The following is a 57671-nucleotide window of genomic DNA, read 5'->3' as shown; positions in this document are numbered from 1 at the left end:
TAAATATATGGCAGCAAACAAGCTGACATATATCTAAAACCATATTTTCTTACCTATTGTTTATGAACTGTCCGATACATGGCTTGTCCGCATAATGGAAAAGCTCCGCTACCGGAAAGTGTATATAATATATATCCTATATTATATACTATATGCACCTATGTTAACATAAAAATGATTCCTAATTATTTGATATTGAGTGTATAACCTAGTGCTGACAAGGTATGAAAGCGTATAAAATATTTTGTTTTAGTTAGAAATGTACATATATATATAGAAAAAAAGGAAAAAACGAACAAATTCATGTTCGTTTTTTCCTTTTTCCTATTATTCACCTTCTGCAATTAGTATCGATGTATTACCTTCTTTTTCAAGATGACATTCGCCCCAAGTACAAAGAGAGTCAAGAATTGATTCTAAAGACCAACCGTAATCAGTAAGGGAGTATTCTACTTTTGGTGGGACTTGGCTGTAGACTTTTCTTTGAATGACCCCGTCGTCTTCTAATTCGCGTAATTGCTGAGTTAACATTTTTTGTGTAATACCAGGCATTAAACGTTTTAGTTCACTCGTTCTTTTTGTGCCTTTCGTTAGATGACAAAGGATAACAACCTTCCATTTTCCACCGATAACCTCTAAAGTCGCCTCTACAGGAATATTGTATTTCTTCATATGAAACCCTCCTTTTATGAGTAAAGTAAGCTTAATAATACAAATGTTACTTTTTAGTACCTATAGCACTTTAAAGTACGTACTTTTTATCATGTTAAATATGTTTCATAATAGCACATGTAAGAAGCAAGTGAGTAGTACGGTACCTAAAAGTGACTATGTTACTTTTTGGTACCTATCGTACTTTAAAGTGCGTTCTTCAAAAAAGGAATGAAACCATTCATAATAGCATTTGTAAGTATAAAATATATTTTTTAGAAGATAAAAGGGCCTTTTTATCACACTATTATGATTGGATTTCTTGTAATAAGGAGGAATTCAATTGAGTTCATATACAGTACCATCTTCAGAAGTTCAGACGAATCGAAGAAGTATGTTTGCTTTATTAGCACTAGCAATTAGTGCATTTGGGATTGGTACGACCGAGTTTATTAGTGTCGGTTTACTACCATCTATTTCGAAAGATTTAAATGTTTCGGTTACAACAGCTGGTTTAACCGTTTCTTTATATGCATTAGGAGTAGCGTTTGGTGCTCCAGTATTGACGTCATTAACAGCTAGTATGTCGCGAAAGACGTTGTTAATGTGGATTATGATTATTTTCATTATTGGCAATGGTATTGCGGCAGTAGCAACAAGTTTTACTGTGTTACTTATCGCGAGGGTTGTATCTGCATTTGCGCATGGGGTTTTTATGTCAATTGGATCTACAATTGCGGCTGCGCTTGTACCTGAGAATAAACGTGCAAGTGCAATAGCATTTATGTTTACTGGTTTAACTGTTGCGACTATTACAGGTGTACCAATTGGAACATTTATCGGTCAACAATTTGGTTGGAGGGCCTCGTTTATTGTTATTGTGGCAATTGGAATAGTTGCTTTAATCGCCAACAGTATGCTAATTCCTTCTAACTTAAAAAAGGGTACGTCTGTATCATTTCACGATCAATTTAAGTTGATTACGAACGGAAGACTATTACTTGTATTTATCATTACTGCATTAGGATACGGGGGAACATTCGTAACATTTACGTATTTATCTCCGTTATTACAAGAAGTAACAGGATTTAAAGCAAGTACCGTTACAATTATTTTGTTAGTGTACGGAATTGCAATTGCGATTGGGAATATGGTCGGCGGAAAATTATCAAATCATAATCCGATTCGAGCGTTATTTTACATGTTCTTTATTCAAGCGATTGTATTATTTGTTTTAACATTTACAGCGCCATTTAAAGTTGCTGGATTCATTACAATTATTTTCATGGGACTATTCGCATTTATGAATGTTCCAGGGCTACAAGTGTATGTCGTTATCTTGGCTGAGAGGTTTGTACCTAGCGCTGTTGATGTAGCATCGGCGATTAACATTGCAGCATTTAACGCAGGAATTGCTCTTGGTGCTTACTTGGGCGGTATTGTAACGAACTCGTTAGGATTAATTCATACGGCTTGGGTAGGCGGAATTATGGTAGTAGGTGCTGTGATTTTAACAGCGTGGAGCATGACATTAGAAAAAAGAGATCAAGTAAAATAAAAGGAGAGAAAATAAAATGAAAAACTTACAAAGTAAAACAGTATTAAATAATGGTGTAGAAATGCCTTGGTTCGGTTTAGGTGTATTTAAAGTAGAAGAAGGACCAGAACTTGTAGAAGCTGTAAAATCAGCTATTAAAGCAGGATACCGTAGCATCGATACAGCTGCAATTTACGGAAATGAAAAAGCTGTAGGTGAAGGAATACGTGCCGGTATTGAAGCGACTGGTATTTCAAGAGAAGAATTATTTATCACTTCAAAAGTATGGAACGCAGATCAAGGATACGAAGAAACAATTGCTGCATACGAAGAGAGCTTAAAGAAATTAGAACTAGATTATTTAGACCTATATCTTGTTCACTGGCCTGTAGAAGGAAAATATAAAGATACGTGGAGAGCGCTAGAAACACTTTATAAAGAAGATCGCGTACGTGCAATTGGCGTAAGTAACTTCCAAATTCACCACTTACAAGATGTAATGAAAGATGCAGAAATTAAGCCAATGATTAACCAAGTAGAATACCACCCTCGTTTAACACAAAAAGAATTACAAGCTTTCTGTAAAGAACAAGGTATTCAAATGGAAGCATGGTCACCACTTATGCAAGGTCAATTATTAGATAACGAAACATTACAAGCAATTGCTGAGAAACACGGTAAAACAACAGCACAAGTGATTTTACGTTGGGATCTTCAAAACGGAGTAATCACAATTCCAAAATCAACGAAAGAACACCGCATTATTGCAAACGCGGATGTATTTAACTTTGAATTAACAAAAGAAGACATGGAAACAATCGATGCGTTAAACGAAAATCATCGCGTTGGTCCAGATCCTGATAACTTCGATTTCTAAGATTAAAGTAAGAAAGAAAAAAGAGTGCTTTTATGCACTCTTTTTTTGTGCATAAAAATATTTTCTAATTAAATACTACTTAGTATTAAGTTTGTTATTAAGGGGCTGTAAATATGAATATAAAGCAATCGTTCAAACTTTTAGCTATGTTTTTAAGTGTCTTATTTGTATTATTCCCACTTCAAAAAGCATTCGCAGAAGTTATGGACCATACAAAGTATGAAATGGATTGGAGTTATAGTAGGTCAAAGAAGAAACCAATTCGAACAGAACTTATTAAAACGGCAGATGGAAAAATTGCATTTTGCTTAAATGTAGACTTAAAATCTCCGAGCGGTCAAGACTTACCAGAAATGGGTAAAGTAGATATTAACGTGTACCGTGTACTGTTGAATGGATATCCACAAAAGAGCCCACAAGAATTAGGGGTATCTGATTGGAGAGAGGCGCATTACGCAACGCAGCTGGCAGTGTGGAATGCGTTAAAACAAATTGATGTTAATGATTTAGATTTCCGCAATAAAAATGTAGAGAAAGTAACGAAAGACATCGTTGCAAAAGCAAATGCTAGTGAAGAGTTACAAGAAATTACGATGAGTGTAACTCCTACAGAAGAACAAGAAGCAGTATTGAAAAATGATTTCTTTGAAACAGGTTTATATACAGTAGAAACAAATGCAAAAAGCGGAACGTATAAAGTGCAAGCAACAGGTGCACCAGCGGGCGTGAAATTTGCAAATGAAAAAGGCGAAACAAAAACAGAATTTAATGTAGGAGAGAAGTTCCGCATTTTAATTCCGAAACAAACACCAGCTGGTGGATTTAGCTTTAAAGTATCAGGAAATTTAACGAGATTACAAGGGATTGCGCATAAAGGTACATCTACTATTCAAAATGCAGTAGTATTACTTGAGCGTAGTGAAGAGAAAACGAGCCCTGAGTTAGCGGTAAGTTGGAAAAAGGCTGAGGCTCCAAATAAACCAAATAAGCCATATACTCCAAATGAACCGCATAAACCGAATCAAATTAAAAGATAGTGAAAAAAGCATTGGCATTTGCCAGTGCTTTTTTCTTGGCCTAAATTTTTGGTATGAAAAATTGCTATAGTATCCTCTTTTATAAGTACGAAAAAATTTTTAAAGGGTTAGAATTAGTCTGTTTTGGCTTCTTTACATCACTATAAATTATCCCGCTATTTGCTGTGCAGTAAGACCCCCACCTCAAAATTTAGCGGAAGCAAAGAAGTTAGGTGGGGGATGAACAAAACCCCCCACTGATTAAAGTTTCACTTTATAATGAAAATGAGAAATTAGAAAGAAAGAGGGAATTATGACTCTTCATATTTGTAAAATAACGAATGAAAATCGAAATGAAATTGCTAATTTAAAGGTAACCGGAGAACAGCATAAGTTTATTGAAAGTACAGTTTTAGATTGTTTAGTCGATGCTGACACAAAATATAAAGGTGATGCTGCTTCAGTAGGGTTTTATGATGGTGACATGACAATCGGATAAGCGATGTACGGTTGGTTTGAAGAAAAAGAGCAGGCTGTATAGTTAAATCAATTCATGATTGATAGTAAATACTAAGGTAAAGGTTATGCAAAAGCATTATTACGTTTGCTAATAGATTATTTGCAAAAAGAGTATGATCGAAAAGCTATATATTTAAGTATATATCCAGAGAATAAACTTTCCCAAAAATTATATGAATCAATTGGATTTCATTTAACTGGTGAAATTGAAGGTGAATGAGTAAATGGAAAAAGATTTATATGAAACGTATACTGAATTAATAAGAACCTGTCACAAAAGAGTAGCATCTTTTAAGACTGTTTTTTATTTTGAAATAATATTAAAGAATTAAAATCTTAACATTACGATTTTTGGATTAAATTCATAAAATTGTAATATTAATCTAATTCAAAAGTCTATCTAATGAGAAAGAAATCGTGTACAATTCGATATGGAAAAACCGTCCATAGATGGATAACTATAAATTAGTTGTTAAAAAAAGAGATATTTATACACATTTTTCATGTATAGACAACAATACTTGATAAAACTACCTTCCATCATTATTTTGACATGAAAAAGAGAACTCATCACAAAATAATAGAGAAAAGTGAAGGGTATCTTTAGTTAAAAATTTTATTATATAAGAAAATGAATATATTTTAGAGTGAACGATGATAAGAGGTATCGGGGCACGAGATTAAGTTGTATATATTAAATGATTGTATAACGATAATTTGATTTTACAGTAAATAAATATATTTAGGATGGTTTGCACTACAAAAGGAATGGGGGACACAGATTATGTCGAAGAAAAAGAGTATTAGGGTATTAGTAGCTGGAATATGCATATCTACATTATTATCGCCATTAGTTTTTGAAGCATCAAAAGGATATGCGGCACCTTTGGAAGAGAATAAAGGTGGGAATTTAGAAGAGAGTAAAGGAAATAAGTTTGAGCAGAGAGTATTTCGGTTACCGGGTAAAGGTAATGTAGAAGAAGAGAAAGAACGCTTAAAACAGAAATGGAATTTATCTGTTAATGAACCAACTGGAATTTATGCAAAAGAAAATGAAGAAATTAACATTGAAATAAAAGGGGATCAATCTATTAAAGCCTTCATAGGGACACGTGCTTATGATAAGGAAACTCCAACAGAATTTGATTTGAAGCCTGGTAAAAATGTAATTTTATCTCCTAATGGAGGTGTTTTATACTTTTATAATTTAAATGATACAGGTGAGGTTACCGCAACTGTTACAAGCGGTGGTAGTCATTTTCCTTTGTTTATATTAGGAAAACATACGAAAAAAGATTGGGATGAAATGCTCAAAAAGTATAAAAACCCTTATGCAGTAGAATTAAAAGGTGAGAGAAGTTTAATTACTGCCAGTTATGAATCAGTACAGAAATACATGAAGGATACGGATCCGAAAGATTTAATGAAGGCACATGATAAAGCAATTCGTATTGAGAATGCATTATCTGGATTATCAGAAGATGGAGTGGGGGTTGCAAAGGCTGGGGAACATTATGTGCAGTTTATTGAAGCTAAATATCCGCTTGCAAGTAATAAGTATGCGTTTGATTATTATACGGGATATCCAGATGAAGAGATTCAAGACGTATTAGATATAGAGACGTTTAAACATGATGGTTGGGGAGCATGGCATGAAGTTGGCCATCTTCATCAACAAGTGCCTTGGAATTGGAAAGGTATGGGGGAGACAACTGTTAACATTTACAGTTTAGCTGTTCAGATAGCCTTTGGAAATAAATCACGAATGGAAGTAGATAAGCGTTATGATGAGGCGTTTGAGTATTTGAATCAACCAGCGGACAAAAAGAATTTTGATAAATCAGATCCGATTATAATGTTCTGGCAATTACATTTAATTTATGGAGATCAATTCTATCCGAAGCTTCATCAAATGTATAGGGTGTTATCGGATGCGGATTATCCCCTATTAGATGTAGGTGGAGTTATTACAGATAGAGAGAAGAAACAGTTATTTATTTACATGGCTTCAAAAGCGGCTGGACAAAATTTAATTTCCTATTTTGCAAAATGGGGATTACATGCAGAAGCGGATACTATAGAAAAGGTGAATAAATTACAATTACCTGAACCAAAGAATAAAATATGGTTATCGCGGGACAATAATCCTATTCGTGAAATGCAAGTTAAGCCATATAAAGTACCTTATGGTGAAGCGGTGAATACAGTACCAGATCTTATGATAGGTACAGATTTTGATGAGAAAAAAGCAAGTGAGCTTGTACAAAATTTAGGTGAGAATGTAAAGGTATCAGGAAAGATACGATGGTCTAAACACGAAAGTGGAAAGCAAACTGTACATGTAGAACTTATAGATAAAAATGAGAATTTAAACTCGATACCTGTTTCCGCTAATGTAGTATACGGAGATAGTATTATGTTCTTCGGTACATGGTATGGTGGAACGAATATTAAATCGATTGTTACATTAAATCATGAAGAAAAGAAATTTAGTACAACAAATTCTGAAGGTCCAATGCATACTTTATTTGCAGATGAGAAGTATATGGAAATGACTGTATATGATAAAACTGGAAAAGAGAAGAAAGCAGTATCTGTAAAAGCATCTGAAAATACAAAAGTATTTGCAGAACAATTCAATGGAATAACTTTTGAGTATGGTGATATAGTAAAAGTATATCAAAGGGAGTTTGATAGATTTAAAGTGTACAAAAAGAACGAACTCGTGGATACGGAGTATGGCGTTCATGAAGTGTTCTTTAAAGTTACAGAGCAAGGTTTTGAAAGAATGGAAACATTGCAAGAAGTAAAAGCTGTGCCACAAAAAGTAGTAATTGGAACAAATAGCGAAACGTTAGACGCGAAGAAGTTTGTTGAAGTGAGCGATGGAGAAGTAGTAGGTTTTGTAGAAAAGATGAATACAACAAAAATCGGCGAACAAAAAGTAAAAGTAGAAACGAAAGATCGTTTTGGAAATAAGAAAGTAACGGAAGTTCCTGTAGAAGTGATTTACGGAGATAGCATTATGTTCTTTGGTACATGGCATGGTGGAACGAATATTAAATCGATTATCACATTAAATCATGAAGATAAAAAGTTAAGTACAGTAGGTTCAGAAGGTCCAGTTCATACCTACTTTAAAGGTGAAAAGTATATGGGATTAACTGTATTTGATAAGGATGGAAAAGAGAAGAAGCAAATGGTATTAGAAGGGATGGAGAATACGAAAGCATTTGCAGAACAAGTTAATGGGATGTCATTCGAGTATGGTGATGTAGTAAAAGTGTATCAAGCAGAGTTTGATCGCTTTAAAGTATATAAAAGCAATATATTAAATGATACAACATATGGTGTGAATGATGTGTTCTTTAAAATAAAGGAACAAGGTTTTGAAAGAACAGAAAGAATACAGGAAAAGACAGTTTAAAAAAGGTATTTAAACCTCATGTAATAGAAAAGCTCGTAAAACATTTTGTTTTATGAGCTTTTTATTATATGGGATTCGTTAAAGAGTAGGTAAGAAGGTAATTCATTATTTTGCAATACCATTAATATAATAAAATTCAAACGTTGCAATTAACGAATTTTATTCACAAAATTGTAATATTATTCGTATTGAAAAGCCTATTAAACAAAGTAGAAAGCATGTAAAATTCAGTTGGAAAAACTACCTATAGATGGTCATATATGAAGAAAATGTAAGATTCTATTGTCAATCATGCTTTTAGATGTATAGATGACAAGACCGAAATGTATCTTTTACTATTCTCTTTTTATGTAGGAAGAGAACTCGTCACAAGTAGAGAGAAGTGAGGAGGATACAATACATAAAAGTTTTACAATGTAAGAAAATGAATACATGGAGAGGAATGCGGTAGTAATAGATACAGGTGCGAGAGGTATTAGTCTGTACATTAAATATTTTTATAAAGATAATAGGATTTTTAATTAAATGGATATATGTAGGATGGTTTGTCTAAAAAAAGGACAGGGGACACAGATTATGTCAAAGCAAAAAAAGAGTAGGGTATTAGTAGCTGGTATTTGTTTAGTTACGTTATTAACATCATATGGCCTTGAAGTGCCTAGGGTGTATGCAGAGATGTCGCTTGAAAATAAGGAGAAACAGCAAGAAGAGCGAGTGTATCAATTGCTGCCAAAAGGTGACGTGAAAGAGATACGTGACTTGCATAAACGTCAATTTAGTTTTTCTCCATATGAACCAACAGGTATTTATGCGAAACCAGGTGAAGAAATAGTTATTCAAGTAGGTGGGGATCAGCAAATTAAAGCTTATATTGGTACATATTCCTATGAAAATGAAAATGTATTAGGAGGACCTATCGAATTTAATTTAAATCCTGGTGAGAACAAAATTTCTTCTCCAAAGGGTGGGTTATTATACTTTTATAATTACAATAATTCAGGTGAAGTAACTGCTAAAGTGGAGCAAGGCGGAAGCACAAATCCTTTATTTATTTTAGGGAAACATACGACAAAAGATTGGCAGCGTATGCTGGCGGAGAACCTGAATCCATATGCGATAGAAATGAAAGGGGAAAATAGTTTATTAACTATGCACCCTGAAACTGTAAAGGAACATTTGAAGCAAGAAGATCCGACTGAGTTACTAAAGAAACATGATGAAATACTTAATATAGAGAGTAAAATATCAGGTTTATCAAAAGATGGTGTAGGTGCTACGAATAGGGGTAAACATTATGTTCATTTCGTTGAAGATTGGTATACAAAAACTCATATGTACGCTATGGAATATAGAACGGCCTATTCAAAAGGGAATTTAAAATCAGTATTAGATGTAGAAGAATTAACTGCTGACGGATGGGGACCTTGGCATGAAGTAGGTCATCAACATCAGCAGGTCCCTTGGTTATGGAGTGAGCTTGGAGAGGTAACTGTGAATATTTATTCTTTAGCAGTTCAAACGACATTTGGACATAAAACAAGGCTAGAAAAAGAAGGACGTTATGAAAAGGCCTTTGCATATTTAGATAAACCGGATGCGCAAGAGAAAATGGATGGATTCGAGAAATTAGTTATGTTTTGGCAACTGTATTTAGCTTATGGAGATCAATTTTATCCGAAATTGCACCAAATGTACCGTATGTTACATGATGTAGAAATGCCTAAATCTGATGACGAGAAGAAGCAGATGTTTATTTACATGACGTCAAAAGCAGCAGGACAAAATTTAATTCCATTCTTTGAAAAGTGGGGACTTACTCCAAATGAAGGAACTGTAGAAAAAATAAATCAATTACAATTACCTGATCTTGAAAAAGAAATATGGTTATCGACAGATAGTAATCCAATTCGAGAAAAACAAACTGAGCCATATGAAGTTCCATATGGTGAGCCAAATGATACAAAAATACAAAATGTAGCAGTTGGTACTACATATGATGAGAAAAAAGCAAACGAACTTGTACAAAATTTAGGAGAAAGTGTAAAAGTAACAGGTGTAATTATACAAGATAAACCTGGAATTGGAGAAAAAACTGTAAAAGTGGAAATTATAGATGAAAAAGGGAATAAAAATTTAATTCCAGTTGTAGTGAATATTGGCTACGAAAATAGTATAGTCTTCCAAGGTAATGGTGATGCGGTACGTTCTATCGTAACGGCGAATCATAATACGAAAAAGCTACAGGCAACATTTACGGATTCTAAAGTTCATTATCGCTTTGAGAATGAAAAATATATGGGAATTACGCTATATGATCAAAATGGAAATGAAAAGAAAGTTATTTCGGTAGAAGGGCAAGAGAATTCGAAAAATTTTGCAGAACAGTTAAATGGTATAGACTTCGCATATGGTGATGTTGTGGAAGTGTATCATGCAGAATCAGAACGATTAAACTGGTATCAAAATAACGAGTTTGTAGGTAAGGGAAAAGGGGAAGTAGAACAAAAGTTATATTTTAAAATAACAGAGCATGGTTTCGAGAGAATGGAAGCTCAACAAGAAGTAACAGCAGTACCACAAAAAGTAGTAATCGGAACAGAAGCTGAAAAATTAGATGTAAAAAACTTTGTTCAAGTGAAAGATGGAGAAGTAGTTGGATTTGTAGAAAAACCGGATACAACAAAAATCGGTGAACAAAAAGTGAAAATAGAAACGAAAGATCGTTTTGGAAATAAGAAAGTGACGGAAGTGCCATTGGAAGTAATTTATGGCGATAGCTTAGTCTTCCAAGGTGATGGTAATAATACGCGTTCTATCGTAACTGCGGATCATAATACGAAAAAGCTACAGGCAACATTTACGGATGCTAAAGTTCATTATCGTTTTGAGAATGAAAAATATATGGGAATCACGCTATACGATCAAAATGGAAATGAAAAGAAAGTTATTTCGGCAGAAGGGCAAGAGAGTTCGAAAAACTTTGCAGAACAGTTAAATGGTGTAGACTTCGCATATGGTGATGTTATTAAGGTATATCATGCAGAATCAGATCGTTTGAAGTGGTATCAAAAGAATGAGTTTGTAAGTAACGGTAAAGGGAAACAAGAGTTGTACTTTAAATTAACGGAAAAAGGTTTCGAGAGAATGGAAGCTGAGCAAGAAGTAACAGCAGTCCCACAAAAAGTAGTAATCGGAACGGACGCTGAAAAATTAGAAGCGAAAAACTTTGTTCAAGTGAAAGATGGGGAAGTACTCGGATTTGTAGAAAAACCGAATACAACAAAAATTGGTGAACAAAAAGTAAAAGTAGAAACGAAAGATCGCTTTGGTAACAAGAAAGTGACGGAAGTTTCATTAGAAGTGACGTATGGAGATAGTATAGTATACCAAGGTGTGGCTGATGTAACACGTTCAATTATTACGTTAAACCACGCTGAAAAGAAATTACATGCAACATTTACAAATGATGAGATTCATTATCGCTTTGTAAATGAACAGTATATAGGCCTTACGATTTATGATCAAAATGGAAATGAGAAAAAGCATGTAACGGCACAAGGACAAGAGACTTCAAAGAATTTTGCTGGGCAAGTAAATGGAACGGCATTTGAGTATGGAGACGTGTTGAAAGTATACCATGCGGAACCGAGTCGTTTGAATTGGTACAAAAAGAATGAGTTAGTTAAAAAAGAGGATGCAATGAAGGGGCAAGAAATATCCTTTAAGATTACTCCGAATGGCTTAGAGCAAGTGCAATAATAAGAAAAAGCTCGTAAAACATTATGTTTTACGAGCTTTTTTATTATTCAGCTTCAGAAACTACTGTGAAGCGTTCGTTTACATGTTTTGGGTTTTCGATTTCATCAAGTGCTGCAACTGCGAAGTCTTCGTAACTTACGTAGCTATCACCTTTTGAGTTAACAAGAAGATTGTCTTTGCCAGCTTTGTAAGAACCAGTGCGTTTTCCTAATGCGAATAGTGCAGAAGGGCTGATGAATGTCCAAGCGATATCATTTGTTTGTTGCAAGATTTCTAAGTTTTTACCTTGGTTTTGAGCTGTTGCAAGGTATTCGCTCGGGAAACCTTGTGTATCAAATACACGTGTTGTTTTTTCTTCGTCTACAAATAAGCTTCCTGCTCCGCCAACTACAAGTAATTTTGTATTTGGTGCACCTTTCACAGCTTCAATAAGTGCGTTTCCTGCATCTACGTGAAGGTGTTCTTGTCCTGCTGGAGCGCCGAATGCATTTACAACTACATCGAATGCTTGCAAGTCGTTAGATGTAAGAGAAAATACATCTTTCTCTAAAACTTTGATGTTTTCTTCTGTAATTTTTGCAGCATTTCTTACGATTGCAGTTACTTCATGTCCGCGATCTAATGCTTCTTTTAAAATACGACTTCCAGCTTTACCAGTTGCTCCGATAATACCGATTTTCATAATAAATCCCTCCAAAGTGTTTTGTTAACGTGTATATCTGAAAATGAATGAATGTATTGTAATTAGGTTTGTTACAACCTGATGTAACCATTATAGTTACAGTTATATATTTTTGTCAATGGTGTTGTTTATGAAATTATTTTTTGTTTAGTATGCACAGTTTGTAAAAGTAAAATCACAAAAGAACAATGCATCTACTGAAAGGTGCCTAATATTTGGAAGTCGCAAGCTGTCGAAAAATGTTGATTTTTGAATATTTTTTGAATATAATTCGATTTATGGAGAAAAGGAGGGGGTTAATTGTATGAATATTTTGGAACAATTCGTTTCGTCGACGAATACGATTCTTTGGTCATATATTCTTATTGCAATGTTAATTGGTTTAGGGCTTTATTTTTCTATTAAATTGAAATTCGTACAAATTACTCATTTAGGGGAAATGATTCGTTTAATGAGTGATGGACTAACTGGCAAGACACGTAAAAAGGGCAGCGTATCATCGTTCCAAGCATTTTGTATGAGTTCTGCAGCTCGTATTGGTATCGGGAACTTAGCTGGTGTAGCGCTAGCTATTTCTATGGGAGGACCTGGAGCGGTATTTTGGATGTGGGTTATTGCGATTATCGGTGCGTCTTCAAGTTTCGTAGAGAGTACGCTTGCGCAAATTTATAAAATAAAAGATGGCAGTGGCTTCCGTGGTGGTCCTGCTTATTATATGGAAAAAGGTTTAAATAAACGTTGGATGGGGATTTGGTTCTCTATTCTGATTACAATTAGTTACGGTTTAATTTTCAACTCAGTACAAGCAAATACAGTAACATTAGCGTTTGAAAATGCATTTGGTTTAGAGCGTTATATTGTTGGGATTGTATTAGCTGCATTAGTTGGGGTTATTATTTTTGGTGGTGTAAAAAGTATTGCACGTATGTCGGAAATGATCGTTCCGCCAATGGCGCTTATTTATATTGCAGTAGCGATTTTTGTTGTCATTAAAAACTTCTATTTAATACCAGATGTGTTTACGGAAATCTTTAAAGGTGCATTCGGTTTAGATTCAGCTGTAGGCGGTGGTATCGGTGCTGCGATGAAATATGGTATTCAGCGCGGATTATTTGCGAACGAAGCAGGTATGGGTAGTGCGCCGAACGCGGCAGCAACAGCTGATGTAACGCATCCAGCAAAACAAGGTTTTATTCAAACAATTGGAGTATTAGTAGATACATTCTTAGTATGTACATCAACAGCATTTATCGTACTATGTTCTGGTGCGTATAAAGCAACGAATTTAGAAGGTATTGAATTAACACAAAATGCATTAAGTTCACAAATTGGCCCATGGGCGAGCAGTTTCTTAGCGATTATTATTTTCTTATTTGCATTTAGTTCACTTCTAGGAAACTACTATTATGGTGAAACAAATATTGAATTCATTAAGCAAAGTAAAACGTGGTTAACAATTTACCGTATTGCGGTAGTTGGAATGGTATTATTCGGTTCTGTTGCGACGCTTCAAGTTGTATGGAATATGGCAGACTTATTTATGGGTCTAATGGTAATCACGAACTTAATTGCGATTACACTTCTTGGCCGATTTGCGTATGCGGCATTGGCAGACTATGTAAGGCAAAAGAAACAAGGGAAAGATCCAGTCTTCAGTGCAGATTCTATTCCTGGTTTAACGAATACAGAGTGCTGGGATAAGTCAGCGGTAACAGATAAAGAAAAAGCAGTGTAATTGAAAAGGTGAGCATCGAGGTAAATTCGATGCTCGCCTTTTTTTGTTGTAGTAAATGATGAAAAGGATGAGAGGTAATTATTAATATAACTTTTTTGTTTATTTCTCTCTCTCTCTCTCGTTATTTGTGGGGAACGTACTGTTTTAAAAGTATGACTGCTCGAATAGGATAAGTGATTGAATATTGGATAAATGCATGTAATGGCTATGTTTTTATGTGAAAAGACACGCGTGTTAAGATAGGTAACACACTCGTGTCATAAAACCTAACATAAACTTCTTGATTACTTAAAGTTTTTAGAATATAATTTTCTTATTGTTAGGAAGAGGGGGCAATGCAAATATGGATTTTTTAACTAAGGTAATTGGGGATGTAAATAATGTCCTTTGGTCATATATCATTATTGCGATGTTAATTGGGTTAGGACTCTATTTTTCATTTCGTGTGAAATTTGTCCAAGTTCGTTACTTCGGTGAAATGATTCGTTTGCTTGGGGATGGGGCAAGCTCGAAAACGAGGAAAGCGCAAAAAGAGAAGAGTGGTGTATCATCATTCCAAGCGTTTTGTATGAGTACAGCTTCTCGTGTAGGTACTGGTAACTTAGCTGGTGTAGCTATTGCGATCTCAGCTGGTGGTCCAGGAGCAGTATTTTGGATGTGGTTAATCGCGGTAATTGGGGGTGCTTCTGCATTTGTAGAGAGCACATTAGCGCAAATTTATAAAGTGAAAGATGGGAATGCGTTCCGTGGAGGTCCAGCGTATTATATGGAAAAGGGATTAAATAAGCGCTGGCTTGGAGCTATTTTCTCTGTTTTAATAACAGTGAGTTTCGGATTGATTTTTAACGCTGTACAGTCTAATACTGTAGCAGCAGCTTTTGATGGGGCATTCAAAACAGATAGTAGATTAGTAGGTCTTGTTATGGCTGGTTTACTTGCAGTTATTATTTTCGGCGGAGTAAAACGAATTGCTCGCGCGGTTGAAATGATTGTTCCAGTAATGGCAATTATTTATGTAGCAGTGGCATTATTTGTTGTTGTAACAAACATTACGGCAATTCCATATGTATTTAAAGAAATTTTCTTACATGCTTTCGGAATTAAAGAAGTAGTAGGTGGAGGATTAGGAGCTGCGATTTTATTAGGAGTAAAACGTGGATTATTCTCAAATGAAGCAGGTATGGGTAGTGCGCCGAACGCAGCAGCGACTGCAAACGTAACGCACCCAGTTAAACAAGGGTTCATTCAAACTTTAGGGGTATTTACAGATACATTATTAATTTGTAGTTGTACAGCATTTATTATTCTTTTATCAGATGTTCATAATGCAGCTGATTTAAATGGAATTCAATTAACGCAGCAGGCGTTAAGTCAACATATCGGTCCATGGGCTTCTATATTTGTAGCAGTTGCAATCTTCTTGTTTGCATTTAGTTCATTAGTAGGTAACTACTACTATGGTGAAACAAATATTGAATTCTTAAATGGAAGTAAAGTGCTATTAAATGCATACCGCATTGCTGTACTTGGTATGGTTATGCTAGGATCTGTAGCGACAATTCAAATCGTTTGGGATTTAGCAGATTTATTTATGGGAATTATGGCTGTTATTAACTTAGTAGCAATTGTATTCCTTTCTAAGTACGCTTTCGCAGCGTTATCAGATTATATTAAGCAAAAGAAACAAGGGAAAGATCCAGTCTTTTATGCGGAGTCTATTCCAGGTTTGAACAATACAGAGTGTTGGGATAAGCCAGCGGTAGCTGATAAAGAAAAAGCAGTATAATGAGGTGAGCATCAAGTGAAACTTGATGCTCATTTTTTGTTGGTTCGGCTATTTGTGTGAAGTGAAACTCCCGTTCATTAAAGTTTCGCTTTATAATGAAAAAGACGAACGTTCATGAATGTTTCATAATAAAATGTATTTTTTTAAGAAAAGTGCGGATATGAATTGTGATTTATGTTAGAATGGAAAATGCCTTTGAAATAAGAGGTTTTATGATCTTTCCTATCCGATTGAAGGTTTTGGAGGAGAAATGGAAAGTTCGGATTATTTCTTGTTTCGAATGGTCAGACGTTCAACGTTAATGAAGAGTTAAATGGAGGATTTTATTAATGAAGTTTGTTATGTTCCTTGTAGGATTACTCGTTGTATTTGTACTCGGTTTTCTTATAAGTGCCGATCGAAAGAAGATTAAGTATAAACCAATCGCAATTATGCTTATTATTCAGCTAGTATTATCTTATTTCTTATTAAATACGCAAGTTGGTTATATTTTAGTAAAAGGAATTTCAGATGGATTTGGCGCACTTCTTGGATATGCGGAAGCTGGAATCGTTTTCGTATTTGGTGGTCTTGTTAATAAAGGAGAGGTTTCATTCTTCTTAACAGCGCTATTACCAATCGTATTCTTTGCGGTTTTAATCGGAATTCTGCAACACTTTAAAATTTTACCGATATTTATTCGTGCTATTGGTACGTTGTTAAGTAAAGTAAATGGTCTAGGAAAACTAGAATCATATAACGCAGTAGCAGCTGCCATTGTTGGACAAGCAGAAGTATTTATTACAGTAAAAGATCAATTAAGTAAAATCCCAAAACATCGTTTATATACATTATGTGCATCTTCTATGTCGACAGTATCGATGTCAATTGTGGGTTCTTATATGAAAATGATTGAGCCAAAATATGTAGTAACAGCACTTGTATTAAATTTATTTAGTGGTTTCATTATTATTCATATTATTAACCCGTACGATATTACAGAAGAAGAAGATACACTGAAATTAGAAAATAAGAAGAAACAATCATTCTTTGAAATGCTAAGCGAATATATTATGCTTGGTTTCACAATCGCGATCACAGTAGCGGCAATGTTACTTGGTTTCGTAGCATTAATTACAGCAATTAATAGCTTGTTTGATTCAATGTTCGGTATTACATTCCAAGCTATTTTAGGATATATTTTCTCACCATTAGCATTCGTAATGGGCATCCCGCAGGCAGAAATGGTAACAGCGGGACAAATTATGGCAACAAAACTAGTATCAAACGAGTTTGTTGCGATGCTTGATCTTGGAAAAGTAGCTGGTGATTTATCGGCTCGTACAGTTGGTATTCTTTCTGTATTCCTTGTATCATTTGCGAACTTCTCATCTATCGGAATTATCGCAGGTGCAACGAAAGGTATCGATGAAAATCAATCAAATGTTGTATCATCATTCGGTCTACGCCTTGTGTACGGTGCGACATTAGTAAGTATTTTATCAGCGATTATCGTTGGTGTTATGTTATAAAGTGAAACTTTAATTAGTGGGGGGAGCTTTATCCCCCGCTGATTATTAGTTGAACCAATCGGGCTTTTATGGGCAGTTAATCACCCATCTAACTTCTTTGTTTTCGCTGAATGTTGAGATGGGGGTCTTACTGCCCGTTAAAGCGGGGTAAAAAAAGGATGGCTCTAGCTCATAGCTAGGGCTATTTTTTTATGGTAAATTTACATGAAAAAACCAATTAATTAGGAATATATTAACATATAAAAATCTTTTAAAATTTATATTGCATTTCGACTAGATAACGCTTACAATTTGATTTGTAGGTGGTATCAATTTCAGACTTTCAAGTATGGTAGGAGAGAAGAAGCTACCTTTTATAAATTGCAATTTATGTAAACGCTTACTGATTTTAGATGGCAGTTGAATAGTTTTTAGGGGTTTTAAATTTTTTTAACAACAATGGTCAGACGTCATTCGTTATACGTTATACGACCAATAACTCGTGGGAGAAGTGGGGGATTCACATATGAAAATAGTAATGTTTCTAGTCGGTTTACTTGTAGTGTTTGTACTAGGTTTCCTTATCAGTTCAGATCGTAAGAAAATTAAATATAAACCAATTGCACTTATGCTTGTCATTCAATTGGTACTTGCGTATTTCTTACTAAATACAAAGGTCGGATTTGTATTAGTAAAAGGGATCGCAGATGGATTTGGTTCTATTTTAAAATTTGCGGAAGCTGGGGTTAACTTCGTATTTGGTGGTCTAGCAAACGATGGACAAGCACCATTCTTCTTAACAGTATTATTACCGATTATTTTCTTAGCAGTATTAATCGGGATCCTGCAACATATTAAAGTTTTACCGATTATCATTCGTGCAGTCGGTTTCCTATTAAGTAAAGTTAACGGTTTAGGAAAACTAGAATCATATAATGCGGTAGCAGCTGCAATCGTTGGTCAAGGGGAAGTGTTCATTACAGTAAAAGATCAACTAAGCAAATTACCGAAAAATCGTTTATACACACTTTGTGCATCTTCGATGTCTACAGTATCGATGTCAATCGTCGGCTCTTATATGAAAATGATTGATCCAAAATATGTAGTAACAGCACTTGTATTAAACTTATTCAGTGGATTCATTATCGTTCATATCATTAATCCATATGAAGTAAAAGAAGAAGACGATATTTTAGAATTACAAGAAGACAAGAAACAAACATTCTTTGAAATGTTAGGCGAATATATTATGCTTGGTTTCTCTATCGCTGTAACAGTAGCGGCGATGTTAATTGGTTTCGTAGCATTAATTACAGCAATTAATGGTGTATTCGATTCAATTTTCGGAATCACATTCCAAAGCATTTTAGGATACATCTTCTCACCATTAGCATTCGTAATGGGTATTCCAACATCAGAGATGTTACAAGCAGGACAAATTATGGCAACAAAATTAGTAACGAACGAATTCGTTGCAATGCTTGACCTTGGAAAAGTGGCTGGCGATTTATCAGCTCGTACAGTAGGTATTTTATCTATCTTCCTTGTATCATTTGCGAATTTCTCATCTATCGGAATTATCGCAGGTGCGACGAAGAGTATCGATGGCAAACAAGCAAACGTTGTATCATCATTCGGTTTAAAACTTGTATACGGTGCAACGTTAGTAAGTATATTATCAGCGATTATCGTTGGTGTTATGCTTTAATAAATTAAGAAAAGCAATGAGCGTAGGCTCATTGCTTTTTTGTTTAACTTGCTTTATCCAAATCTCTTTTAAAACGTGGTTTCTCTAAATAAGTTCCCAGTCTCCACACATATTCCACTGGACCCATCCGGTATTTCTGGAGCCAATAGGTGCTAACGAATAATTGAATCGTATAAATTCCAATGGTTAAAAGAATACCGAAGAAATAACCGATTTTACCGTATAAGCCAAATCCATATGCGTAAAAAATAGTTGTTGCGATAATAGATTGTGCTAAGTAATTACTAACGGACATTTTTCCCATGTTCGCCATGTAGGTTAGTAGACGAGATGCTTTTTTGTAATGGAATAATAAAATAATCGTACTTCCGTAAAAGAAGGTCATAGTTACTGGTGTAAGGCCATCTTGTAACATAATTAAAATCGGATGCTTTACGAACATAGCTAAGATTTTAATTGTAAAAGAGAAGAGACCAGTGACAAACCAGATTTTTTTGACAGCAGGTATATGTTTACTGACCTCAAATAGCCAGCCTTTTTTCCCTACATACATTCCGAGTAGGAACAGTGGAGACATAAAAATTATTGCGAAAACTGATATGAAAAATAATCCGAATGCACCGTCAATTCCCATGTAATCAAAAGGATTTTCAGTCAATCTAAAGTTGACGTGATCCATATAGCTTCCAGTTTGATGGACTTTATGTTCTTTTTCAGTATAAGGTGCGAAATCATTTATATTTGTAGATGGATCAGTTTGATAAGACATAAGTGTAGTAAGTGCGAGTAGAATAATCGCCCAAATAAGCAAAGTTTTCGGTTTTCGATTGATGAATATCATTAAAAAAATCCCGATTATTCCGTATGCAAATAAAATATCTCCCTCCCAAACAAAAGTGCCATGAATGTAGCCGAGTAGTAAAAGAATGATAATACGTCTTATGTATGTGGGGAAGAATTTTTTTCCTTTTACGATAATACTTTTTTGTAACAAAATAATGCTAAGCCCAAATAGAAAAGAAAATAGGGATATAAAGTTATGTGTGCCGAAAAATTGAATAAACCAATTAGCACCTTTATCAAGATCGCCAAATAGATAAGTTGGTTTTTCACTGGTGAAGAACCCAAATTGAATTAATGTCATATTGACTAGTAAAATGCCAAACAAAGCGAAACCACGAATTGCATCAACAGCTTCTACACGTTGATTCATTTTTCCTCTCCTCGTATATTCGTTTTTATATTGAAAATAATACCATTTTATATCTGGCACTATGTCAAATATGAGGAAATTTAAGGTGATTTTAAGATAGAGAGCAAACAAAAAAATCACCTTAATACATGTATTAAGGTGATTGAAATATTACTCAGCTGGAGGCGTAAATGTACGTTTCTCTAATTCAGCATCTAGCATAAACAGTGCGTTTGAATCGCTTGTAATACGTTTTAGTTTTTGGATGATGCTATCGAATGAAGCTTCTTCTTCAACTTGTTCGTCAACGAACCATTTTAAGAATGTAATTGTTGCATGTTCACGCTCATCCCAAGCGATATCAGATAAGTTGTAAATACGTTTCGTTACTTCACGCTCGTGCTCAAGTGCGACTTCAAAAGCGTTTAATACAGATTCGTATTCGTTATTCGGATTATCAAATCCAGTAATAATAGCGCGCTCTCCGCGGTCATTAATATAGTTGTAAAGCTTCATTGCGTGGAAACGTTCTTCTTCAGCTTGTACAAGGAAAAAGTTAGCGAATCCATCATAGCTCTCAGCTGTACAGTAAGCAGCCATTGCCATATAAGCATGGGCAGAGTAAAATTCAAAGTTCATTTGTTCATTTAATGCGTCGTGCAATTTTTTTGATAACATAAAATCCCCCTTAGTATTGTGACAAGAATATTATACCATAATTGATAATATTCTCATTTAGATACTTCGAACCTTTTCGAAAGCTTTGTGACGTGTGCGTCCATAATGTCTTGTAAGTCTAAATCATATTTTTGCGAAAGAATAATAAGGTTAGATAGTACATCGCCAAGTTCTTCTTTTAGTTCTTGTTTTAGCTCTTCTTCTGTTTTCGCATCTTCATCAGGGCGATCGCGGCCGATTTCAATAGCACGAACGACTCGTGAAACTTCCCCAACTTCCTCGTTTAAGAAATTTAAGCGAATAAAGGCATTATACTGTGACCAGCTTCGTTTTTCGTAAAATTCCTCAACCCATCTTTGAAATGCAACGATATCCATTTCTTCCTCATCTCCTCAATATGTTGTACAATGTTCATTGTATCATAACAATATATAGTTTCGGGGTGTAGGAATGAGAAAGATTTGTGTGTTTGCAGGTTCTAATTTAGGGGAGAGACCAGAATTCAAAGAGCAGGCAATTCAGTTAGGTAAAATGTTTGTTGAGAACGAGTATGAGCTCGTATACGGTGGTTCATGCGTTGGATTAATGGGAGAAGTAGCAAACGAAGTTCTTCGTTTAGGTGGACGTGTAACAGGTGTTATGCCACGCGGTCTATTCCGAGGAGAAATTGTGCATACAGGATTAACAGAATTAATTGAAGTAGAGACGATGCATGAACGTAAAGCGAAAATGGCAGAGCTTGCAGATGCTTTTATTGCGCTTCCAGGCGGATACGGAACGTTTGAAGAACTATTTGAAGTTGTATGTTGGTCACAAATTGGTATACACAATAAGCCGGTTGGTTTATTAAACATAAAAGGTTTTTACGGACCAATTCTGCAAATGGTTGAACGTGCAGCAGAAGAAGGATTTATGAATCCATCAAATAAAGAATTGATCGTTTCAGCTGAGAAGGCAGATAAACTAATTCATGCAATCCAAAATTATGAGCGTCCTGTTTTGGGGACGAAGTGGAAGCAACTATCATAGCAAATACGGAAACACATGTCGTTTTAATTTAAGATGGCATGTGTTTTTAATTTGGTTAAATATGTTAATGTTTAGATGTAATGTTTTTGGGAAAGGAGAAATAGATGGAGGAGTTTGTGTATTTAAGGCCGGTTTTCAAATGTATATTAGCGGCATCTATACTTGTTATGCTAATTGTTTTAAGGCAGAAGAAAGAGCTGATTAATGAATTTTCACTTTGGTTTATCTCGGTATTATGTATCGGTGTTACTGCGATAACGTTGTTTATGTCCGGCTTTATCGTTGATGAGTATGATCTAGGTGGAGATCCACAATCGTTTTGTATGTTTATTACGATTGATTGTATTAGTGGTCTGAATTTCATTATTTATTACAGAAGGCAATAAAAGAGGCATTCCATATTACTTTGGAATGCCTTTATCATTTTGATTGCTTTGTTTTTTATATAGGTACCAGCCACCCCAGCCGCCACCAATTGCTACGACAACGAGGAAAGCATAGTCTTTCACCTCGACACGTATATTAAAAATATTAGCTATAAGTAAGAGAATCCCAACTGTTATCAACGCAAAAAATGCTCTAATTAAGTAGTCTTTCAACTGAACCGCTCCCGTCATTTAAGTAGTAAATGATGAATTTGGAAAAGCCTTTTGGATCTATTTTACTAAAGGGTGTTTCCTATATTTTAACATAGATGAGATTGTAATATAGTGATGAAAGTGGAGGAGAGGGGCGCTGATATTGTCTTGATTTGTCGGCAAATTGATATCCTTTGTCGAATCGTTGATATATTGCGGGTAATGATTGATATAATGAAAAAAGCGTTGATATATTTCGAGTAATGATCGATATATTTGAAAAATCGTTGATATAATTTCGTGTACCGTTAAGTGCAACCATTACAGAAAAAAGCGACTCTGAGCGAGCCGCTTCCGCTTTAATTTTATTATCTAGCTCCGGTAGCTAGAATGTTCGGTGGCTTCGCTTTTTCCTGCGAGGCAAAGAGCGCCTCTACGTCAAAAGCTCCATCCCCCTCACATTCTGAGCAAGCTACCTCCGCTTTTAGGTGATATCCAGCTCCAGCGGCTAGAACAGTCGGTTGTTTCACTCCTTCATTCGAGGCAAAAAGCGCCTCGTAATCAGGAGTTCCAACACCCTCCTGTTCTAAACGAGCCGCTTCCGCTTTTAAATCTATTATTGATTCAAGAACGCACGTAGCATCCAAGCGTGTTTTTCTAGTTCTGTGTAGATGCCTAGTAGTAGGTCAGATGTCATTTCGTCGTCAGAGTTTTGAGCAATTTCCATGCCTTTTTTCAGTTCGACTAGCATCATTTCGTAGTCTTTCATGATTGCTTCGACCATCCCTTCTGCAGTTTCTCCGTATGCTGCTTCTTGAATAGAAGATAGTTCTAAGTATTCTTTCATTGTTGCTACTGGTTTGCCTCCAATTGCTAAAATACGTTCTGCAATTTCGTCGATGTGAGTAGCTGATTCTGTGTAAAGTTCTTCGAATTTCTCATGTAATGTGAAGAATTGAGGTCCTTTTACGTACCAATGGAAGTTGTGTAGTTTTGTGAATAAAACGCTCCAGTCTGCTACTTGTTTGTTTAATACTTCGATTACTTGTTTGTTCATTATGATCAATCTCCTTTTGAGTTGTTATGTTATATCAATTACTAATTTATAATCATTATAATCTAGTAATTTCTATAAATCAACCCTTTTGCTGGAATTAATTTGAACAAATTATGAACTGTTGTAAATAAAAGGCCCTATTACGGTGAAGTAATAGGGCCTTTGTTTGTTAAACAGCCTTCTGTTTTTCTTCTACATCCTGTCCATCCCAGCACTCTGTATTCTGTAAACCAGGGATAGAGCTTGCAACGAAAACAGGATCTTTTCCTTGTTTCTTTTGCTTCAAATAGTCTACTAATGCAGCGTAAGCAAATTTGCTAAGGAATGAGATGGCAATTAAGTTTGTGAATACCATTAGTCCCATGAATAAATCAGCTAAACTCCAAACTGTTTTAAGAGCAGCGATTGATCCGAAGAATACCATTCCGACAACTGCAACACGATAAATCATTAACCATGTTTTGCTTTCTTTAATGAATGCAATATTTGTTTCACCATAATAGTAGTTTCCTAGTAGAGAACTGAAAGCGAATAGGAAAATAATAATCGCTAAGAAAGTGCTTGCCCACGGTCCGATTTGTGAACTTAAAGCGTTTTGCGTTAATTCGATACCTTCTAAATTTGATCCTTTGTAAAGTCCAGAACATAATACGATAAATGCTGTTGATGTACATACTAAGAATGTATCTACGAAAACACCTAATGCTTGAACAAGTCCTTGTTTTACAGGGTGAGATACATCTGATGTTGCTGCTGCGTTAGGAGAGCTACCCATACCTGCTTCTGTCGCGAATAAACCGCGCTGAATTCCGAACTTGATTGCTGCTCCAATACCACCAGCGATGGCTTGGTCTAAACCGAATGCACCGTTAAAGATTTCCATGAAAATGCTTGGTAACATATTGAAGTTGTTAATAACGACAAAAATAGCCACGCCGATATAAACGATTGCCATTGGCGGAACAATCATTTCTGTAATACGTGAAATGCTCTTAATACCACCAAAAATAATGACTGCAACTAATAAGGCTAATAGAGCTCCTACGATTGTTCGCTCTAGTCCAAAAGCATTTTCAAACGCTATTGTTACTGTATTCGCTTGTACTGAATTGAAAATTAATCCGTACGCAACTGTAATAAGAAGTGAGAACCAAACACCCATCCAGCGTTTGTTTAATCCTTTTTCCATGTAATATGCCGGCCCACCACGGAACCTGCTACCATCTTTTACTTTATAAATTTGAGCGAGCGTACATTCTACGAAACTAGTAGCTGCTCCGATAATTGCGATAAACCACATCCAAAATATTGCGCCAGGTCCACCCATTGAAATTGCTAGTGCTACACCGGCTAAGTTCCCGATACCGATACGTGCTGCTGCACTTAAGCAAAATGCTTGGAATGGGGAGATGCTATCTTTCTTTTTTTCTTTTCGATTAAACCCTTTACTAATTAAGCTGACCATCTCACTGAAATGAGTAATTTGGACAAATTTTAATTTAAAAGAGAAGTAAAGACCGAAGCCGATTAGCATTGCAATAAGAATATATGACCATAAAATATTATTCGTTACCTCAAGGAATCTGCTAAAGATATCAACCATATAATACACTTCCTTTTTTTCGTAATAAGAAAATTATATGCAAAAAATATACGAGAATCAATTTTTCTAAAAAATTATGTTACTTAAATCATTTTTGTGTTATGATTATGTTACATCGTAATATTTTTAGAATTATTTACATTTTAAAAAACTAAATTTAAAGCGAGAAAGTGGGGATAATTTGAAAGAAGATTCTTTATTGAAAGTAAGCCTTGAGAGTTTGAAAATGAGAAGTAATATGTTTTTTATCATTACATCTTTAAGTATCTTTTTAGGGGCAACTTATTATTACAATAAAAGATTTCCAAATCACAAATATCCTGAGTGGTTAGAATTTCTAAAGTTGATTGGATGAATAAAAGACAGAAAAACAGAAAATTAAAATAAATAAGTTATGGAGGAGCTAAAAATGAATATTAGAGAAAGTGAACTTCCGGGTATTGGTTATAAGTTTCAAATCGTTACGAAAGGTAACGAAAAGATGGTAATTGTCATTCATGATGATGGGCGTAGAGAAATGTATCATTTTGATTCAGACCATGAAGAAAGCATCTCAAGTATTTCACTACGTGACTCAGAGGCAAGGCAAATCGCAGCAATATTAGGTGGAATGGTATATAAGCCTAGGGCGTTAGAAAATGTTGAGATGGTTTTTGAAGGTTTAGCGATTGAGTGGTTCAAAGTGGAGAATACAGCTCCAGCAATCGGAAAAACAATTGGCGATCTTGAAATAAGAAAAACATATAGCGTAACGATAATCGCGGTTATGAAGAAGAACATGAAGAAGCTATTTAATCCAGGACCAGAAACAGTAATTGAAGAAGGAGATATGCTTGTAGTTTCAGGTGAGAGAGAAGAAATTAAAAAAATCATTAATGAATTACTTTCAAATAGGGGGGACTGACTAGATGGATACGTTAATTTTTGAAGTTGGTACAGCTTTAGTTTTAGTGGCAATTGCAGCGGTAATTGCTGGAAAATTTAAATTCTCAGTAATTCCTTTTCTAATTGTTCTTGGAATGTTAGTAGGACCGCATGCACCGACAATAGGTGTTATCGATCTCAAATTTATTGAAAGTGCAAGTGTAATTTCCTTCCTTGGACGGATTGGGGTTCTATTCCTTCTATTCTATCTAGGATTAGAATTTTCAATGAAAAAACTAATTAAATCTGGACGCTCTATTGCGATTGGCGGAACGATTTATATTTTAATTAACTTTTCACTTGGTTTGTTATACGGATTTATAATGGGATTCCCATTACTAGAAATCTTAATTATTGCGGGTATTATTACGATTTCTTCTAGCGCTATCGTTGCTAAAGTGTTAGTGGACTTAAGAAGAACTGGTAATAATGAAACCGAATTAATTTTAGGAATTATTATGTTTGAAGATATATTCCTTGCTGTATATTTATCAGTTGTTTCTGGTTTAGTACTAGGGGATCACGCTTCCTTCTTAGGCGCCCTTACTTCAATTGGAATTGCTTTAGGATATATGCTTCTATTCTTTATAGTAGCTAGAAAGGCTACGCCGTTATTAAATAAATTGCTCAATATTAGCTCAGATGAAATCTTTATTATTGTAGTATTTGCTTCGTTATTCTTCATTGCTGGTTTTTCAGAAACAATTCACGTTGCAGAAGCGATTGGGGCACTTCTTCTAGGATTAGTTTTCTCTGAGACAGAGCATAGTGATCGAATTGAACATCTTGTTGTTCCATTCAGAGATTTTTTCGGAGCTATTTTCTTCTTCAGCTTCGGGTTAAGTATTGATCCGTTCTCATTAGGCGGAGCGATATGGTTAACGTTAGGTGCTGTCCTTCTTACAATAATCGGCAACTTTGTAGCAGGAATGATTGCAGGAAGACAAGCAGGGTTATCTCATAAAGCATCAACAAATATCGGATTAACAATCGTTTCACGAGGAGAGTTCTCCATCATTATGGCTAATATCGGTATCGCCGGTGGTTTAATGTCAGTACTGAAACCCTTCTCAGCACTATACGTGCTTATACTATCCATTTTAGGCCCACTTTTGACAAAAGAGTCGAAGAATGTATATAAATTCTTAAATAAAATCTTTAAGTGGGATACGAAGACTAACTAAATTTAAAAAAATAAAGTACAAGATATTTCCTGCTTGTACTTTTATTTTTGCAATGAAAACAGTAAAGAGAGGTAAATGATGTTAGGAGAGTTGATTCATTCGGTTTTAGTTTTTTTAGAAGGACTTGGTTATTGGGGAATTATGCTTGGATTAATGCTAGAGGTTATTCCAAGTGAAATCGTATTGTCTTATGCAGGTTATTTAGTATCAACAGGAAGCATTACATTTTGGGGCGCTGTCGCGTTTGGTACAATTGGTGGTGTAATTGCACAACTATTCATTTATTGGATCGGTCGATACGGAGGAAGACCTGTTCTTGAGCGATATGGAAAATATATTTTAATTCAGAAGAAACATATTGATTATGCTGAAGATTGGTTTAATCGTTACGGAACTGGCGTTATCTTTACCGCACGTTTTATTCCGGTTGTGCGTCATGCTATTTCGATACCAGCGGGTATTGCGAAAATGTCACATGCTAAGTTTATTACGCTAACTACATTAGCTGTTATTCCGTGGTCAATTGTGTTTGTATATTTAGGTTTTAAATTAGGCACAGAGTGGGAAAGTATTAATAAAGTAGCTGGGCCATATGTGAAATACTTTGCACTTGCTGCTATTGTTTGTGCAATTGGTTACTTTGTATTAAAAAAAATGATGAGAAAAAAATGATTAGGGAAAAGGAATCTATGTCGACATAGATTCCTTTTTTATCACGCTATTTGCCGGGCAGTAAGATCCCCCACCTCAAAATTCAGAAGTTAGGTGGGGGGCGGGCTGCCCGTAAAAGCCCGATTGGTGAGGGCTGATAATCAGTGGGGATGAACAAAATTCCCACTGATTAAAGTTTCACTTTATTGGCATTTTTTCAAGGATGAAAGAATACGTTTAATATTTACCATATTGTGGCATACATATAGAAAAAGGTTGCTTGGAAAGGGGAATAAAGAGAAATGGAACTCCAGTTTCAAAATGTATATCAACAGGTAGAGAATTGGTATGTGTTGGATTCGGAGCTTCATTGGGATGTCAAAAAGCTGAGAGAGGATTTGTTTTCTCTTATTGAAGCATGTAAAACACCCGTTATTTTTTGTGATACGTGTGATGCAAACGATGTGCTTCTATCATTAGGGGAAGAGGAAGAAGAATTTCTATTCCCAGTAGGTGGTTTTTATCATAAAGAAAAACAATTAATCTTCGTTTGTATGTGGGAAGAGTATGAGCAAGTTCTCAAAACGCTACTGCATGAATTTCGCCATGCGATGCAGCATAAGAGAGACATATTGTATGTGGGAAGTGAACGGTACGAAGAGCGGTGGATTGAAAAAGATGCGAGGAAGTTCGCGGAGAGGAAATTGGATGAATATAAGAGTAGAAAGTTAATGTAAAGCATAGTGGAGAAATAGCGCTGTGCTTTCTTTGTGCTTATTAAAAATAAGTATTTGACTTTTATAAAGTTTAGTTCTAAACTAATGGTATAAAACGAGCGAGGTGATGAAATGAAAACAGAAGATAGACTAGGGCTACTATTATGGTTTCGTTTATCACGTTTTTATAATAAGAGTATTCGTGAGACGAATCAGCATTTGAAAAACTGGAATGTATCTGCCGCCCAGTTTGATGTGTTAGCTCAAGTTGGAGGACATGATCGTTTAACGCAGCAAGAACTTGGAAATAAGCTATTTGTTACGAAAGGAAATGTAACGCAGCTTTTAAATAAAATGGAGCAGCTTGAGTGGATTTCGCGTGAACAAGAGGGTACTACGAAATATATTTCTTTAACAGAAAAGGGAAGAGCTTTATATGAGGAAATCGTCCCACCTCAAGAAACGTTCCAAGCGGAGAAGTTTCATAATTTAAATATAGAGGAACAAAAGCAATTATTAACACTACTAAAAAAGTTACAGTAAGAAAAAATTTTAAAATAAATCTCGAATTCGAGATAGTATGAGGTGAAGGATATGTTTAGAAAAGTTGATCATAAAAATATGGGCAGAGCAAATCATGGTTGGTTAAATACACATTTTCATTTTTCTTTTGCCAATTACTATAATCCAAATAACATGAACTTCGGAGCGTTACGTGTTATTAATGATGATCTAGTAGCGGCACAAACTGGTTTTAATATGCATCCGCATCGCGATATGGAAATCATTTCGTACGTTGTAGATGGTGCTTTAACACATGAAGATAGCATGGGGAACCGCGGAACAATTGAGCGAGGACATGTTCAATATATGAGTGCTGGCACAGGTGTATTTCATAGCGAGCATAATTTAGGAAATGAAACACTACGTTTATTACAAATTTGGATTTTACCAGATCGTGCGGATCATAAACCAAACTATGGTGAGTTTAAATTTGATTGGAGCGAGCGTGAAAACGAATGGTTCCATATGGTATCTCCAGTAGAAGGGGAGGCACCAATTCAAATTCACCAAGATGCAAATTTATATTCTTTATCGTTAGATGCCGGAAAAGAAATTCATTTTCCTGTGCGAGAAGGCCGTCAATTGTATCTTGTTCAAATTGAAGGAAGCAGTGTAATAAATGGTGAAACGTTTGTTATGCGTGATGCAGCAGAATCTGTAGAAGAAGATATTCACATTCAAGCGAAAGGGCAATCACACTATTTAGCAATTGAATTGAAAAAACAATAAAAGGTTTATAGAAAAGAGGACATCTGATAGGATGTCCTCTTTTTTGATTGGAATTATCTGAAAAATGTTTCTCAAATTTTCGGTAGAGGTATCGGCTACAAAAATCAGAATTTTATAAAAGTGTCAAAAATCTTTATGGGAATGGGGAATGTTATAGTGAAAAAGCAAGTCATTTCATCAGCATTAGCGTTAACTGTTATCGCCGGGGGATTTGGAGCGTTTGGGGCAACGACAACGAAAGCGGAAGAACAAAAAATCCAATATCATCAAGAATTTAAAACACCTGCATACATAGGTGAAGAATGGAAAGCACCGGAAGGACTAAATAAAAAAGAGACGGTCTTTCAATACTTAGAGAGTAAGAAAGATATGTTTAAATTAGCAGGAAATATTGAAAAGCATTTTAATATCGTTGGAGAAGAAAAAGACGCTGAATCTGACACGACACATGTGAAGCTAGTTGAGAAACATAATAACATTCCTGTGTACGGTTCTGATCAAACTGTTACACTTGATAAAGAGAATAATGTAAAAGCATTCTTCGGACAAGTTATTCCGAATTTAGATGATAAAAATATCCCTGCATCTGCAAGCATTAGTGCGGAACAAGCAGAAACAATTGCAAAGGCAGATATTGAGAAAGAAATTGGTAAAGTAAAGAATTATGACGGTGTTAAAAAAGATTTATTTGTATATGAAAAGGACGGTAATTACTACCTTGCATATTTAGTTAAGGCATCGATTTCAAAACCAGCTCCAGGGTATTGGCATTATTTTGTTGATGCAACAAATGGAAATGTTATTGAGAAATATAATGCTGTAGATCACGTTACAGGGTTTGGCTACGGAGTATTAGGTGCTAGACAATCATTTGAAATTGCCCAAGATGAAAAAACGGGAGTATTCAACTTATTTGACGGTAAACGAGGACAAGGTATTCACACATTTGATGCAGAAAATATGGATGAAAACTTGTTTAATTTATTCTCACAATGGCTTGGATATACAGGCGAAGAAGTTGAAAGTAAATCTAAGTTCTTCGAAGATAAAGCTGCAGTTGATGCGCATGTAAATGCAGGAAAAGTATATGATTACTACAAAAAAACATTTAATCGTAACTCTTTCGATGATAAAGGTGCGAAGCTTATTTCAACTGTTCACGTAGGGGAGAGCTGGAATAACGCAGCTTGGAACGGTGTGCAAATGATGTATGGTGATGGCGATGGAAAAACATTCATTCCATTATCTGCTGGACTTGATGTTATCGGTCACGAATTAACGCATGCTGTAACTGAACATACAGCAAACCTTGTTTATAAAAATGAGTCAGGGGCGTTAAATGAATCGTTATCTGATATTATGGGTGTTATGGTTGAGAAGAAGAGTTGGGATTTAGGTGCTGACATTTATACACCTGGTAAACCAGGCGATGCACTTCGTTCACTAAAAGATCCAGCGTCTATTCCAAACCCATTAAAACCAGGTGAAGGTTACCCAGATCATTATAGTAAACGTTATACTGGAACAGCTGATAATGGCGGTGTTCATATTAACAGTAGTATTAATAATAAAGCTGCTTATTTAGTATCTGAAGGCGGAGATCATTACGGCGTGAAAGTAACTGGAGTGGGCCGTGAAGCGACAGAAAAAATTTACTACCGCGCTCTTACGAAATATTTAACTGCAAATTCTGACTTTAAAATGATGCGTCAAGCTGCTCTTCAGTCAGCTGAGGACTTATATGGTCAAAACTCTAAAGCTGTACAAGCTGTAACGAAAGCTTATGATGCAGTAGGCGTAAAATAATAGGTGAAAAAAACCTGACTAGAATGTCAGGTTTTTTTCTTTATCCCGCTATTTACCGGGCGGTAAGAACCGGAAGCAAAGAAGTTAGGTGGGGGCCTGCTGCCCGTAAAAGCCTGATTGGTGAGGGCTGATAATCAGTGGGGAATGAACAAGACCCCCAATGATTAAAGTTTCACTTTATTCCGCTAGTCGCGAATACCTAATGCGATTTTCGCCATACGTGACATACGTTCTTTCGACCACGGTGGATTCCAAACGACATTTACTTCTATTTCATTAACTTCAGGTACGTTTGTTGATAATACTTTTTTAACGTCTGATACGATTTGCCCAGCCATTGGACAACCGATAGAAGTCATAGTCATCGTAATGACAGCATTATTATTTTCATCTGCTGTAACATCATACACTAATCCAAGATTAACGATATCAACACCTAGTTCAGGGTCAATAACAGCTTCTAAATTAGCCAATAATTTATTTTCAAATGCTTCTTGTGACATAAGCAGCCCCTCCTACATTTTAATGATATCGATTCTCATTATAACGGAAATGAGCATAATGTGCAGGAAATGAGCTCAAAAAAAATATCCCTCTTTCAAACAGGGATATTTTTTGAAAATCTATTCTGTTTTAAAATGAGATACGAGTTGATCTAACTCTTCAACTGTTTGTTTCATTTTTCCAGCAGTTACTGTCATTTCATTCATAACGATAACTTTCTGTTCAGCAGATTGTGCCGTTGCGGCGGTTTCGCTGGATACTTCAGTCGAGATAGAAGCGATGTTATTAAGTGAAGCGTTCATTTCTTCAGCACTTGCAGCCATCTCTTCAGCGGTTGCTGATATGTCTTGCATTTGAGTAGATACTTTATTTACTTGTTCTACAATTGTTGTGAAAGAAGTACCAGCTTCACGAATAACATTAATGCCTTCAAATGCTTCAGAACGGCCTTGAGACATCATAGAGCTAGCAGTTTCTGTATCATTTTGAATTTGATGTAGTAATTGATTAATGTCTGTTGCAGCTGTTTTAGATTGTTCAGCAAGTTTTCGAACTTCGTCAGCTACGACAGCAAATCCTTTTCCTTGCTCGCCAGCACGAGCAGCCTCAATAGAAGCATTTAAAGCAAGTAAGTTTGTTTGCTCAGCGATATTAGAAATAGATTGTACAGCGGTATCGATATATTTCGTATGAGTGATTAGACGTTCAACCACTTCTGACGTAGCATTTACAGCTTCGTGTATCGTTGTCATTTGTGAAACGGATTTTTGGATAACGGTACTTCCATCGCTAGCATGTTCAGATGTGGCAACAGCAAGTTCCGCTACAGATGAAGCAGATTCAGCAATACGTTGAACACTTACTGCCATATCGTCCATTGCAGTTGAACTTTCTTCCATACTAGAAGTTTGTGATTGAATACTTGCGTTTAAGTTAGACATTGAGCTTTGGACTCTTATTGTCGCCTCACGTGATGTATTCGTTTTTTCTAGCATGTTTTCAGAAGCGGTTTGTACTTCCACTGATGTTTTTTGAACACGATTAATGATATGTTGTAGGTTTTCTAACATTTTATTAAATGATGCTGCGATAGCACCAATTTCATCGTTGCTATTTACTTGTAGACGTGCCGTTAAGTCACCTTCTTGAGAAGCTAACTCTTTTAGTTTTGTATCGATTTGTTGAATTGGTTTCACAAGTTTACCAGAGAACCACCATGCAAGAATAATTGCAACGACAATACAAATAACAAGTGATAGAAAGACTGCATATTCAATTCCTACTGAAGATTGATCAATTTTTTCAATAGATTGTTCACGTAATTTAGCTTGCTCATTACTGTAATTTGTGAAATCACCAATTACTTTATAGACAGTGCCATTTTCTGTAGAAGCTACTTGTAAAGCTTCTTCCCATTTTTGTTCTTTTGCAAGAGTGAATACTTTTCCTTCAACGAACTTTCTCCAAGTGGACCCCAATTCCATTGTGCTTTTCACGGACGAAGAAACATTTGGATTAGAAAGAAGTTTATCTTTTGAATCCTCCAGACGTTTACTCATCTCATTAAACTTGTCTAATTCGACTTGATCGTGTTGTAGTAAATAACCTCTTAAAGCAGAGAGTTGTACTTGATAAGCATCTCCACGTTCTTTCAATTCTGTTGCCAGTGGAGAAATTTCTTTTTGTAATGTTTCAGCTTTACGAGATTGGTCAATAGCAAAAAATAAAATAAATGCTAAGGCGATACCAAATAAAGCGCAAATCGTTCCCATCATGAACATAAGTTTTTTTCTGATACTTACAAAATTCATATGATAAAAAGCCTCCTTTGTGAAATCTTAGTATTAGAATTAATTAATTTAAAAAAATGAAAGAAAGCTTTACTCCAGTTGGAATAAAGCTTTCTTATTTCCTTTAGGAATTATAGCAGACGGAATGAGAGATAGAAAGATATATTTTAAAGTGAAAAAAGAGAGACTGTAAAACTTTCTTTCCTATACCTTTGAGCTTGTGTCATTTTCACTTTAAGCGTTTGTTTTGAAATGAGAAACGAGAATTTCAAGTTCTTGTACGATTGTTTTCATTTCAGATGATTTGTTAGCCACGATACTCATTTTGTTTACTTGATCACCAGCTGAATGTGCTGTTTGTGATGTTTCTGCAGCAACTTCGTTTGAAATAGAAGCGATATTATTTAAAGCTGCGTTCATTTCTTCAGAGCTTGCAGCCATCTCTTCAGCAGTTGCAGACATTTCTTGCATTTGAGTAGAGACTTTGTTAATGTGGTTAACAATTTCTGAGAATGAAGATCCGGCGGTACGAATAACCGTAATTCCTTCAGAAGCTTCTGCTTGACCTTGTGTCATCATGTCATTTGCTATTTTTGTATCGGCTTGAATTTGATGCAGTAAATGATTAATGTCAGTTGCGGCTAGTTGAGATTGTTCAGCAAGTTTTCGAACTTCATCGGCAACAACAGCGAATCCTTTGCCATGTTCACCAGCACGCGCTGCTTCAATAGAAGCATTTAAAGCGAGTAAATTTGTTTGCTCGGCGATATTCGAAATAGATTGAAGTGCAGTATCGATATGATTTGTATGTGTAATGAGTCGCTCAACTACTTGTGATGTAGCGTTAACAGCTTCGTTAATTGTATGCATTTGTGTAATAGATTTCTCAATGACTTTATTCCCATCATCTGCTTTTTCTGAGGTTGTGACAGCTAAACTAGTAACAGAAGAGGCGGCCTCAGCGATACGCTGAACACTCGTTGCCATGTCATCCATTGAGGTTGAACTTTCTTCAATGCTAGAAACTTGTGAACGAATATTGTGTTCAAGAGCATTCATAGTTTCTTGTGTCCTTGCGGTATTTTCCATAGAAGCGGTTGTTTCGATAAATACATTTTCGGAAGCTTCTTTTACACTTGTTGATGTTTGTTGAACTTGTTTTATTATATGCTGTAAGTTAGTGAGCATTTGATTAAAGGAATTTGCAATGTCACCAATTTCATCTTTACTCGTTACGTGTAATCTAGCCGTTAAATCTCCATCTTGAGAAGCTAATTCTTTCAACTTCTCATCAATTTGTCGAATTGGCTTAACGAGTTTACCAGAGAACCACCATGCTAATAAAATAGACGTTAATGTACATGTAATGAGTGAGAAGAAAATAATATATTGAATAAGTGATGAAGAAGACTCAACGTCAGCAATTAATGCGTCACGTTTCTCATTCTCTTCATTTGTATATTTATTAAAACGACCTAAAAGATCATTTACATAATCTGTTTGTGCTAAAGCAATTTTAGATGCTTCGTCCCATTTTCCTTCATGCGCAAGAGGTAGTACCTCATTATCTATGACGCTACGCCATTTTCCCCCCATTAAAATGGCTTCTTTCATTCCTTCTGGGAGCTTTTTGTCACTTGTTACTTTCTCTCTAGTATCAGCTAATTTTTTCCCTTCTCGGTTGAACTTATCTAATCCTTTTTGATCATGTGATAGCAAATATTCTTGTAAACCAGCAACTTGTGCCTGGAACCAATCGCCACGTTCTTTTAAAATCGTCGCTCTTTTCGATACATCATTTTTTAACGTTTCGATTTCACTTGCTTGATTCATGGCGAATGAAAGAATAACAATAAGAGCAATGCTAAATAAAGAAGAAATGCTTAAGAGTGTGAACAGTAGTTTTTTTCGAATACTAACATATTTCATCGTTACCCCTACCCTCATTTAAACTGTTTATTATGATTTATAGATATTTGGAGCGAAATTAATAAAAACATTATTATGAAGTTATTAATCTGTTCAATGAAAATTATAGCAGATAATGGAAGGAGTCAGATTGGTATTAGAAAAAGTTCTTAAAATGTATACATTTGCATATCATAAAATCCATAAATAAATATTAGAAATGCTATTGAAATTTGAAATAACATCATGTATACTTCTAATTAGTTGATAACGATTATCAGTATCAACTAAAACATTACTCTTCGTTATGTTGGTCATACCCCTTTTTGACGACGTAAGTCAGAGACGAAATGTTGAAATATCTTGTGTCCTATTCTACAGAATTATGGTAATCTCCAACCTCAACTTATATGCGCGAGCATGCAAAAAGGATCCTATCCGTGAAGGGATCCTTTTTTGCATGCTCGCGCAATTATTGTATATAGACCAGGGATACGTCCTTCGATTCCTTCTGGTGCAGTAGAAGGAAAGACCCATCTTTGATGAGATCCATGTTCTTCAACTAGTTTTTCAATTTTAAAATGTTCTTCCGCGAGCGTTGTAATAATTTCTCCTAACGTCCAGCGACGGATGGTTGTTTTAGGTAGCGATTCTTTCTGTGCTTCTGTAAGAAGGATGCTATAAGCAACATCATCTTCAATTAATTCTTCATCAAAATAATTTCCATTGGCCTGAAATGATGGGTGGTCGACTCCTAATAATTTCGTGTAAACAGGATGATAGTCACGAAGGATAAGCATTCCATCTCCTTTAAGCATGGTAGCAATTTTTTGAAAGAGCGGTTTTAAATCTAGAAAGTAATGGAGTACACCAAGTTCCAGCAATACGATATCAAATGATTCGGAGAGCTGCACATTTAATACATCAGAGACGACATACTGGATAGAGACACCTGCTGCGTCCGCAAGTTCATTTGCATATTTTGCATTACTTGCTGAAATATCAACAACTGTTACGTTAGAGCCTAAAAGGGCGAGTGCGACAGCCTTATTCCCTTTTGACCCGAGTAAATTAATAATACGTTTTCCTTTCGGAGATTGTATGTAAGGTAAATAGTGATCTACTTCGCGCGCGGGGTCTTTCATGAGCTTTTTTGCATAATCAGCTGGCGCTCCATGGCGATTCGTCCAAGCTTCATAAGCAGCTGCATTCCAGCTTTTTTCATTACGTGTGCTTAATTGTTTTTGATTCAATCATATCACTCCTTTTGTGAACGTATAGTTATTCGGCAGGGGGATGGGATTTCCTTTTCTTTCTGGATAAAAGTTTGATTTTTCTGTGATTAAGTCGTACAATACTTGTTATACGTAAAAGCGTTGAAAAGGAAAAGTAGGATGAACACATTCTTTCCAGAGAGCTTCGGTAGCTGAGAAGAAGCAAGAATATTCATTTGAACAATGGCCTTTGAGCTTCGTCCTGAACTTATCAAATGATAATAGTAGGCGGCGACGAGAGTTGGTACTCGTTATCAAAACCACAGTATAAGAGCATATAGCTCCGTACTTGTTAAGGCTAATTATGTGAGTAATTAGCGAAATAAGGTGGTACCGCGACTGTTTATACAGCCCCGCCCTTATCTTTTTTAGATAAGGGCGGGGCTTTTTTATATTTAAAAGGAGGAATGTAAGATGAGTATTTTTATTGGAGGCGCTTGGCCGTATGCAAATGGTTCGTTACACCTTGGACATATTGCAAGTTTATTACCAGGAGATATTTTAGCACGTTATTACCGGGCAAAAGGTGAGGATGTGCTGTATGTTTCAGGGAGTGATTGTAATGGAACACCGATTACAATTAGAGCAAAACAAGAAGGTGTGACAGCAAAAGAAATTGCTAATAAGTACCATGAAGAATTCCAGCGATGTTTTCGTGATCTCGGTTTTACGTATGATTGCTATACACGTACAGATAGCGAACATCATCATGAAACGGTTCAAAATGTTTTTTTACGTTTATTAGAAGAAGGACATATTTATAAAAAAACAGTGGAACAAGCGTACTGTAAAACGTGTACGCAGTTTTTACCGGATCGTTATGTAGAAGGAATATGTCCACATTGCCATGAAGCAGCAAGAGGCGATCAATGCGATGCGTGTTCAGCTATTTTAGATCCACTCGATTTGTTAGAAAAGAAATGTAAGTTATGTGGTAGTACACCATCCGTACAGGAAACAGAGCATTTCTATTTCGCATTGCATACATTTCAGGAGCAAATTAAAAGGGATGTAGAAATTGCCAAACAAACAGGGACATGGCGCGACAATGCGATTCAACTAACAGAGAGATATGTAAAGGAAGGATTACTAGATAGGGCCGTATCACGTGATTTACCAATTGGGGTACCAATTCCAGTAGAAGGGTATGAAGATAAGAAAATTTACGTATGGATTGAAGCAGTGACAGGATATTATTCAGCGAGTAAACATTGGGCTGAAGAAACAGGAAAAGATGATCATGAGTTTTGGAATAGCGATGCGCAAACATATTATGTACACGGCAAGGATAATATTCCATTTCACTCCATCATTTGGCCAGCGGTATTACTTGGAATAGGGGAGGAAGCAATCCCGCGTCATATCGTTTCGAATGAGTATTTAACAGTAGAGAAAAGAAAGTTATCGACAAGTAAAAACTGGGCAGTATGGGTACCAGACATATTGGAACGCTATGATCCAGATTCTATTCGTTATTTTTTAACGATAAATGCACCAGAAAATCGTGATACTGATTTTTCGTGGCGTGAATTCATTTACAGTCATAATAGTGAATTGTTAGGGGCATATGGAAACTTCGTGAACCGGACATTAAAGTTTATTGAAAAGTATTATGATGGCATTGTACCGAAGGGAACTATCAATGTAGAGCTGAAAGATAAAGTAGAAGGACTATATAAAAATGTAGGAGAGGCGATTGAGCAAACTAAATTTAAAGTGGCGTTAGAGACAATATTTGATGCAGTACGTTTTGCAAATAAATATTTTGATGAGAGGCAGCCTTGGAAAGAAAGAGAAGATGATTCAGTTTCATGTGAAGAAACGATTTATAATTGTATTTATCTTATTGCTAATTTTGTAAATCTCCTTGAACCATTTTTACCATTTTCAAGTGAAAGAGTTCGAAACACATTGTCGATTGTTAAACGAAATTGGGAACCGCAAAATACGTTGCCGAATAGAATTGATAGCGTACAGCCATTATTTGAGCGAATCGATGTAAAACAAATTGAGCATGAGATAGAGAAGCTGTATGGAGCGGTAAAATGAGATAGAGAAAAAGACCTTTCAAGTAAATGAAAGGTCTTTTGTTATGTAGTATGATTCTCTTTCTTATCTTTCAAAAAGAAAAGTACAGCAAGGATTACAAGAATAATAGCTGCAATATCATACGTTATTTTAAATGTAGTATTAAAGTTTAAGTACTCTACGAAAGGAGTTTTCACTGCTCCTGCATATATACAAACGGGAATGAGAAGTAAATCGTAAAATTTCTTTTCTTTCATATATCTTATTAGGAAGAAGATACACATAATAGCAAAAAATACGATGCTTAAAATAGTCATTTATACCTCCCGATAAATTTACTTATTTTAATTGCAGTTATATTTTTATCCCGCATTAACGGGCAGTAAGACTCCACCTCAAAATTCAGCGAAAGCGAAGAAGTTAGGTGGGATCAACTGCCCGTAAAAGCCCGATTGGTGAGGGCTGATAATCAGTGGGGGATGAACAAAACCCCCACTGATTAAAGTTTCACTTTATATAAATTCTGTATTTTTTTTCAAGCGCTATGCACGCGATTATGTTTCCTTTCTTTCCTAGCCGTAAGCAGCTGGGGAGTGAAAATTCCAAGCAATATAAAAATAATTCCAATCCACTGCATGAAGGTTACGACTTCATGTACAAGTGTAATAGAAGCGATAATAGCAGTTGGTAATTCAGCTGCACCTAATATCGTGCTAAGTCCTGTTCCAACTTTTGGTACACCTATTGAAAAACAAATGACAGGTACAACAACGCCGAATAATCCGAGGAAGAAAGCATATTTCCATAGACCAGCTTGCAGGGCACCATCTGTTAAAAAGGTCGGCGGGAAGAATAGGCATACGATAAGAGTCGCACTTGTTGTCATAAGAAAGCTTTTCGTATAAGGGGGAACATCTGTAGCAACGCGTCCGCTTGCAAAAACATAGAATGAAAAAGAGACAGCAGCTAATAGTCCAAAGATAATCCCTTTCGTAGAAAAACTTTGTCCGAGGCCTTCAAATATACCACCTGCAAACAATGTACCAGCAAATAAAATAAGGATAGATATGATCTTATCGCGGCTTGGAAATGTTCGATTTGCAATTGCTTCGATAATGACACCAATCCAAGTGAACTGAAAGAGTAGGACGACAGCGATAGATGCGGGTAGCTCTTCTACAGAAATAGCGTAGAAAATTCCAGTCATACTCATTGTTGTTCCGACGGTTAGTAATGAAAAGAATTGTTTTTTTGTTACTTTATGACGTGAAAAGAAAAGAACGAGTAGAAATAGTCCAATCCATCCGAAGACATATTGTCCTCCTAATAGTTGATGTGCTGAAAATCCACTTAGGAATCCGAGTTTGAAAATAGTTGAGAGTATGCCGTAGCTGCAAGCACCGAATAAAACGAGCAATGAATATTTAAACTTATCCATGAAAAATCCTCCTTTTAAGTAATAAAAAACGCCCGCTATCCAAATAAGGATAACGGGCGAACGAAACAGAGTAAGACACTCTACAAAATTCCGCCACTCACACATGAAGTATGAGTTTGGGGTATGTAATTATAGCGAATGTTACATTGCTTTTGGGAATACAATAGAGCATTTTACACCTTGAGCTGTGTTTTGTATCCCGTAAGGAAACTGATGTTTATCTAATATTTGTTTCACGATATATAATCCAAGACCACTACCTTGTACTAAACCGTGTTTATCAGGGTTTGCACGATAGAAAGGCTCAAATAAATGAGCAAGTTTATCTTCATCAATTTGTGAACCTGTATTTAATACTTCTAATGCGTAACCGTTTGGTTTTTCATAAAGCTTTATATATACGTGCTGATGGTCAATTGTATAATGAATTGCATTTGAAATAATGTTAAAAATAGCAGTTTGAATAAATTTAGGATCAGCTAAAATTTGTACGTCGTGTTTAATATTAGATTGTACATTTAATTGTTTTACAGATACAAAGTAATCTACTTTCTTCATAACATCCTCAATAATATTAGATAAAGAAATGACTTCTAAATTCGGTTTAAATTGAGGGTTTTGTATTTTGGATAATTCCGACATTTTTTCCGTTAATATGTTAATGTCTTGCATCATTTCATAGGAACGTTTTAAATATTTATCTCTATCTTTATAAGCTCCAATTCCGTGAATCATGCCATCTAGTTGTCCCATAACCGCTGCGATTGGTGTTTTTAATTCATGGGATACCATAGACATAAATTCTTTACGAGATTGCTCTAATTGTTGTTCCTTTTTGAGCTCATTTCTTAAATCTTGATTGCTTGCATGTAAATTCTTCACAATATTTGGTACTTGTGAAGCGGCTACTTGCAAATTAAAATCTGTTTGATCTGTATTTTTGTTAAGTAGCTTTTTATCTGAGAAATCAAGATTCATAATATCTTTTAAAGCATCGCTCATATATTGAAAAGGTTTGGCAATTAGTTTTGTATAAATTAAAGATCCGAGTAGTGATAATGCAAGCATTGTCGCGCCAATATGTGGAGCTAATTGCTGCAACGCATCTGCTAACTTTGGATTATCATTTGTATCATTTGTTTTACTTGCTGCATTTTGTGTATGTAAGGCATCATTATTAGCGGCTTTCTTTTCTGCTTCTGTAAGCGGATTAGAAGTGCTATTTTTCCCCGAAAGGTTTTGTGTATGTTCTTTTGCTTTTGCAGTTTGGCTAGGCTGCAAAAGGTGATTGATAGCTGTAGAAAGAGATTTATAATCTATAATAGAAGATTGGAAATTGGAAATGCTTCCCTCTGACACAGCTTTATTTTGATTCGTTTTACTTTGATTGTTTTGCTTATCTAAATCCGCCTGTTCTGTAGTCGGCGTTCCATTTTCTTTCGCAAAACGTTCTTTATCGTAGTTTGAAGCTAGAAAGTAAATAATTTGATAAAGACAAAGTGATAAAAGAATACAAAATAATAAGGTTTTGATGAAAATATTTTTGGTGATGTTGTCTTTGCTACGATTCGATTTTGTAGCCAATGCCTTTCACCGTTTTAATATAAGTAATTCCTAATTTTTTTCTTAAGTTTTTAATATGTGTATCTATAACTCTTACATCACCATAATGTTCATAGCCCCATACCTTATTCAACAAATCACTTCTTGATAATACTTTTCCTCGATTTTGCAGTAAAGTATAAATAATTTCAAATTCTTTTGTTGTCAATTCAATTTGATTACCATGAACATAAGCTGCATATGCTGTAGAGTTTAACATCAATTCATGGAATTGTAGTATAGTTGCAGCTTCTGCTTCCTTCGTTGCTGCCCTTCTTAATACAGCCTCTACACGCTTAATAAATACAGTGTAATGGAACGGTTTCGTAATATAGTCATCAATACCTAACTCAAATCCTTTAATTTCACTTTCTTCATTATGTAAGCCTGTTAACATAATGATTGGTACATCAGATTGTCCTCGCATAATTTTACAAATACTATAGCCATCTATATCTGGTAACATTACATCGAGGAGGACAAGATCGTATGAATTTTTTTGGAAAAGAAGAATACCTTCTGTTCCAGCACCAACTACATCAACAGTAAAGTTTTGTGCCATTAGAAATTCACGAATTAGTTCTTGTATATCTGGGTTGTCTTCAATCACCAGTATATGCGTCATAGTAACACCTCCTAAATAACGCTTTTTACTGCAATATTCGAATTCATCATTTTTCGAGTGACTCAGATTGTTTATACATATAATAAGCCCCCGCTATAAAATAATCATGAAGGTAGCAAGGGGAATAGTTTAGTGTTACTGAATAGTTCAGAATTACAGTAGTTCTATTATAGTATGTATTATAAAATTTATAAAACATTATAACTGTATAATTTTAATATCTACGTTTATCAATGTTTAGATATCAGCTAATCAAATCTATTCCTATTATATATGTAAATACAGTTGTTTTGCTACTGTAAATGAATAAATAAAATAAGCCAAGACATAAAATTCTTGGCTACACATAAATCTTGTTTTTGGGCTATTTTACAGTGACAGTAGCTTGCTGCTGAACGCGCTCAAATAACCAGTGTATATCATTGTTATACATACGAATACAACCAAGTGTTGTTGCTTTGCCGATTGCTTGATTATTGTTAGTTCCGTGAATCGCATAAGTTGTTCCGTAAGTTCCTGCCATATTTAATCCGAGCCAACGGTCACCAAGTGGATTACGTGGATCGCCGCCTTTAATTTTGCCTGTATAATAAGGACGGTTTTTAATTTTATTTACGATTTGAAAAGTGCCTTTAGGTGTAGGTGTTGCAGCTTTTCCAGTAGCGACAGTAAAACTTTTTATAAATTTTCCATCCTGATAATAATCCATTTTATTTAACTGAGTGTCTACGATTAATTGATCTTTCGTTGTAGCTGCCTCTGCACTAGCGAATGGAAGAGTTAAAAATCCTAATGATAAAAGTGCGCTTAATAATAATTTTTTCATTGTTATTCTCCTTTTACTATCGTAAGAGTCTTACATACAATGAAGTTGTAATCCTCGTAATGCTTTATTTACATTTTCATCTAATGTTTCAAAGAATGTAGTGATTTTGCTGTTGTGTTTGTTGTTATCAATAAGTAATCTTTCATTTAATAAAAGCTCACCACGTAGTCCAAAACTTTGAACTTGAATATTTAGCTCATCTTCATTTTCAGAGATGATTGGTAAGAAATAATGAAAAGCTTTTGTTGGAATGATGTAGCTTTTGCCAATCATGCTTTCTTGATTTGAATTAATCCATTTTTTCGTGACAATTTTAATATTCTTTTTTGAAACGATAAAAGATAGTGTTGTAGATTTTGTTAAACTTACGTCAAATTCACTTGTTTCACAGATTTGTAAATTAAAAACGGTTTCATTTTGATGAGATTCAACATTTGTATTAATAAAATCGTGCATTTTATATGCTTCCATTTCGTATTCACCCTTTTTTCAATTTCGAAAAACGACTTATATTTATTCAAATTAATGCTTAGTCATATATTGGTTAAATTTTTCAACAAATTCCGATATAATCTTACAATACGTATATGAAGCTAATATGAAGTTAGCATGAGTTTGTGATGGTTTTTTATTGAGAACAAAATAAGAGAGGTTTTTTAGTGCTAAAAAATGGATAAAATCTGCATGTTATTAATGCGCCTTTTCGCTATTTCGACTTGAAAAATGATTTTTACTAATTAATAAAGAACGGAAATCATTAGTGTGACCCTTACAAAAATGTAATAAAAATGTAAGCTATTGTGATAGTTATTTCGACAATTTTTTTATACAATAATAGTAAGAAGTTGTACGTGATTGAAAGGAGAGATGACATGGAATGGATTCATGAATTATTTCAGCAATACGGGTACTATGTTGTACTTGTTGGCTTGCTGTTAGAATATATTGCACTTCCGTTTCCGGGAGAGCCGACATTAGCATATGCGGGATTTTTAGCGCAGAAGGGTGATTTAAGTTTACCGATTTTAATCATTCTATCCTTTATTGGGACAAGTGTAGGAATGACGATTCAATACTTTTTAGGAAATAAATTAGGTATGCCTTTCATTCAAAAGTATGGAAAATACGTATTTTTAACACAAAGAAAAATTGATTTAACGAGAATGTGGTTTGATAAGTATGGGTACTTCCTGATTTTTATTGGTTTCTTTATTCCTGGTGTACGTCATTTCACAGGATACTTTGCAGGAATTATTAATTTACCATTCCGTCGTTTTGCCATTACAATTTATTCAGGCGCTCTATTTTGGGTATCATTCTTCTTAATCGGTGGTTACTGGTTAGGTGGAAACTTACATGATATCTTTGGAGTGTTAGAAGGTCATATCGGTAAAATCATTTTTGGAGTGATTGTGATTGTAGCGGTTACGTTAAGTATTCGTTTCCGTAAGCAGTTAAAACGAGTATTACTACAAAACGCAAGCTAATATGAAATCCATTCTATGTCAGAATTTAGGAAGGCAGTGCAAAAGCACTGCCTTTTTTATTTTATCCCGCTATTTGCCGGGCAGTAAGACCCCCGCCTCAAAATTCAGCGGAGGCAAAGAAGTTAGGTGGGGGCCCTGCTGCCCGTAAAAGCCCGATTGGTGAGGGCTGATTAAAGTTTTACTTTATATTCCAATCTATTTTTAACTTTCCTTTTAGCTGATTTCCGCTAACTATAATGTAATAAGTTCCTGTCTTAATTGCCGCGAAATGATATGTATTAGGGCCAGCTGGAGCTAAGTAATTTTCTTCCTCTTGAAATTCACTAGCCATTTTTACGTCTCCCATGTAGCCATTCGAATTTTCAGCTCGTGATTCAATGGTAAATTCTAATATGTCACCTCGTTTTAGTTCAATTGGGACTTTATGTTCACCACTAAAATGTTGAAAAGATGCTTCGAAAGAGTTATCTGTTTTTGTTTCGACCCATTGTTCTTTTGATGTTCCAAACCTTTCTAAATCTATTAAGTTGATTGTGATAAATATAATAAACATAATGCTTGGTACGAAATATTGTACCCACTTAAATTTTGTTGCTATGACTGTACATAAAAAGAAAGAAAGAGAACATACTGCTCCAATTGATCCGAGTAACAAGAACTGTATTAGACTAGCTTCTTTAAACATTAGGAAGGGAAGAAAAAATAAATAGCCGCAAAAAATATAAAGTAATATTGTCTTCAGTCTTGTATGTGTTTTTAATTTCAATTTATCGATACAAATAGAACAAACAATTGCATATGCAGCAAGAATAGGAACGAAGGGAACAAATAGTAGTTCTCGTAATCCAGCTAAGAAACTATATAATGTTTGTTGACTAGTTGTTAAGAGAAGCGTGCTAATAAGTGATAATAACAAGAAAGTCGCTGTAAGCTTAGTAAGAATATAGGAAAAAGTAGATATTTTATTCATATGTCACTTCCTTTGTTTAATATTTCACATTCATTATATAGGTTATTTCCATCATAATACATCTTTATTTTTGTCAATTATTAACGTCAAAATGACAATTATAATTGACAAAAATAAGGATATTATTTACAATTTTAATTAAATAAATGAAAAAGAGGGAAGACATGAAGCTTCAAAATCGAGTGAGGGAATTGCGAGCAAAGCATCGTTTATCACAAGGGGATTTAGGGAAAGCGATTGGATCATCACGGCAAACGATTAGTTTAATTGAGCGTGGGGATTATGCACCATCTATTGTATTGTCGTTAAAAATCGCACAAATTTTCAATGTATCGGTGGAGGAAATATTCACGTTAGTGGAGGGGGAAGAGGATGATGAAGAGTAAACGAAAAAAACAATTTGATTCTGTGGGGAAAATAGCATTAAGTATGATGGGTGGCTTTTTAACGTCTTATATAGCTTTAAATTTACTCTCGGATGAACCGAGAAAATTATCATCCAATACATTTATAGGTATATGTACTATTTTTGGAATCTTAATGATGTACTACACTTGGAAGAATACGCGTATGTTAGCGGAGGCACGCGATGAAGAAGAGAGCGTACAAGGCAGAAAATTAGGCATTATAAGTATATATTTACGTGTAGGTGATATAGTGACGCAGGCATGGTTTGTATATGCAGTTATTACATGTAGACGTGCACTGTTGCAGGATACTAATGTTTCATTTGCGGTGTGGAATTTAGTAGCTTCTATTGTTTGTTTAACTACTGTAGTGATTATCGGGCTCATAACAAAAAATCGTTATAATAAGCTATATCCTGAACAAGGTGTAACGTATATGGAATCTATGAAAATGTGGACGAAAAACGCAGATGAAGGATTAAAGCACATTGTGCATGAGGCTGGATATAAAGCGTATGAATTTACGAATACAATATTGGCATATGTATGGTGGGCTGCCGTTATATATACAGCTGCTAGTGATATCGATTTTGTGTTAATTGGTTTAATCTCATTTATTTGGATATTGCATCTCGGGAAGTTCATGTACGAAATGCAGAGAAAAATGATTTATTAAGGGGAGAAAAAGGTGGATATTTTAAGAAGGCCAGCTGGCTCAATGACAGTGGCGCTAATTCTGTCCATTTTATACGGAGTAATCCGAACTGGGAAATTAGAAGTAATTTTGAACCTATGGGCAATAGTTGGAATTGCATTGTTAGTGTTAGCCATTCATGAGTTAGGACATGTAGTATTTGGTGTAATAGTTGGTTTGACATTTAAATTTATGACAGTAGGACCCATTACTATTCAAAAAGAAAAAGGAAAATTACGCATTCGAGAAAATAAATTATTGGCGTACTTTGGAGGCGTTGCAACACTAGTACCACCTTCTATAGAGACACCTAACCTTTCGAAAAAATGGGCTTGGCTCACTTTAGGTGGACCCATTACGAGTTTACTATTTGGTATTACTTCCGGTTACATATACATGGTAAGTTATTATCAATATCTTTTATATTTTTCCTTTTTCCATTTTGCAATCTTTGCAGTTACAATTGTGCCGATAAAAGGAACACTTATGAGTGATGGGATGCAATTTCTTATTTTAATTAAAGATGATGAAAGAGCTAGAAATCATTTATATGAGATTCAAATATCGAGTGAGTTATTTAGTTATAAAAGACCGAAAGATTGGGATGAAAGATTAGTAGAACTTAGTGAGGAAAAAATAAAAGAGAATAAAGGCATAAGAGAGATAATGAGTAGACTTATGCTCGTCTTTTTTGCTCGTGCGGATCAAGAGGGAATGGAAAGAGCGATACCGTATATAAAACAAATTGTTCAACTACCTGTAACGAAAGAAAATAAGTTTTTCGTTAGTAGTTTTCATAGTTGGTACCTTTTATATAAAGCCCTTTATCAGATGGACAGTCTTTCTTTGCAAGAAGCAAAGGAACATGCAAAGGCCATTACAAAAATGGACCTAAACGGATATTACCGTACACAAGGAATTATTAAATATTTAGAGGGCAATATGGAAGCGTCCCGTATTTATATGAAGAAAGCTGATAAAGAATTAAAGAGTGCCGAGAAGAGTGAGATGGGATATTTACAATTAGAAAGAGAATGGTTGGAGCAGCTGAAAGAGAGGGTATCTTACGATGGGTGAGGTATCCTCTTTTTTATATGTCATCTTATGCCGTTCCATAAACAGCCTAGGGCGAGTAAAATAAGATAAGAAGAGCACAGCTTGGAGGAAGTAAATATGGAAATTTTATCAATTATTTTGATAGTCTTGCTCATTTATGTTGTTTTTAAAGTGGCATATGTAGCATTAAAGATACTCGCGATCCTATTAATTATCTTTTTAATCGTAGAGTTCGGCAGTAAGTTGCTTGGGGGATAGGGTATGTTGTGCATTTTGGATGTCTAAGGTTGTCGTTAAATCGATATCTTGTGCCGAATCGTCGATATAATGAAAAAATCGTTGATATAAGTGGAGAAACGATCGATATATTTGAAAAATCGTTGATATATTTTAGTGAATACGAAGTGGGGTATGTGGAAAAGAAGTTGCCGTTGGGTAGCTTCTTTTTATTGTAGTGCCGGTGTATGCAAACCAACATAAAAAAGCTGGAAGAATTCCTTCCAGCTTAAGAGTTACTTTCAATTTGGCGACCGCTATCTTCTTCATTGTCTTGTAATAGGTTGAATACGTCTGCTAAGCAGAATGCAATGAACCAAGTCCATAGACCGTGGAAGAAAGCTGAGCTTAATTGAAGTGGTAATGTATAGTTTGTCATTGAGTAGGAAATACATCCACCAACGATTCCAATCATTGTTAATAACATTGTTTTCTGAGCATTTTCTTCTGGATTGAAGAGGAAGTAAATGTATCCGCCTAAAATTGAAGCGCTTACAAGTGTTTCGATTCCATTAAAAATGATATTCTCTCCAAGCTGTGTGTTTGTCCAGAAACAAATCGTACCGCCGATAATAGCAAACAGGACAGCTATTGTATATCGTATATATTGATTCATATTTTCATCTCCCTATGTAATAAGATGATTTGGAAGTCAAAAAGGTAGGTATAGTATATTGAAGTGAGTTTTAATTGTACGTATCTTTTTATAAAAAGATCATTGAAGAGTAACTAAGATGATCGGTTGTTTAAACCGTTACGTGTATGGTGTCTGAAATATACCCGACTGCTCGTTTCTTTTTGCTTGTAAAATAAGAGAAACTTCCAAGTCTATATACTCTTTTTTTGTGAGTCTGATTTCATTATAACACATTTAGGGACATAATAATAGAATTATCTGATTTTGTAATAAGTGTAAAAAATAAAAAGCGCAAGGAAATACTATTAACAATGCAGTTTAGTGGAAGAAGGATTTTAATTTATTATGATGAAATATGTAATCAAGGTGAGATCTAAGAAGGAGGCTTAAATATAATAAAAAATGTTTTGTAGCATGAATGTAAGGGAGGGGAGCTAACTTGGAGATCACAACAGAAAGATTAATAATTAGACCTTTTAAGAGTACTGATTTACAGGATGTATTTGCTATTTATAATAATGATGATACATGTAAGTTCCTATTACATAATAAGTGGACTCATGAAGACAGGCAGAAAAGATTTAATAAGAAGCTAGCAAACAATGTACTTACTGAAGAATCAATATTAAGTTTGGCAGTTATATACAAGACTAAAGTAGTTGGTGATTTATCCGTATGGTACACAAATATGAAGGACACTGTTGAGATTGGTTATAGTTTTTCAAATGAAGTAGCTGGAAGAGGTTTGGCAACAGAAGCAGTAAGTAGTTTGGTATTTAAATTATTTAATGAATGTAATGTACATCGTATACAAGCTAATCTTGATGCACGTAATACAGCTTCAAAAAAATTGTGTGAACGAATAGGCATGAGAAAGGAAGCCCATTTCATACAAGATTTTTGGAATGAAAATGAATGGACAGATAGTTTTGTATATGGAATGCTATCCTCCGATTTGTAGTAATAAACTTCGTGATTTTATTATGCTAAAGGGTGCGTTAGTTGAATAACAAAGGGCGTAACATAGTATATATGACTAATATGTTATGCCCTTTAATGTATTAACCTTTTTTATATACGTTTGAAACGGCCGACAATTTCAACTGTTTCAGTAATGTTCATAAATGCTTTGTTATCCACTTGACGGATAATACGTTTCATTTCGCCTAACTCATAGCGAGTCACGACAGTGTAAATCATTTTTTTCTTATGGTTTGTATAGCCGCCGACAGCGTCTACCATTGTCACCCCGCGTATGCCGTGATGTAGTAGTGCGCTTTTTATTTCCTCGCCTTTTTCTGTAATAGTCATTATCGTTAATTTAATATGTTTCGTATGCACAGCATCGATAACTTTGCTGACTACAAATCGACTAATTAACGTATAAAGTGTAATATCCCATCCGAAAATAAAACCTGCTGCGACAAGTAAGATTAAGTTGAATACAAATATGATTGCTCCAATTGAAACATCTCGATATTTCGCTACAATCAATCCAACAACATCAAAACCACCTGTTGAAGAAGCAAATCGGAATATAATTCCTGAAGCTGCTCCGCAGATAACACCACCGAATACAGAAGAAAGTAAAATATCGTCTGAAACTTGGTGTACCGGGATAATGTTCATCGCTAAAGATGACACAGCTACAAAGTACGCTGTTAAAAAGGTTGTCTTCTTGCCTAAGTAAAAGTGACTTAAAATAAGAAGAGGAATGTTTAGTAAAAAGATAAGTGCACCGATATTGTAGTGCATTAAATAACCGATAATCATCCCTACACCAGCGAATCCACCGCTAATCATATTATGCGGGATAAAAAACATATTCATAGAAATTGCATACAAAATAGAAGCTATAAAAATAACAACCAACTGAATCATAAATTCTAAATGAAATGTTTTAGCTGCTGGGAAGGATAAAAAGGCGGTGTCGGGAACGTAATCGGCGTCTCCTAGTTGACCCATAGTATGTTTCATCTCCATATTCATTTTTGATTACAAGAAGAGAATAAAGGTTTTTTCAAAAACTGGCAATAGTTTTATTATAATGCAAAAATTTTATAAATTTCTAATAAATCAAGCCTATTCATTGATGTGCGTGAATATACTAAAGAAAGCGAATACAACGTTTCTTAATTATTGTTTTCTTGAGAAAATATGCAAAATACTTTTTTTGAAAATAAAAGGAAATAGAGAATGTTTGCCTAATGTGCTAAAATGACCTTATTAAGGATGTGAAGCGATGGAATTTTTATTGCAGGATGCAATTTTATATATATCGTTTGTAACGACGGCACTTTGTTTATTAGAAGTTTTCTTCCTTGCTAATGTTTCTCGCTTTGTGCGTCAACAAGCATCAAGCGGTAGACAAAGAGCTTTTACGTTAGTTGATACATGTGAAGATAGTGCGGGAAATGTACCGCTATTTTCTATTTTTTATAAATATGGAATGATTCGTTCTGTACGCAGACAAGAATCAAGTGAAGAGAATGACGAGGTCGGTCCGTATACATCAATGTTTCGCTAAATAATTACGAAACATTGGAGGAATGAACATGTTAAAATCATACCGAGCTGTGCTCGTTAGTTTATCATTATTACTTGTTTTTGTTTTATCTGGTTGCAGTAATGCGGCCCCAATTGATGCACATAGTACTGGGATTTGGGATCATTATTTTGTATATCCAATCTCGTTTATGATTCAATTTGTCGCTCATCATATACCTGGAGCTAGCTTTGGGATTGCCATCATTATTATGACGCTCGTTATTCGTTCAGCAATGATTCCATTAGCTGTTTCGCAATATCGCAGCCAAGCGAAAATGAAGAAAATGCAACCTGAATTGCAGAAGTTAAAGAAAAAGTACGGTGATGTAGGCAAAGATCTTGAAAAACAAAAGCAGTATCAAAAAGAAATGTCAGAACTAATGAAATCAGGCGGTTGGAATCCACTTGCTGGTTGCTGGCCAATTTTTATACAAATGCCGATTTTCTCTGCTTTGTATTATGCGATTAGTAGAACGGAAGAGATTCGCACATCTTCGTTTTTATGGGTGAACTTAGGACATGCAGATCCATATCATATATTACCGATTATTGCAGCGTTAACGACATTTATTCAGATGAAAGTTTTCCAATCTAATATTACACCTGGAGAACAAGTACAGATGCTAAAAATGCAGCAAATTATGATGCCGGCAATGATTCTATTTATGGGGTTTGCGGCGCCATCAGGACTTGTATTGTACTGGATAACAGGTAACTTATTTACAATGACACAAACAATTGTATTAAGAAAAATAATGGAACGTGAAGAGTTACAATTACAAAAAGCATAGAGAAACACCGCTCATTACGAGCGGTGTTTTTTATTTGCATCGTTAAGGAAATTTTAAGAAACCAACATTACTATTGGCATTGTATACGAAAGTGTACATGCTTTAGAAATATGAAGGAGGAAATTTCCTATGAAGAAGAAAACAGTTGGGTATTTAGCGATTGCAGGTGCTTTATCATTCGGAATCATTGGAGGAGTCGGTATTCCGGCATTCGCGGCAACGAATACTCCAGCAGCTGAACAGTCTACAAAAACGGCGAAAAAGGATTTGGATGACGCTACAAAACAAAAAGTAAAAACAATTATGGACGATACAAAGAAACAGTTAGAGGAACTAGGTGTAAAGCTTCCGGAGAAAGAGAAGCGTAAAGACATGTTTGCAGGATTAGATGATCAGGCGAAAGCAAAAGCGAAGTCGATTTTAGAGCAAAAGAAGTCTGGAAAATTAACGCATGAGCAAGCAAAAGAGGAATTAACAAAGCTAGGCGTGAAAATGCCGGAGAAAGGTAAACATGGAGACATGTTTGCTAACTTAGATGAACAGGCGAAAGAGAAAGCGAAGTCGATTTTAGAGCAAGAAAAGTCCGGTAAATTAACACGTGAACAAGCACAAGAGGAATTAACAAAGTTAGGCGTGAAAATGCCAGAGAAGGGTAAGCATAAAGACATCCTTGCTGACTTAGATGAAGCAACGAAAGAAAAAGTGAAGTCAATTTTTGAACAAGAAAAGTCCGGAAAATTAACGCATGAACAAGCAAAAGAAGCATTAATAAAACTAGATGTAAAACTTCCAGAGAAAGAGAAGCATGAAGACATCTTTGCGGGATTAGATGAGGCAACGAAAGAAAAAGCGAAAGCGATTTTAGAGAATGAAAAGAAACAATTAGAGGCGTTGAATGTGAATCTTCCACATCACAAATTTTTTATGAAAAAAGATGAGAAATAATTGAGTGAAGTCGTATCTTTCGTGTGGGCAACCGGAAGGTACGTGCGAGGACCGATTTCTGTCAGCAGAAATCGGTCCCTTTTAATGATTCAATAAAATTTTTTTCATTGTTAGTATGTATCCAAAGACGCAGTAGAAGATTGCAAAACCGATAAACACTTCCGTATATTGATATTTACCCAATACGTAGAAGGAAAGAGTGGGTATAATAGCTACCGCTAAAACGCTATAACCAGGATACTTGTGCCGATGCATGATAGCGAATAGAACAGAAAGAAACGTAGCGATGATACAAAAGAAAGCAATCATTATTGGTACACCTCCTAAATGGATTGTACCATTTTTAGAGAAATAGAGAAGTTTTGTATCTTTTGTTATAATATAAGAAGAGAAATATTTCCTATGTTATATAAAAAAATATATTGATTTTTTCTAACAATTCAATATAATGAACAATAACTACAAAATTCGACATCAAGAAGTGATGATGAGGACACGATTAATTTTTTACGATTCCCAGAGAGGGAAGCCTTTGGCTGTGAGCTTCCTAATACGGAAAAATAGATTACCACCTCTGAACTGCAGCAGTGAACGAACATCTAGTAATTGCTTGCCGGCAAAAACCGTTATTTAGACTTGAGAAATTGGTGAAGTGTGTTACTTTACGAATTGAAACAAGGGTGGAACCACGAATACAACACTCGTCCCTTTTTAGGGAGGAGTGTTTTTTTATTTCATTTTTGCATCACACTAGGATTGGAAGGAGGATACGCAGCATGCATCATGATGAGAAGAACAAAATTGGTTTAACGGTAGCACTTTCTATCGTAGTAGGAACGATTATTGGATCTGGTGTGTTTATGAAACCAGGGAGCGTATTAGATTACTCGGGGAGTTCTAATATGGCCATTCTTGCTTGGGTAATTGGTGGTCTGTTGACGCTAGCAAGTGGTTTAACAGTAGCTGAAATTGGAGCGCAAATCCCGAAAAATGGTGGGTTGTATACGTATTTAGAGGAGATTTACGGAAGTTTTTGGGGATATTTATCAGGTTGGATGCAAACAATTGTTTATGGACCTGCTATTATCGGAACATTAGGTTTATACTTTAGTTCTTTAATGATTAATTTTTTCTATTTAGATAAAGTATGGAATTTACCAATCGCAATTGGAACGGTTGTGTTCCTTGGCGTTGTAAATAGTATGGGAACAAAATACGGAGGTATCGTTCAAACAATCACGACAATTGGGAAGATGATTCCGATTGTGTTAATTGTTGTGCTAGGTTTCTGGAAAGGGAATAGCGATATTTTTAACGTAGTTGTGCCAATATCGGAAAATCAAAGTATCGGTATGGCAATTTTAGCAACGTTATTTGCTTATGACGGTTGGATTTTACTTGCTTCGATTGGTGGAGAAATGAAGAATCCAACAAAGTTATTACCGAAAGCAATGACAGTGGGGATTTTAATCGTAACAGCTGCTTACGTATTGATTAACTTGGCGTTATTAAATGTATTACCAGCAGCGAAAATTGTAGACCTTGGAGAAAATGCAACAGCGACAGCTGCTGGTATGTTACTTGGAGAATATGGTGGGAAAATTATTAGTATCGGTATTATCGTTTCTATTTTCGGTTGTTTAAATGGAAAGATTTTAACGTTCCCACGTATTCCAATGTCTATGGCAGAACGTGGACAACTTCCATTTGCTAAATTTATTGCAAAGGAAAGTCCGAGATTTAAAACACCAGCAAATGCGATTACTGTTGAAATCATTTTAGGAATTATTTTAATGATTATTAGTGATCCAAATAAGCTATCTGAGATTTCCGTATTCATTATTTATATTTTCTATGTAATGACGTTTATTGGTGTCTTCATTTTAAGGAAACGTAATAAGAATAAAGAGCGTGCATATAGTGTACCGTTATTCCCAATCGTACCAATCGTTGCGATTTTAGGTTCGTTCTTTGTAATCGGTAGTGCGATTATTAACGATCCAGTAAGTTGTTTCTTATCAATTGGAATTGTCTTTACGGGACTTCCGGTGTATTGGTACTTGAATAAGAAGAAAGAAACAGAATGATGGAAGGGTAGGCGTATAATACGCCTACCTTTTTTACTGTAAAAAAATTGTACTTGCGTCCAGTTTCTATTTTGGTTACTATAGTCGTAGTAACCAAAATAGAAAGCGTGGGGAAAGACTTGAATTTTCGTGTTTATATTTTAGCTATCGCGGCTTTCGTAGTCGGAACGGTTGAGCTAATTATAGGAGGAACGCTTGACTTAGTTGCCAACGACTTAGGAGTATCTATTAGCGCAGCTGGTCAGCTTATAACAATATTTTCAGTAGTATTTGCTTTGTCAGGTCCAGTTTTATTAGCTTTGACAGGGAAGTTTGAAAGAAAAAAATTGTATGTTGGAGCATTATCGATTTTCTTAATCGGAAATATTATTTCGGCATTTAGTGTGAATTACGGAATGCTAATGTTCTCAAGGGTTATTTGTGCGGCGAGTGGTTCATTAATTATTGCACTATCGGTAACACTTGCTTCTAGTGTAGTAGAACCGCATTTTCGTGCGCGTGCAATTGGAATCATTTTTATGGGAATTAGTGGATCACTTGTACTTGGAGTACCGCTTGGTCTTGTACTCGGAAATGCATACGGATGGCGTGCGCCATTTGTATTAATTTCGATATTAACAGTTATGGCAATTGCTTGTATTTCATTGTTCTTAACGAAAGTACCACCGACATCGGTATTATCAATAAAAGAACAACTTGCTACTTTAAAAGATAAAAAAATTGTAAGTGCACAGTTAACATCATTTTTGTTTTTAACGGGGCATTTAACATTGTATGCATATTTAACACCGTTTTTAAAAGATGTCATGCATGTTGAAGCAAATTGGATTAGTGTGTTTTACTTCATTTTCGGAATCGCAGCAGTAATTGGTGGCGGCTTTGGTGGCTGGCTTGCTGACAAATGGGGATCGAAGAAAAGTATTATCTCGATTATTATCGTATTTGCATGTGCAATCTTCATGTTGCCATTAATGACATTCTCATTCCCGCTCTTCATCATTATGATGGGACTTTGGAGTATGCTGAGCTGGGCGATTTCACCAGCACAGCAAAATTATTTAATTGAAATTGCATCGGAATCAGCTGGTATCCAGCAAGGTTTAAATAACTCTGCGCTTCATTTAGGAATTGCACTCGGTTCAACAGTAGGCGGAGTTGTTATTGAAAAATCATCTGTTATATATAACGCTTGGGTAGGCGGTGGCTTTATTATATTAGCACTGCTTTGCGCGATTTTCTCGATTACGAGAGGACGCTCTACTCAGTTTGCAAAAAAAGAATCTATCGTTTGATAGGTTCTTTTTTATTTGTAAAAAATTGCAGGTTTTAGTAGAGAAATGGAGAAAAGGGTGTATAGCGAGGTGAGGTATATGTATACGAATTTTTCAATTATTGGTCTTCTAATTTCAATGCTCCCTTTGTTTCTTATTATTCTTGCACTTAGATGGGTTCGTTTCATCTATAAAAATTCAGAGAAACAGGTAGAGCAAAATGAGAAAATTATTGAGCTGTTGATGGATATAAAGGAACAGAATAAAAAGGAGTCTAGTTGAAAAACTAGACTCCTTTTTCAGGCTGTGGAGAAAGTCTTCTCCACAGCCTGTTTTTGTGTCTGAACCTCTTTTTATGTGTCAACACTGATAAAAAGAGGTAAAGGAGAGATTTTTTATGATGGGTGCTTTAAAAAATCATCGTGATGAACGTGTATCTGTTTCTGTAGAAGAGTTGGTTCCACAAGATCATTTCCTTCGTGCGATCGAAGCGACAATTAGTTTTGATTTTATTGAAGAGAAGTTACGCCCTTATTACTGTGAAAACAATGGACGTCCGTCAATCCATCCTATCGTTTTATTTAAAATGATGTTTATTGGATATTTTTAC

At 35.2% G+C, this 57671-nt stretch carries 54 protein-coding genes, 2 pseudogenes and 2 other annotated features; of the genes and pseudogenes, 33 read left to right on the top strand and 23 right to left on the bottom strand.

The window, feature by feature from the left end; translation table 11 throughout:
- Positions 1 to 327 precede the first annotated feature (327 nt).
- The gene (locus tag C4S65_RS28345) at positions 328 to 672 is read right to left on the bottom strand and encodes a helix-turn-helix domain-containing protein (protein ID WP_086406397.1); all 345 of its coding nucleotides are present in this window, start codon (positions 670 to 672) and stop codon (positions 328 to 330) included.
- Positions 673 to 1045: 373 nt separating this feature from the next.
- Between C4S65_RS28345 and C4S65_RS28335 the strand changes: the two genes are divergently transcribed.
- From C4S65_RS28335 to C4S65_RS28300, 6 genes and pseudogenes are all read left to right on the top strand, one after another.
- Positions 1046 to 2209 (top strand): MFS transporter, encoded by a 1164-nt coding sequence (locus C4S65_RS28335; RefSeq protein WP_003308093.1) that lies wholly within the window; start codon positions 1046 to 1048, stop codon positions 2207 to 2209.
- Positions 2210 to 2225: 16 nt separating this feature from the next.
- Entirely contained in the window at positions 2226 to 3065 is an 840-nt protein-coding gene (locus tag C4S65_RS28330) for an aldo/keto reductase (protein ID WP_000793559.1), read from the top strand.
- 113 nt (positions 3066 to 3178) lie between these two features.
- Positions 3179 to 4102 (top strand): thioester domain-containing protein, encoded by a 924-nt coding sequence (locus C4S65_RS28325; protein ID WP_086406399.1) that lies wholly within the window; start codon positions 3179 to 3181, stop codon positions 4100 to 4102.
- A gap of 292 nt (positions 4103 to 4394) precedes the next feature.
- Positions 4395 to 4820 (top strand): annotated as a pseudogene (locus C4S65_RS35445) (GNAT family N-acetyltransferase).
- Between the two features lie 564 nt (positions 4821 to 5384).
- Positions 5385 to 8027, top strand: a complete 2643-nt coding sequence (locus C4S65_RS28310; RefSeq protein WP_103945698.1) for a M60 family metallopeptidase — start codon at positions 5385 to 5387, stop codon at positions 8025 to 8027.
- 576 nt (positions 8028 to 8603) lie between these two features.
- Positions 8604 to 11786 (top strand): putative mucin/carbohydrate-binding domain-containing protein, encoded by a 3183-nt coding sequence (locus C4S65_RS28300; protein WP_103945697.1) that lies wholly within the window; start codon positions 8604 to 8606, stop codon positions 11784 to 11786.
- Between the two features lie 43 nt (positions 11787 to 11829).
- Here the strand turns inward: C4S65_RS28300 and C4S65_RS28295 are convergent, their stop codons facing one another.
- Positions 11830 to 12468 carry an NAD(P)-dependent oxidoreductase gene (locus C4S65_RS28295; RefSeq protein ID WP_061666138.1) on the bottom strand — a complete coding sequence of 213 codons (639 nt, stop codon included), beginning with the start codon at positions 12466 to 12468 and terminating at the stop codon, positions 11830 to 11832.
- A gap of 304 nt (positions 12469 to 12772) precedes the next feature.
- On the opposite strand from C4S65_RS28295, the gene C4S65_RS28290 reads away from it, so the two are divergent.
- The 4 genes from C4S65_RS28290 to C4S65_RS28270 all read left to right on the top strand — a co-directional run bounded on the left by C4S65_RS28290 (position 12773) and on the right by C4S65_RS28270 (position 19187).
- On the top strand, positions 12773 to 14203 hold the full coding sequence (locus C4S65_RS28290) for an alanine/glycine:cation symporter family protein (RefSeq protein WP_086406404.1): 1431 nt from the start codon (positions 12773 to 12775) through the stop codon (positions 14201 to 14203).
- Between the two features lie 343 nt (positions 14204 to 14546).
- Positions 14547 to 15989, top strand: coding sequence for an alanine/glycine:cation symporter family protein (locus C4S65_RS28285; RefSeq protein WP_061666136.1), 1443 nt, complete (start codon positions 14547 to 14549; stop codon positions 15987 to 15989).
- A gap of 329 nt (positions 15990 to 16318) precedes the next feature.
- Entirely contained in the window at positions 16319 to 17500 is a 1182-nt protein-coding gene (locus tag C4S65_RS28280; protein WP_000673845.1) for a nucleoside transporter C-terminal domain-containing protein, read from the top strand.
- 505 nt (positions 17501 to 18005) lie between these two features.
- Positions 18006 to 19187, top strand: coding sequence for a nucleoside transporter C-terminal domain-containing protein (locus tag C4S65_RS28270; RefSeq protein WP_000706853.1), 1182 nt, complete (start codon positions 18006 to 18008; stop codon positions 19185 to 19187).
- Positions 19188 to 19230: 43 nt separating this feature from the next.
- Here the strand turns inward: C4S65_RS28270 and C4S65_RS28265 are convergent, their stop codons facing one another.
- The 3 genes from C4S65_RS28265 to C4S65_RS28255 all read right to left on the bottom strand — a co-directional run bounded on the left by C4S65_RS28265 (position 19231) and on the right by C4S65_RS28255 (position 21434).
- Entirely contained in the window at positions 19231 to 20400 is a 1170-nt protein-coding gene (locus C4S65_RS28265) for a DUF418 domain-containing protein (protein WP_086406405.1), read from the bottom strand.
- 150 nt (positions 20401 to 20550) lie between these two features.
- Positions 20551 to 21057, bottom strand: a complete 507-nt coding sequence (locus C4S65_RS28260) for a ferritin (protein WP_000949403.1) — start codon at positions 21055 to 21057, stop codon at positions 20551 to 20553.
- 53 nt (positions 21058 to 21110) lie between these two features.
- Positions 21111 to 21434 (bottom strand): MazG-like family protein, encoded by a 324-nt coding sequence (locus C4S65_RS28255; RefSeq protein WP_000355741.1) that lies wholly within the window; start codon positions 21432 to 21434, stop codon positions 21111 to 21113.
- Positions 21435 to 21522: 88 nt separating this feature from the next.
- On the opposite strand from C4S65_RS28255, the gene C4S65_RS28250 reads away from it, so the two are divergent.
- Positions 21523 to 22086 (top strand): TIGR00730 family Rossman fold protein, encoded by a 564-nt coding sequence (locus C4S65_RS28250; protein WP_170959193.1) that lies wholly within the window; start codon positions 21523 to 21525, stop codon positions 22084 to 22086.
- A 104-nt stretch (positions 22087 to 22190) separates the two neighbouring features.
- On the top strand, positions 22191 to 22472 hold the full coding sequence (locus C4S65_RS28245; protein WP_061666134.1) for a hypothetical protein: 282 nt from the start codon (positions 22191 to 22193) through the stop codon (positions 22470 to 22472).
- 15 nt (positions 22473 to 22487) lie between these two features.
- Here the strand turns inward: C4S65_RS28245 and C4S65_RS28240 are convergent, their stop codons facing one another.
- The 4 genes from C4S65_RS28240 to C4S65_RS28225 all read right to left on the bottom strand — a co-directional run bounded on the left by C4S65_RS28240 (position 22488) and on the right by C4S65_RS28225 (position 25324).
- Positions 22488 to 22685 carry a hypothetical protein gene (locus C4S65_RS28240; protein ID WP_000656312.1) on the bottom strand — a complete coding sequence of 66 codons (198 nt, stop codon included), beginning with the start codon at positions 22683 to 22685 and terminating at the stop codon, positions 22488 to 22490.
- Positions 22686 to 23032: 347 nt separating this feature from the next.
- Positions 23033 to 23311 carry a hypothetical protein gene (locus C4S65_RS34105; RefSeq protein WP_061666133.1) on the bottom strand — a complete coding sequence of 93 codons (279 nt, stop codon included), beginning with the start codon at positions 23309 to 23311 and terminating at the stop codon, positions 23033 to 23035.
- Positions 23281 to 23721, bottom strand: a complete 441-nt coding sequence (locus tag C4S65_RS28230; protein WP_001041897.1) for a Dps family protein — start codon at positions 23719 to 23721, stop codon at positions 23281 to 23283. The genes C4S65_RS34105 and C4S65_RS28230 overlap by 31 nt, the downstream gene beginning before the upstream one ends.
- 169 nt (positions 23722 to 23890) lie before the next feature.
- Positions 23891 to 25324 carry an alanine/glycine:cation symporter family protein gene (locus tag C4S65_RS28225; RefSeq protein WP_000227587.1) on the bottom strand — a complete coding sequence of 478 codons (1434 nt, stop codon included), beginning with the start codon at positions 25322 to 25324 and terminating at the stop codon, positions 23891 to 23893.
- A 409-nt stretch (positions 25325 to 25733) separates the two neighbouring features.
- Here C4S65_RS28225 and C4S65_RS28215 point away from each other — a divergent pair, with 409 nt between their 5' ends.
- From C4S65_RS28215 to nprB, 7 genes are all read left to right on the top strand, one after another.
- Positions 25734 to 26228, top strand: a complete 495-nt coding sequence (locus tag C4S65_RS28215) for a cation:proton antiporter regulatory subunit (RefSeq protein ID WP_001026075.1) — start codon at positions 25734 to 25736, stop codon at positions 26226 to 26228.
- Between the two features lie 4 nt (positions 26229 to 26232).
- The gene (locus tag C4S65_RS28210) at positions 26233 to 27432 is read left to right on the top strand and encodes a cation:proton antiporter (RefSeq protein ID WP_000380223.1); all 1200 of its coding nucleotides are present in this window, start codon (positions 26233 to 26235) and stop codon (positions 27430 to 27432) included.
- Positions 27433 to 27510: 78 nt separating this feature from the next.
- The gene (locus C4S65_RS28205; RefSeq protein ID WP_000900215.1) at positions 27511 to 28104 is read left to right on the top strand and encodes a DedA family protein; all 594 of its coding nucleotides are present in this window, start codon (positions 27511 to 27513) and stop codon (positions 28102 to 28104) included.
- 281 nt (positions 28105 to 28385) lie between these two features.
- A complete protein-coding gene (locus C4S65_RS28200) occupies positions 28386 to 28820 on the top strand; it encodes a DUF3920 family protein (protein WP_000422790.1) in 435 nt (144 codons plus the stop codon).
- 111 nt (positions 28821 to 28931) lie between these two features.
- Positions 28932 to 29342, top strand: a complete 411-nt coding sequence (locus C4S65_RS28195; protein WP_000845486.1) for a MarR family transcriptional regulator — start codon at positions 28932 to 28934, stop codon at positions 29340 to 29342.
- Between the two features lie 51 nt (positions 29343 to 29393).
- Positions 29394 to 30092, top strand: coding sequence for a pirin family protein (locus tag C4S65_RS28190; protein ID WP_086406408.1), 699 nt, complete (start codon positions 29394 to 29396; stop codon positions 30090 to 30092).
- Positions 30093 to 30248: 156 nt separating this feature from the next.
- Positions 30249 to 31898, top strand: coding sequence for a neutral protease NprB (nprB, locus tag C4S65_RS28185; RefSeq protein ID WP_103945695.1), 1650 nt, complete (start codon positions 30249 to 30251; stop codon positions 31896 to 31898).
- A gap of 185 nt (positions 31899 to 32083) precedes the next feature.
- Here nprB and C4S65_RS28180 read toward each other — a convergent pair whose 3' ends face one another.
- The 4 genes from C4S65_RS28180 to C4S65_RS28165 all read right to left on the bottom strand — a co-directional run bounded on the left by C4S65_RS28180 (position 32084) and on the right by C4S65_RS28165 (position 37353).
- A complete protein-coding gene (locus tag C4S65_RS28180) occupies positions 32084 to 32401 on the bottom strand; it encodes a metal-sulfur cluster assembly factor (protein WP_000076422.1) in 318 nt (105 codons plus the stop codon).
- A gap of 120 nt (positions 32402 to 32521) precedes the next feature.
- Positions 32522 to 34213: a methyl-accepting chemotaxis protein gene (locus C4S65_RS28175; RefSeq protein ID WP_086790435.1), complete on the bottom strand. Its 1692-nt coding sequence runs from the start codon at positions 34211 to 34213 to the stop codon at positions 32522 to 32524.
- Between the two features lie 213 nt (positions 34214 to 34426).
- Positions 34427 to 36121 carry a methyl-accepting chemotaxis protein gene (locus C4S65_RS28170; protein ID WP_000878434.1) on the bottom strand — a complete coding sequence of 565 codons (1695 nt, stop codon included), beginning with the start codon at positions 36119 to 36121 and terminating at the stop codon, positions 34427 to 34429.
- A gap of 413 nt (positions 36122 to 36534) precedes the next feature.
- The gene (locus tag C4S65_RS28165) at positions 36535 to 37353 is read right to left on the bottom strand and encodes a class I SAM-dependent methyltransferase (RefSeq protein ID WP_061666128.1); all 819 of its coding nucleotides are present in this window, start codon (positions 37351 to 37353) and stop codon (positions 36535 to 36537) included.
- Positions 37354 to 37467: 114 nt separating this feature from the next.
- Positions 37468 to 37738, top strand: a binding site (T-box leader).
- A 50-nt stretch (positions 37739 to 37788) separates the two neighbouring features.
- On the opposite strand from C4S65_RS28165, the gene metG reads away from it, so the two are divergent.
- On the top strand, positions 37789 to 39423 hold the full coding sequence (gene metG / locus C4S65_RS28160; RefSeq protein ID WP_086790433.1) for a methionine--tRNA ligase: 1635 nt from the start codon (positions 37789 to 37791) through the stop codon (positions 39421 to 39423).
- A 41-nt stretch (positions 39424 to 39464) separates the two neighbouring features.
- Here metG and C4S65_RS28155 read toward each other — a convergent pair whose 3' ends face one another.
- The 6 genes from C4S65_RS28155 to C4S65_RS28125 all read right to left on the bottom strand — a co-directional run bounded on the left by C4S65_RS28155 (position 39465) and on the right by C4S65_RS28125 (position 44364).
- Positions 39465 to 39719 carry a hypothetical protein gene (locus C4S65_RS28155; protein WP_061666127.1) on the bottom strand — a complete coding sequence of 85 codons (255 nt, stop codon included), beginning with the start codon at positions 39717 to 39719 and terminating at the stop codon, positions 39465 to 39467.
- Positions 39720 to 39937: 218 nt separating this feature from the next.
- Positions 39938 to 40840, bottom strand: a complete 903-nt coding sequence (locus tag C4S65_RS28145; RefSeq protein ID WP_000357151.1) for a DMT family transporter — start codon at positions 40838 to 40840, stop codon at positions 39938 to 39940.
- A 141-nt stretch (positions 40841 to 40981) separates the two neighbouring features.
- On the bottom strand, positions 40982 to 42424 hold the full coding sequence (locus C4S65_RS28140) for a HAMP domain-containing sensor histidine kinase (RefSeq protein WP_000201955.1): 1443 nt from the start codon (positions 42422 to 42424) through the stop codon (positions 40982 to 40984).
- Positions 42402 to 43067 carry a response regulator transcription factor gene (locus C4S65_RS28135; RefSeq protein WP_000148834.1) on the bottom strand — a complete coding sequence of 222 codons (666 nt, stop codon included), beginning with the start codon at positions 43065 to 43067 and terminating at the stop codon, positions 42402 to 42404. The genes C4S65_RS28140 and C4S65_RS28135 overlap by 23 nt, the downstream gene beginning before the upstream one ends.
- A 364-nt stretch (positions 43068 to 43431) precedes the next feature.
- Positions 43432 to 43893 (bottom strand): L,D-transpeptidase, encoded by a 462-nt coding sequence (locus C4S65_RS28130; RefSeq protein ID WP_000735057.1) that lies wholly within the window; start codon positions 43891 to 43893, stop codon positions 43432 to 43434.
- A 30-nt stretch (positions 43894 to 43923) separates the two neighbouring features.
- Positions 43924 to 44364, bottom strand: coding sequence for a DUF3978 family protein (locus C4S65_RS28125; protein WP_000388768.1), 441 nt, complete (start codon positions 44362 to 44364; stop codon positions 43924 to 43926).
- Between the two features lie 401 nt (positions 44365 to 44765).
- On the opposite strand from C4S65_RS28125, the gene C4S65_RS28120 reads away from it, so the two are divergent.
- A complete protein-coding gene (locus tag C4S65_RS28120; protein ID WP_061666126.1) occupies positions 44766 to 45380 on the top strand; it encodes a DedA family protein in 615 nt (204 codons plus the stop codon).
- Positions 45381 to 45558: 178 nt separating this feature from the next.
- On the opposite strand, the gene C4S65_RS28115 is transcribed toward C4S65_RS28120, so the two are convergent.
- A complete protein-coding gene (locus C4S65_RS28115; RefSeq protein ID WP_061666029.1) occupies positions 45559 to 46350 on the bottom strand; it encodes a hypothetical protein in 792 nt (263 codons plus the stop codon).
- Between the two features lie 164 nt (positions 46351 to 46514).
- Here C4S65_RS28115 and C4S65_RS28110 point away from each other — a divergent pair, with 164 nt between their 5' ends.
- The 4 genes from C4S65_RS28110 to C4S65_RS28095 all read left to right on the top strand — a co-directional run bounded on the left by C4S65_RS28110 (position 46515) and on the right by C4S65_RS28095 (position 48765).
- On the top strand, positions 46515 to 46736 hold the full coding sequence (locus tag C4S65_RS28110; RefSeq protein WP_000776170.1) for a helix-turn-helix transcriptional regulator: 222 nt from the start codon (positions 46515 to 46517) through the stop codon (positions 46734 to 46736).
- Positions 46726 to 47433 (top strand): DUF3169 family protein, encoded by a 708-nt coding sequence (locus tag C4S65_RS28105; RefSeq protein ID WP_000837717.1) that lies wholly within the window; start codon positions 46726 to 46728, stop codon positions 47431 to 47433. The genes C4S65_RS28110 and C4S65_RS28105 overlap by 11 nt, the downstream gene beginning before the upstream one ends.
- Positions 47434 to 47475: 42 nt before the next feature.
- On the top strand, positions 47476 to 48528 hold the full coding sequence (locus tag C4S65_RS28100; RefSeq protein WP_140337789.1) for a site-2 protease family protein: 1053 nt from the start codon (positions 47476 to 47478) through the stop codon (positions 48526 to 48528).
- Positions 48529 to 48624: 96 nt separating this feature from the next.
- Positions 48625 to 48765 carry a DUF3985 family protein gene (locus C4S65_RS28095; protein WP_000404758.1) on the top strand — a complete coding sequence of 47 codons (141 nt, stop codon included), beginning with the start codon at positions 48625 to 48627 and terminating at the stop codon, positions 48763 to 48765.
- Positions 48766 to 49012: 247 nt separating this feature from the next.
- Here the strand turns inward: C4S65_RS28095 and C4S65_RS28085 are convergent, their stop codons facing one another.
- Positions 49013 to 49399 carry a DUF3938 domain-containing protein gene (locus tag C4S65_RS28085; RefSeq protein ID WP_001077773.1) on the bottom strand — a complete coding sequence of 129 codons (387 nt, stop codon included), beginning with the start codon at positions 49397 to 49399 and terminating at the stop codon, positions 49013 to 49015.
- Positions 49400 to 49859: 460 nt separating this feature from the next.
- Here C4S65_RS28085 and C4S65_RS28080 point away from each other — a divergent pair, with 460 nt between their 5' ends.
- Positions 49860 to 50381 (top strand): GNAT family protein, encoded by a 522-nt coding sequence (locus C4S65_RS28080; RefSeq protein ID WP_086406365.1) that lies wholly within the window; start codon positions 49860 to 49862, stop codon positions 50379 to 50381.
- Positions 50382 to 50491: 110 nt separating this feature from the next.
- Here the strand turns inward: C4S65_RS28080 and C4S65_RS28075 are convergent, their stop codons facing one another.
- A complete protein-coding gene (locus C4S65_RS28075) occupies positions 50492 to 51385 on the bottom strand; it encodes a YitT family protein (RefSeq protein WP_000530044.1) in 894 nt (297 codons plus the stop codon).
- 277 nt (positions 51386 to 51662) lie between these two features.
- Between C4S65_RS28075 and C4S65_RS28070 the strand changes: the two genes are divergently transcribed.
- From C4S65_RS28070 to C4S65_RS28060, 3 genes are all read left to right on the top strand, one after another.
- A complete protein-coding gene (locus C4S65_RS28070) occupies positions 51663 to 51947 on the top strand; it encodes a hypothetical protein (protein WP_086406366.1) in 285 nt (94 codons plus the stop codon).
- Positions 51948 to 51975: 28 nt separating this feature from the next.
- Entirely contained in the window at positions 51976 to 52758 is a 783-nt protein-coding gene (gene yidC / locus C4S65_RS28065; protein ID WP_000920529.1) for a membrane protein insertase YidC, read from the top strand.
- A gap of 129 nt (positions 52759 to 52887) precedes the next feature.
- Complete coding sequence (locus tag C4S65_RS28060; protein ID WP_086406367.1) at positions 52888 to 53703, top strand: hypothetical protein; 816 nt, start codon at positions 52888 to 52890, stop codon at positions 53701 to 53703.
- Positions 53704 to 53784: 81 nt separating this feature from the next.
- Here C4S65_RS28060 and C4S65_RS28055 read toward each other — a convergent pair whose 3' ends face one another.
- A complete protein-coding gene (locus C4S65_RS28055) occupies positions 53785 to 54012 on the bottom strand; it encodes a hypothetical protein (RefSeq protein WP_061666027.1) in 228 nt (75 codons plus the stop codon).
- Positions 54013 to 54178: 166 nt separating this feature from the next.
- Positions 54179 to 54415 (top strand) — a binding site (T-box leader).
- Between the two features lie 64 nt (positions 54416 to 54479).
- Between C4S65_RS28055 and C4S65_RS28050 the strand changes: the two genes are divergently transcribed.
- From C4S65_RS28050 to C4S65_RS28035, 4 genes and pseudogenes are all read left to right on the top strand, one after another.
- Positions 54480 to 55790 (top strand): amino acid permease, encoded by a 1311-nt coding sequence (locus tag C4S65_RS28050; RefSeq protein ID WP_000546310.1) that lies wholly within the window; start codon positions 54480 to 54482, stop codon positions 55788 to 55790.
- A gap of 47 nt (positions 55791 to 55837) precedes the next feature.
- Entirely contained in the window at positions 55838 to 57082 is a 1245-nt protein-coding gene (locus tag C4S65_RS28045) for an MFS transporter (protein ID WP_103945694.1), read from the top strand.
- Positions 57083 to 57160: 78 nt separating this feature from the next.
- The gene (locus C4S65_RS28040; protein ID WP_000288472.1) at positions 57161 to 57343 is read left to right on the top strand and encodes a hypothetical protein; all 183 of its coding nucleotides are present in this window, start codon (positions 57161 to 57163) and stop codon (positions 57341 to 57343) included.
- Positions 57344 to 57458: 115 nt separating this feature from the next.
- Positions 57459 to 57671, top strand: a pseudogene (locus tag C4S65_RS28035) (IS5/IS1182 family transposase); the annotation flags it as partial.

Origin of the sequence: Bacillus sp. ok061 (assembly GCF_900108285.1) — a bacterium.
Classification (GTDB): domain Bacteria; phylum Bacillota; class Bacilli; order Bacillales; family Bacillaceae_G; genus Bacillus_A; species Bacillus_A thuringiensis_S.
This window is presented reverse-complemented; position numbering and strand designations above follow the sequence as displayed.

What these genes read in the sequence shown, in the direction of transcription:
- C4S65_RS28345 (WP_086406397.1), bottom strand. Translation starts at nt 672, where the DNA reads ATGAAGAAATACAATATTCCTGTAGAGGCGACTTTAGAGGTTATCGGT.
- C4S65_RS28335 (WP_003308093.1), top strand. Translation starts at nt 1,046, where the DNA reads ATGTTTGCTTTATTAGCACTAGCAATTAGTGCATTTGGGATTGGTACG.
- C4S65_RS28330 (WP_000793559.1), top strand. Translation starts at nt 2,226, where the DNA reads ATGAAAAACTTACAAAGTAAAACAGTATTAAATAATGGTGTAGAAATG.
- C4S65_RS28325 (WP_086406399.1), top strand. Translation starts at nt 3,179, where the DNA reads ATGAATATAAAGCAATCGTTCAAACTTTTAGCTATGTTTTTAAGTGTC.
- C4S65_RS28310 (WP_103945698.1), top strand. Translation starts at nt 5,385, where the DNA reads ATGTCGAAGAAAAAGAGTATTAGGGTATTAGTAGCTGGAATATGCATA.
- C4S65_RS28300 (WP_103945697.1), top strand. Translation starts at nt 8,604, where the DNA reads ATGTCAAAGCAAAAAAAGAGTAGGGTATTAGTAGCTGGTATTTGTTTA.
- C4S65_RS28295 (WP_061666138.1), bottom strand. Translation starts at nt 12,468, where the DNA reads ATGAAAATCGGTATTATCGGAGCAACTGGTAAAGCTGGAAGTCGTATT.
- C4S65_RS28290 (WP_086406404.1), top strand. Translation starts at nt 12,773, where the DNA reads ATGAATATTTTGGAACAATTCGTTTCGTCGACGAATACGATTCTTTGG.
- C4S65_RS28285 (WP_061666136.1), top strand. Translation starts at nt 14,547, where the DNA reads ATGGATTTTTTAACTAAGGTAATTGGGGATGTAAATAATGTCCTTTGG.
- C4S65_RS28280 (WP_000673845.1), top strand. Translation starts at nt 16,319, where the DNA reads ATGAAGTTTGTTATGTTCCTTGTAGGATTACTCGTTGTATTTGTACTC.
- C4S65_RS28270 (WP_000706853.1), top strand. Translation starts at nt 18,006, where the DNA reads ATGAAAATAGTAATGTTTCTAGTCGGTTTACTTGTAGTGTTTGTACTA.
- C4S65_RS28265 (WP_086406405.1), bottom strand. Translation starts at nt 20,400, where the DNA reads ATGAATCAACGTGTAGAAGCTGTTGATGCAATTCGTGGTTTCGCTTTG.
- C4S65_RS28260 (WP_000949403.1), bottom strand. Translation starts at nt 21,057, where the DNA reads ATGTTATCAAAAAAATTGCACGACGCATTAAATGAACAAATGAACTTT.
- C4S65_RS28255 (WP_000355741.1), bottom strand. Translation starts at nt 21,434, where the DNA reads ATGGATATCGTTGCATTTCAAAGATGGGTTGAGGAATTTTACGAAAAA.
- C4S65_RS28245 (WP_061666134.1), top strand. Translation starts at nt 22,191, where the DNA reads ATGGAGGAGTTTGTGTATTTAAGGCCGGTTTTCAAATGTATATTAGCG.
- C4S65_RS28230 (WP_001041897.1), bottom strand. Translation starts at nt 23,721, where the DNA reads ATGAACAAACAAGTAATCGAAGTATTAAACAAACAAGTAGCAGACTGG.
- C4S65_RS28225 (WP_000227587.1), bottom strand. Translation starts at nt 25,324, where the DNA reads ATGGTTGATATCTTTAGCAGATTCCTTGAGGTAACGAATAATATTTTA.
- C4S65_RS28215 (WP_001026075.1), top strand. Translation starts at nt 25,734, where the DNA reads ATGAATATTAGAGAAAGTGAACTTCCGGGTATTGGTTATAAGTTTCAA.
- C4S65_RS28210 (WP_000380223.1), top strand. Translation starts at nt 26,233, where the DNA reads ATGGATACGTTAATTTTTGAAGTTGGTACAGCTTTAGTTTTAGTGGCA.
- C4S65_RS28205 (WP_000900215.1), top strand. Translation starts at nt 27,511, where the DNA reads ATGTTAGGAGAGTTGATTCATTCGGTTTTAGTTTTTTTAGAAGGACTT.
- C4S65_RS28200 (WP_000422790.1), top strand. Translation starts at nt 28,386, where the DNA reads ATGGAACTCCAGTTTCAAAATGTATATCAACAGGTAGAGAATTGGTAT.
- C4S65_RS28195 (WP_000845486.1), top strand. Translation starts at nt 28,932, where the DNA reads ATGAAAACAGAAGATAGACTAGGGCTACTATTATGGTTTCGTTTATCA.
- C4S65_RS28190 (WP_086406408.1), top strand. Translation starts at nt 29,394, where the DNA reads ATGTTTAGAAAAGTTGATCATAAAAATATGGGCAGAGCAAATCATGGT.
- C4S65_RS28180 (WP_000076422.1), bottom strand. Translation starts at nt 32,401, where the DNA reads ATGTCACAAGAAGCATTTGAAAATAAATTATTGGCTAATTTAGAAGCT.
- C4S65_RS28175 (WP_086790435.1), bottom strand. Translation starts at nt 34,213, where the DNA reads ATGAATTTTGTAAGTATCAGAAAAAAACTTATGTTCATGATGGGAACG.
- C4S65_RS28170 (WP_000878434.1), bottom strand. Translation starts at nt 36,121, where the DNA reads ATGAAATATGTTAGTATTCGAAAAAAACTACTGTTCACACTCTTAAGC.
- metG (WP_086790433.1), top strand. Translation starts at nt 37,789, where the DNA reads ATGAGTATTTTTATTGGAGGCGCTTGGCCGTATGCAAATGGTTCGTTA.
- C4S65_RS28155 (WP_061666127.1), bottom strand. Translation starts at nt 39,719, where the DNA reads ATGACTATTTTAAGCATCGTATTTTTTGCTATTATGTGTATCTTCTTC.
- C4S65_RS28145 (WP_000357151.1), bottom strand. Translation starts at nt 40,840, where the DNA reads ATGGATAAGTTTAAATATTCATTGCTCGTTTTATTCGGTGCTTGCAGC.
- C4S65_RS28135 (WP_000148834.1), bottom strand. Translation starts at nt 43,067, where the DNA reads ATGACGCATATACTGGTGATTGAAGACAACCCAGATATACAAGAACTA.
- C4S65_RS28130 (WP_000735057.1), bottom strand. Translation starts at nt 43,893, where the DNA reads ATGAAAAAATTATTATTAAGCGCACTTTTATCATTAGGATTTTTAACT.
- C4S65_RS28125 (WP_000388768.1), bottom strand. Translation starts at nt 44,364, where the DNA reads ATGGAAGCATATAAAATGCACGATTTTATTAATACAAATGTTGAATCT.
- C4S65_RS28120 (WP_061666126.1), top strand. Translation starts at nt 44,766, where the DNA reads ATGGAATGGATTCATGAATTATTTCAGCAATACGGGTACTATGTTGTA.
- C4S65_RS28115 (WP_061666029.1), bottom strand. Translation starts at nt 46,350, where the DNA reads ATGAATAAAATATCTACTTTTTCCTATATTCTTACTAAGCTTACAGCG.
- C4S65_RS28110 (WP_000776170.1), top strand. Translation starts at nt 46,515, where the DNA reads ATGAAGCTTCAAAATCGAGTGAGGGAATTGCGAGCAAAGCATCGTTTA.
- C4S65_RS28105 (WP_000837717.1), top strand. Translation starts at nt 46,726, where the DNA reads ATGAAGAGTAAACGAAAAAAACAATTTGATTCTGTGGGGAAAATAGCA.
- C4S65_RS28100 (WP_140337789.1), top strand. Translation starts at nt 47,476, where the DNA reads ATGACAGTGGCGCTAATTCTGTCCATTTTATACGGAGTAATCCGAACT.
- C4S65_RS28095 (WP_000404758.1), top strand. Translation starts at nt 48,625, where the DNA reads ATGGAAATTTTATCAATTATTTTGATAGTCTTGCTCATTTATGTTGTT.
- C4S65_RS28085 (WP_001077773.1), bottom strand. Translation starts at nt 49,399, where the DNA reads ATGAATCAATATATACGATATACAATAGCTGTCCTGTTTGCTATTATC.
- C4S65_RS28075 (WP_000530044.1), bottom strand. Translation starts at nt 51,385, where the DNA reads ATGGGTCAACTAGGAGACGCCGATTACGTTCCCGACACCGCCTTTTTA.
- C4S65_RS28070 (WP_086406366.1), top strand. Translation starts at nt 51,663, where the DNA reads ATGGAATTTTTATTGCAGGATGCAATTTTATATATATCGTTTGTAACG.
- yidC (WP_000920529.1), top strand. Translation starts at nt 51,976, where the DNA reads ATGTTAAAATCATACCGAGCTGTGCTCGTTAGTTTATCATTATTACTT.
- C4S65_RS28060 (WP_086406367.1), top strand. Translation starts at nt 52,888, where the DNA reads ATGAAGAAGAAAACAGTTGGGTATTTAGCGATTGCAGGTGCTTTATCA.
- C4S65_RS28055 (WP_061666027.1), bottom strand. Translation starts at nt 54,012, where the DNA reads ATGATTGCTTTCTTTTGTATCATCGCTACGTTTCTTTCTGTTCTATTC.
- C4S65_RS28050 (WP_000546310.1), top strand. Translation starts at nt 54,480, where the DNA reads ATGCATCATGATGAGAAGAACAAAATTGGTTTAACGGTAGCACTTTCT.
- C4S65_RS28040 (WP_000288472.1), top strand. Translation starts at nt 57,161, where the DNA reads ATGTATACGAATTTTTCAATTATTGGTCTTCTAATTTCAATGCTCCCT.